This is a genomic window from Roseburia sp. AM23-20, assembly GCF_003470905.1.
Taxonomy (GTDB): domain Bacteria; phylum Bacillota; class Clostridia; order Lachnospirales; family Lachnospiraceae; genus Roseburia; species Roseburia rectibacter.
The window spans coordinates 1-48,280 of sequence record NZ_QRHS01000025.1 but is presented as its reverse complement, the minus strand read 5'-3'; the positions used below and the strand labels follow the sequence as shown (position 1 = coordinate 48,280).

45 protein-coding genes are annotated in these 48,280 nt (G+C 41.3%); 3 read left to right on the top strand and 42 right to left on the bottom strand.

Features of this window, described 5'->3' with window-relative positions; genetic code table 11:
- Positions 1-359: 359 nt before the first annotated feature.
- From ade to DW650_RS15915, 7 genes are all read right to left on the bottom strand, one after another.
- A complete protein-coding gene (gene ade / locus DW650_RS15945) occupies positions 360-2,048 on the bottom strand; it encodes an adenine deaminase (RefSeq protein WP_118210499.1) in 1,689 nt (562 codons plus the stop codon).
- 33 nt (positions 2,049-2,081) lie between these two features.
- The gene (locus tag DW650_RS15940) at positions 2,082-3,266 is read right to left on the bottom strand and encodes a DUF1002 domain-containing protein (RefSeq protein WP_118210498.1); all 1,185 of its coding nucleotides are present in this window, start codon (positions 3,264-3,266) and stop codon (positions 2,082-2,084) included.
- Positions 3,267-3,308: 42 nt separating this feature from the next.
- A complete protein-coding gene (locus tag DW650_RS15935; protein ID WP_117922032.1) occupies positions 3,309-4,247 on the bottom strand; it encodes an alpha/beta fold hydrolase in 939 nt (312 codons plus the stop codon).
- Between the two features lie 23 nt (positions 4,248-4,270).
- Positions 4,271-5,191: a methyl-accepting chemotaxis protein gene (locus DW650_RS15930; RefSeq protein ID WP_118210497.1), complete on the bottom strand. Its 921-nt coding sequence runs from the start codon at positions 5,189-5,191 to the stop codon at positions 4,271-4,273.
- Between the two features lie 13 nt (positions 5,192-5,204).
- Positions 5,205-6,962, bottom strand: coding sequence for a single-stranded-DNA-specific exonuclease RecJ (recJ, locus tag DW650_RS15925; protein ID WP_118210496.1), 1,758 nt, complete (start codon positions 6,960-6,962; stop codon positions 5,205-5,207).
- Positions 6,963-6,978: 16 nt separating this feature from the next.
- Complete coding sequence (gene truA / locus DW650_RS15920; RefSeq protein ID WP_118210495.1) at positions 6,979-7,740, bottom strand: tRNA pseudouridine(38-40) synthase TruA; 762 nt, start codon at positions 7,738-7,740, stop codon at positions 6,979-6,981.
- An 89-nt stretch (positions 7,741-7,829) separates the two neighbouring features.
- Positions 7,830-8,048: a hypothetical protein gene (locus DW650_RS15915; RefSeq protein WP_117922028.1), complete on the bottom strand. Its 219-nt coding sequence runs from the start codon at positions 8,046-8,048 to the stop codon at positions 7,830-7,832.
- A gap of 177 nt (positions 8,049-8,225) precedes the next feature.
- Between DW650_RS15915 and DW650_RS15910 the strand changes: the two genes are divergently transcribed.
- Positions 8,226-9,485 (top strand): peptidoglycan-binding protein, encoded by a 1,260-nt coding sequence (locus tag DW650_RS15910; RefSeq protein ID WP_118210494.1) that lies wholly within the window; start codon positions 8,226-8,228, stop codon positions 9,483-9,485.
- Positions 9,486-9,635: 150 nt separating this feature from the next.
- Here the strand turns inward: DW650_RS15910 and glmS are convergent, their stop codons facing one another.
- The 18 genes from glmS to DW650_RS15820 all read right to left on the bottom strand — a co-directional run bounded on the left by glmS (position 9,636) and on the right by DW650_RS15820 (position 30,019).
- On the bottom strand, positions 9,636-11,456 hold the full coding sequence (glmS, locus tag DW650_RS15905; protein WP_118210493.1) for a glutamine--fructose-6-phosphate transaminase (isomerizing): 1,821 nt from the start codon (positions 11,454-11,456) through the stop codon (positions 9,636-9,638).
- A gap of 426 nt (positions 11,457-11,882) precedes the next feature.
- Complete coding sequence (locus DW650_RS15900; RefSeq protein WP_118210492.1) at positions 11,883-12,524, bottom strand: DUF6553 family protein; 642 nt, start codon at positions 12,522-12,524, stop codon at positions 11,883-11,885.
- Positions 12,525-13,580, bottom strand: a complete 1,056-nt coding sequence (locus DW650_RS15895) for a galactose ABC transporter substrate-binding protein (RefSeq protein WP_330414672.1) — start codon at positions 13,578-13,580, stop codon at positions 12,525-12,527.
- A 68-nt stretch (positions 13,581-13,648) separates the two neighbouring features.
- Complete coding sequence (locus DW650_RS15890; protein WP_117922023.1) at positions 13,649-14,629, bottom strand: substrate-binding domain-containing protein; 981 nt, start codon at positions 14,627-14,629, stop codon at positions 13,649-13,651.
- Positions 14,626-16,467 carry a sensor histidine kinase gene (locus DW650_RS15885; RefSeq protein ID WP_118210490.1) on the bottom strand — a complete coding sequence of 614 codons (1,842 nt, stop codon included), beginning with the start codon at positions 16,465-16,467 and terminating at the stop codon, positions 14,626-14,628. The genes DW650_RS15890 and DW650_RS15885 overlap by 4 nt, the downstream gene beginning before the upstream one ends.
- A complete protein-coding gene (locus DW650_RS15880) occupies positions 16,464-18,065 on the bottom strand; it encodes a response regulator (protein WP_117922021.1) in 1,602 nt (533 codons plus the stop codon). Before DW650_RS15880 ends, DW650_RS15885 begins: the two co-directional genes overlap by 4 nt.
- A gap of 15 nt (positions 18,066-18,080) precedes the next feature.
- Complete coding sequence (locus DW650_RS15875) at positions 18,081-18,392, bottom strand: hypothetical protein (RefSeq protein ID WP_117922020.1); 312 nt, start codon at positions 18,390-18,392, stop codon at positions 18,081-18,083.
- 103 nt (positions 18,393-18,495) lie between these two features.
- Positions 18,496-19,485: a galactose/methyl galactoside ABC transporter permease MglC gene (locus DW650_RS15870; RefSeq protein WP_117922019.1), complete on the bottom strand. Its 990-nt coding sequence runs from the start codon at positions 19,483-19,485 to the stop codon at positions 18,496-18,498.
- Between the two features lie 20 nt (positions 19,486-19,505).
- On the bottom strand, positions 19,506-21,014 hold the full coding sequence (locus DW650_RS15865; RefSeq protein WP_117922018.1) for a sugar ABC transporter ATP-binding protein: 1,509 nt from the start codon (positions 21,012-21,014) through the stop codon (positions 19,506-19,508).
- 224 nt (positions 21,015-21,238) lie between these two features.
- The gene (locus DW650_RS15860) at positions 21,239-22,393 is read right to left on the bottom strand and encodes a galactose ABC transporter substrate-binding protein (protein WP_117922017.1); all 1,155 of its coding nucleotides are present in this window, start codon (positions 22,391-22,393) and stop codon (positions 21,239-21,241) included.
- Between the two features lie 324 nt (positions 22,394-22,717).
- The gene (locus DW650_RS15855; RefSeq protein ID WP_118210489.1) at positions 22,718-23,122 is read right to left on the bottom strand and encodes a C-GCAxxG-C-C family protein; all 405 of its coding nucleotides are present in this window, start codon (positions 23,120-23,122) and stop codon (positions 22,718-22,720) included.
- 18 nt (positions 23,123-23,140) lie between these two features.
- On the bottom strand, positions 23,141-24,418 hold the full coding sequence (gene purD / locus DW650_RS15850; protein ID WP_117922015.1) for a phosphoribosylamine--glycine ligase: 1,278 nt from the start codon (positions 24,416-24,418) through the stop codon (positions 23,141-23,143).
- A gap of 94 nt (positions 24,419-24,512) precedes the next feature.
- On the bottom strand, positions 24,513-25,139 hold the full coding sequence (gene purN / locus DW650_RS15845; RefSeq protein WP_117922014.1) for a phosphoribosylglycinamide formyltransferase: 627 nt from the start codon (positions 25,137-25,139) through the stop codon (positions 24,513-24,515).
- Positions 25,133-26,158, bottom strand: coding sequence for a phosphoribosylformylglycinamidine cyclo-ligase (gene purM / locus DW650_RS15840; protein ID WP_117922013.1), 1,026 nt, complete (start codon positions 26,156-26,158; stop codon positions 25,133-25,135). The genes purN and purM overlap by 7 nt, the downstream gene beginning before the upstream one ends.
- A 111-nt stretch (positions 26,159-26,269) precedes the next feature.
- Positions 26,270-26,770, bottom strand: coding sequence for a 5-(carboxyamino)imidazole ribonucleotide mutase (purE, locus tag DW650_RS15835; RefSeq protein WP_006855648.1), 501 nt, complete (start codon positions 26,768-26,770; stop codon positions 26,270-26,272).
- 178 nt (positions 26,771-26,948) lie between these two features.
- Complete coding sequence (locus tag DW650_RS15830) at positions 26,949-28,982, bottom strand: aminopeptidase (protein ID WP_118210488.1); 2,034 nt, start codon at positions 28,980-28,982, stop codon at positions 26,949-26,951.
- A gap of 29 nt (positions 28,983-29,011) precedes the next feature.
- Complete coding sequence (locus DW650_RS15825) at positions 29,012-29,599, bottom strand: HD domain-containing protein (protein ID WP_118210487.1); 588 nt, start codon at positions 29,597-29,599, stop codon at positions 29,012-29,014.
- 93 nt (positions 29,600-29,692) lie between these two features.
- Positions 29,693-30,019 (bottom strand): DUF6142 family protein, encoded by a 327-nt coding sequence (locus tag DW650_RS15820; protein ID WP_241070731.1) that lies wholly within the window; start codon positions 30,017-30,019, stop codon positions 29,693-29,695.
- Between the two features lie 243 nt (positions 30,020-30,262).
- Between DW650_RS15820 and DW650_RS15815 the strand changes: the two genes are divergently transcribed.
- Positions 30,263-31,075, top strand: a complete 813-nt coding sequence (locus tag DW650_RS15815; protein ID WP_117922009.1) for a polysaccharide deacetylase family protein — start codon at positions 30,263-30,265, stop codon at positions 31,073-31,075.
- Here the strand turns inward: DW650_RS15815 and DW650_RS15810 are convergent.
- The 6 genes from DW650_RS15810 to DW650_RS15785 form a co-directional block, all read right to left on the bottom strand.
- Positions 31,072-31,575, bottom strand: a complete 504-nt coding sequence (locus tag DW650_RS15810; RefSeq protein WP_118210486.1) for a VanZ family protein — start codon at positions 31,573-31,575, stop codon at positions 31,072-31,074. The two genes, DW650_RS15815 and DW650_RS15810, sit on opposite strands and share 4 nt — an antisense overlap.
- Positions 31,553-32,233, bottom strand: coding sequence for an orotate phosphoribosyltransferase (gene pyrE / locus DW650_RS15805; RefSeq protein WP_015559808.1), 681 nt, complete (start codon positions 32,231-32,233; stop codon positions 31,553-31,555). Before pyrE ends, DW650_RS15810 begins: the two co-directional genes overlap by 23 nt.
- A gap of 204 nt (positions 32,234-32,437) precedes the next feature.
- Positions 32,438-33,277 carry a hypothetical protein gene (locus tag DW650_RS15800; RefSeq protein ID WP_118210485.1) on the bottom strand — a complete coding sequence of 280 codons (840 nt, stop codon included), beginning with the start codon at positions 33,275-33,277 and terminating at the stop codon, positions 32,438-32,440.
- A gap of 3 nt (positions 33,278-33,280) precedes the next feature.
- Positions 33,281-33,850 (bottom strand): RNA polymerase sigma factor, encoded by a 570-nt coding sequence (locus tag DW650_RS15795; protein WP_022111972.1) that lies wholly within the window; start codon positions 33,848-33,850, stop codon positions 33,281-33,283.
- Between the two features lie 48 nt (positions 33,851-33,898).
- Positions 33,899-35,203: a serpin family protein gene (locus tag DW650_RS15790; protein WP_243102995.1), complete on the bottom strand. Its 1,305-nt coding sequence runs from the start codon at positions 35,201-35,203 to the stop codon at positions 33,899-33,901.
- Positions 35,204-35,546: 343 nt separating this feature from the next.
- Positions 35,547-35,984, bottom strand: coding sequence for a hypothetical protein (locus DW650_RS15785; protein WP_022111970.1), 438 nt, complete (start codon positions 35,982-35,984; stop codon positions 35,547-35,549).
- A gap of 224 nt (positions 35,985-36,208) precedes the next feature.
- Here DW650_RS15785 and DW650_RS15780 point away from each other — a divergent pair, with 224 nt between their 5' ends.
- The gene (locus DW650_RS15780) at positions 36,209-36,565 is read left to right on the top strand and encodes a helix-turn-helix domain-containing protein (RefSeq protein WP_118210483.1); all 357 of its coding nucleotides are present in this window, start codon (positions 36,209-36,211) and stop codon (positions 36,563-36,565) included.
- Positions 36,566-36,568: 3 nt separating this feature from the next.
- On the opposite strand, the gene DW650_RS20170 is transcribed toward DW650_RS15780, so the two are convergent.
- The 11 genes from DW650_RS20170 to DW650_RS20155 form a co-directional block, all read right to left on the bottom strand.
- Positions 36,569-38,749, bottom strand: a complete 2,181-nt coding sequence (locus tag DW650_RS20170; RefSeq protein ID WP_243102994.1) for a plasmid pRiA4b ORF-3 family protein — start codon at positions 38,747-38,749, stop codon at positions 36,569-36,571.
- Positions 38,750-38,909: 160 nt separating this feature from the next.
- Positions 38,910-39,452, bottom strand: coding sequence for a polysaccharide deacetylase family protein (locus tag DW650_RS15770; RefSeq protein WP_243006900.1), 543 nt, complete (start codon positions 39,450-39,452; stop codon positions 38,910-38,912).
- A 243-nt stretch (positions 39,453-39,695) separates the two neighbouring features.
- Positions 39,696-39,920, bottom strand: coding sequence for a hypothetical protein (locus DW650_RS15765; RefSeq protein WP_243102993.1), 225 nt, complete (start codon positions 39,918-39,920; stop codon positions 39,696-39,698).
- A 26-nt stretch (positions 39,921-39,946) separates the two neighbouring features.
- Entirely contained in the window at positions 39,947-40,108 is a 162-nt protein-coding gene (locus tag DW650_RS19585; protein WP_158570882.1) for a hypothetical protein, read from the bottom strand.
- A 137-nt stretch (positions 40,109-40,245) separates the two neighbouring features.
- On the bottom strand, positions 40,246-41,868 hold the full coding sequence (locus DW650_RS15760) for a recombinase family protein (protein WP_118210481.1): 1,623 nt from the start codon (positions 41,866-41,868) through the stop codon (positions 40,246-40,248).
- On the bottom strand, positions 41,865-43,598 hold the full coding sequence (locus DW650_RS15755; RefSeq protein ID WP_118210480.1) for a recombinase family protein: 1,734 nt from the start codon (positions 43,596-43,598) through the stop codon (positions 41,865-41,867). Before DW650_RS15755 ends, DW650_RS15760 begins: the two co-directional genes overlap by 4 nt.
- Positions 43,598-45,259 carry a recombinase family protein gene (locus tag DW650_RS15750; protein WP_158570881.1) on the bottom strand — a complete coding sequence of 554 codons (1,662 nt, stop codon included), beginning with the start codon at positions 45,257-45,259 and terminating at the stop codon, positions 43,598-43,600. Before DW650_RS15750 ends, DW650_RS15755 begins: the two co-directional genes overlap by 1 nt.
- Before the next feature lie 134 nt (positions 45,260-45,393).
- On the bottom strand, positions 45,394-45,639 hold the full coding sequence (locus DW650_RS15745) for a DUF6870 family protein (protein ID WP_118210479.1): 246 nt from the start codon (positions 45,637-45,639) through the stop codon (positions 45,394-45,396).
- 193 nt (positions 45,640-45,832) lie between these two features.
- Positions 45,833-46,234, bottom strand: coding sequence for a helicase C-terminal domain-containing protein (locus DW650_RS20165; RefSeq protein ID WP_243102992.1), 402 nt, complete (start codon positions 46,232-46,234; stop codon positions 45,833-45,835).
- Between the two features lie 46 nt (positions 46,235-46,280).
- On the bottom strand, positions 46,281-47,126 hold the full coding sequence (locus DW650_RS20160; protein ID WP_243102991.1) for a hypothetical protein: 846 nt from the start codon (positions 47,124-47,126) through the stop codon (positions 46,281-46,283).
- A complete protein-coding gene (locus DW650_RS20155; RefSeq protein WP_243102990.1) occupies positions 47,099-47,764 on the bottom strand; it encodes a hypothetical protein in 666 nt (221 codons plus the stop codon). The genes DW650_RS20160 and DW650_RS20155 overlap by 28 nt, the downstream gene beginning before the upstream one ends.
- Between the last annotated feature and the right edge of the window lie 516 nt (positions 47,765-48,280).

Below are 48,280 nucleotides of genomic sequence, written 5' to 3'. Positions count from 1 at the left end.
TTAGTCTGCCTGTCCGTAACACAGTGTTGTGCTGCCATGGACGGCAGCACAAGTCTTAATGCCCCCGGACGGGGCGTTTAAGACGCACACGTCACTCCGCCACAACCTATACCAGGCAGCCTTAGATTGACTTATTTTCGGACAACGGAAACAAAACAGTCCCGGCTTGATGCAATTTGCCACTCACAAAACTCCACCCCCCTTCGCCGGGGAACTCATAGCCCAACAAACCAATATTTATCAGGTATTTCATGATATAATTTAAGACAAAAAATGAGCGAAGAAAGAAACAATCTCTTCGCTCATTTTTATTGATAGAACTTAATTTAACTCTTACGCAAAATGGTATACTGAAACCATTATTTTGCACCAAACAGATATACACCGCGCTCTGTCACACGGATTTCCGGGATCACCGTAAGTGCCATAAAAGAAAGCGTAATAAACGGATCGATCTCCTCGGAAATGCCAAGTTTCTTCGCTTTCTCTAACATATCTGCCACTTTTTCGGTAATCTCATCACAGGACTTCTCACTCATCAGACCACAGATTGGAAGCGGAAGCACATCTACTACTTTTCCGCCGGAGACAATGACATAGCCGCCCTGATTTTCTTCCACACATTTGATGGCTGCAAGGATATCTTCATCATTATCACCTGCAACGATCAGATTGTGGGAATCGTGTGCAACGGATGTTGCCACTGCACCGCCCTTGACGCCAAATCCTTTGAGTGGAGCAACACCGATCTCACCGGTCTTACCGTGACGTTCCACTACACAGATCTTATTGTAAACTCCATCCGGTTTGAAATAACCGTTTTCCGTTGGAACTTCCTCTATAAGATGTGTCGTCACAATCTGATGCGGGTTCATCTGTATCACATCTGTTTTTCCATCACAGGAAAGTCTGATCTTGTCTTTGGTGACTTCTCCCACATGAACCGTATGAAGCAGCTCATCCGGAACAGGCACGGAATAATCTTTTGCATAATCTTCCTCTGTTAAAATACGCCCGTCTTTCATGACATCAAGCGGTCTGACCTGCTCTAAATCATCTAAAAATACGATATCTGCACGATAACCGGCACCGATCGCACCATAGTTTTTCAATCCATAAAACTCTGCTGCCTGGTAACTTCCCATCTTATATGCCTTTGCGACTGGCACTCCAAGTGCGATTGCTTTACGGATGCAGGTACTGATGTGTCCTTCTTTGCGGATTTCCTCAACATGTTTGTCATCCGTACAGAATGCACAACGGTCTAAACATACCCCAGCATCCAGCATTGTTTTGATCAGTGTCTCTAAATTCTTTGCTCCACTTCCCTCGCGCACATAGATATGCAGTCCGGCACGAAGTTTATCAAGTACTTCCTCAGCAGTCGAACATTCATGATCATTTTCCACGCCGGCAAGACGGTATGCCTGAACTTCTTTTCCATGGATTCCAGGCGCATGTCCATCAATATGTTTCTTGGCAAAAAGCTCCAGCTTATCTGCCATTCTCTTTTCGCCTTCACAGCACTCCAAAAAGCGCATTGTCTCGCCAAGTCCGAGCACCCTTGCGTTATCCACATATTTCATCATATCAGAGGCAAGGAATTCACCGCAGCCGTTGGTCTCCACATCCGTTGCTGGAACTGCGGAAGGTACCATGAAAAATACATTTACCAGAAGTTTTGCGGCACATTTCAGGAAATAATCCATTCCCTTTGTTCCGCTGACATTCACAATTTCATGCGGATCAGCAATGATCGTTGTTGTGCCTGCCTTTGCAAGAACCTTTGCAAGTTCTCCCGGCGCTGCCATACAGGATTCAATATGCATATGTGCATCAATAAATCCCGGCACCAGATATCTGCCAGTGCAGTCGATTTCTTTTTCTCCCTCGTATTCACCAACACCTACGATCGTGTCACCACAGATTGCAACATCCGCCTTTAACACTTCCTCCGTAAAAACATTCAGCACATTTCCGTTTTTTAATACGAGATCAGCTTTTTGGCGTCCATTTGCACAGTCCAGCTTTCTTTTTCTCTCTAACATACGCTTCCTCTTTTCGTTATATATTGATAATAATTATGAAAACAACTTTTTAAAGAAATCCCCTACTGAAGAAAATACCGACTTAAAAAATCCACCGACAACCGCTGCTATACCACCAGAAGAACTACTGTCCCCATTTTTAAACGAATTGTACAAGGATTCTGCATAATCCACCAGTCCATTCAGATCGATCCCCAGTGAATTGATCTTCTTTACCAGATCTACGATCTGCTGACGTTCATCATCCGATAAAGTCACACCATATTTTTCACAGGCCTCATCGATTGCTCCATTGATTCCCTCATCATCTGTCAGATCATCTTTAGCGATCAATGCCTTGATATATGCAATAAATTCTTCTACTTCTGCATCCGAAACACCTTTTAAGGACTCTTCTAACTGTCCGGTAAGCACAAGTTCATTGAGTGCTGTATCAACTACCGAATCACTGATCTCTTTTCCTGTCATCTCCTGATATGCTTTTAAGACACCTACTAATGCTGCCGTTCCTGAGATCGGAGTCGGTCCTGCAACAATGATATCTGCATCGGTCACCCCTGCCGTAGTCAGTGCATTTTTATACATACCAACCGTACAATAGTTAATATTTGTCGTAGAAATGTTAAGTCCGCTCCCCTTATCTCTCTGCACGATCACAACGGAAGATAACGATCTTGTTCCAATCTGTGAGGATGAGATATAGGAATCTAAATACTGATGTTCCTCTGCATTTGTCACATAAACCACATCATAATCTGACAGATTTGCCGCATCAATTCCCATAATGGAAAGGATCGTCGCTCTCTGTGAATCATTAAGATCTGCCCCTAATGCAAGGTATGGTTTATCACTGGCTTTGATCGTGACATTATCGCTGTCTCCGTTCTGGACGATCGTTCCGCTGATATTCTGAGAATTATCTGTCTGTGATGCCTGATCCGGTGTACTGTTTCCATCCTGCTGTGGCGCCTGATCCGATGTGCTGTTTCCATCCTGCTTGGCACCTGAATCTGTATCATCATCTACATATTGAATCGTGCCTTCAATATTACTGCTGTCTGTATTTTCCTCCGACGTTTCAGCAGGACTTTCCGTATCACTCTGCTCCGCTGCCACTAAAACTTCTGTCTGTGACGCCTGCACTGCCACACCGGAAGAAACTGGCATTGTTGCTGCAAGTATCATACATAACATTTTAACTGCTTTTTTGTTTCTCATAATAAAAATCTCCATTTCTGCATGTAAAAAATATCCACACTACTACTCAAGTCTGACACTCATCCATGCACAGATATCCGCATAGACCTGATCGCGGTCTGTCTCATTTAATATCTCATGGCGGTCTGTCTCATACAAACGGTATGTCAGGTCATCCACACCTGCCTCTTTAAACATATGGTAAACCTTTTTTACCCCTTCACCGAGATCTCCAACCGGATCATCTGCCCCGGAAACCATGAAAACCGGCAGATCTTTTGGCACTTTTTTTATATTTTCCATCTGATTGTCAAAATATACCGCTTCCATCAGCCCCAGATAACCATTTAAAGTAAAGACAAATGTACAGCGCGGATCGCTGTAATATTTTTTTACATGCTCTGTGTCCTTTGTCAGCCAGCTGTTGGTATAATCTTTTCCATAAAGGTCAAATTTGTGGTATGGTTTGCTGTAGGAAAGTTTCTGCATCAGTCTGCTTCTATAATTCCATCCACGGAAACGAGCCATAACCCTGCACAGTGTCATGCCAAACTTCGTTGTGCCATCCGGCACACACCCGGTTCCCATAATGATCGCACCGCTTAAATTTTCACCATGCAGACACAGGTATTTCCGCAGCATATAAGATCCCATACTGTGTCCCATCATAAAATATGGCACACCCGGATTTTCGCCCTGAACTGCCATACGGAGTCTATGCATATCCGCAACTAATGTATCACTCGGATTTTCTGCAAAATATCCCCATTCCGTCTCATCTTTTACCGACGCACCATGCCCTAAATGATCATGACCTACAACCATAAACCCACGTTCTGTCAGATACTCTGCAAACTCATGATATCTTTCAATATATTCGATCATACCGTGTGTGATCTGTAAAATTGCCTTATACTTTCCATCCTCCGGCATCCATTTTACTGCATGGATCTTTGTCGTTCCATTCGCAGATAAATATGTCATCTGTTCTTCTTTTGCCATATAAATTTCCCATCCTTTACAAATTACTTCGTATCCAAAAGTTCCTTGTATTCATCACAGATCTTTTCCAGTTCATCCTCAGCAGATTTCTTTGCATTGATTTCTTCACGCAATGCTGCAATCTGTGTTTTCGCCTCATCCCCAAGTTTTAAGAAATCTTCTCCTGCCTGTTTTATAAAATCCGCTGCCGGCATTACATTGCCTGACATATGTTCCCTTAATGATGTCTGTCCATTTTCGTATATGGAAAGCTTCTGTGCACTGTCACTGTACAGTTTCATTACCATCGACGCAATACTTCCCTGCATCTCATTGATCTGTGCAGCCTGTTCTTTGATCTCTTTCTGTGCCTCAGTTACAGCACTGATCTGTTCCGTTAATGTCTGTAATTCCGTTTCATAGCGCAGTGCCACATTTTTGATCTCCTCTGCCGCATGAAGAAACTTCTCTCCATCTTCTCCCATTCTCGCTGCTTCGATCGCCGCATTTAACGCAAGCACACTCATATTTTTAGCGTCATTCTCCAGTTCTGTCGTCACATCACCAAGTCCATCCTGCGCTTTCTCTGCACGGTAGAGATTTTCTTCTAACTGCGCACACGGTTCTTTTAATGCCTTATGCTGTTCAAATACTTCTTTAATCTTTTCATTCTGCTCTGCAACCTGCCCAAGAAAAATAGAATGATTTGCCTCAAAAGATTCCACCGCATTATGTACTTCAACAAATGTACTGTACAGTTCCTTTCCCATCTTGTGGCTTTCCTGTGCCAGTTCTTCCACACATTCAATCTTTTCCCCAAGGACATCGATATTTTCTTCCATCTGCACGCGGGATGCCGTCATCTGCACAGAATGTTCTTTTAGTTCTTCACTGTATTCTGAGATACCTTTCTTTATGGTATAAAGTTCATCCTGCAGTGCCTTCTCTTTCTTTCCACCAAACATATATGTCCTCCATTTACTGATAATTCTTTATCACGATCTGTATACTTTCATTTCCCTGATACCGGTTTACCTCCGGATAATATACCACAGACATCCGGATCGCATTTGTCCTGCCCGAAAATGCCTGCTGCACTTCGCTTTCTCCATATTTTTTACTATAATATTCCCGGAATCCATCCACATCTCCGAAATAAACAGCAGATATGGAAATTCCCCGTTCCGTTCTGAGTGTAAGTTTTAATACATTCTGATTTTTTCCGACTACCACTGCACGGTCAATGCCAAGATTTTTATCTGCAAACTGTGGTTTTACATTTGCTTTCCCAAATGGCTCTAACAATGAAAGTTCATTGACCAGTGGAATATCAGGATAATCGACGGGCATTGGAATATCTATTTTTATCTTAGGAATAAAATCTTCTTCTGTCAACCCACAGCATGCGTTTATTTTTTCCCGGAAAATCTCTACATTTGCTTCCGGCAGGGAAAGTCCCGCCGCCATCGGATGTCCGCCAAACTTCGTAAATAGTTCCTGGCATTTACACAACTCCTCATACATGGAATACGCTTCGATCGAACGCCCGGAACCTTTGACACCATCTTCACTCTTTGTCAGAACAAAGGTTGGTTTATGGTATGCCTCCCGGATTCTTCCCGCAATGATACCTGCAAGGCTTTCATGCACGTCCGGCAGATAGACAACTACGACTTTCTTACCTGTATTGCCCTCTTCCACCTGCTGCACGGCAAGTTCTACCCCCTCTGCCGTCATATCTTTTCTCTGTGCATTCAGGTCTACCAGCTCCGCCGCGATCTCAGATGCTTTTTTCACATCTTCCTGTAAAAAGAGATTTAATGCAATTTTTGCAGTTTCTAATCGTCCACTGGCATTGATGCACGGTCCTAATACAAATCCAAAATGATAAGAACTGATCTGTTCCGGCTCTAGTTTATTCTGTAAGATCAATGCACGCATTCCCGGATTTGTGGTCGTATGGATCCGCTTTAATCCTTCCCTTACCAGAATACGGTTTTCATCCGTCAGATCCATAACATCTCCGACTGTCGCAAATGCCACATTTTCCAGGAAAACATATGCTTCTTCCGCTGCAAGACCACATTTTTCATAGAGAATCTGTATCACTTTCCACGCAACTGCGGCACCGCAGAGATTTTTGTACGGATAGTTACATTCTTTCTGCTTGGGATTTACAATGGCATCTGCCTTGCTTCTTTTATAATGGCGTTCTCCATTTTCCTCTGTGTACGGTATTTCATGATGATCTGTGACAAGCACCGTCATTCCAAGACTTTTTGCATGTGCGATCTCATCTATCGCAGCAATCCCATTATCGCAGGTAATGATCGTATCGACCTCTGCATCATATGCCTGCCCGATCAGATGATCATTGATTCCATAACCATCTTTCATCCGGTCCGGTATCTGAAAATCTGCCTTACCTCCACAGTGCGTGATCCCTTTGTACAAAATATAGGTAGACATTACCCCGTCAATATCATAGTCACCTATGATCCTGATCTTTTTTCCTTCCCGGATCTTCTGCATAAGTATATCCGTCAGTCTGTCTGAATCGAAAAGTAAATGCGGATCGTACAGTTCCCCGATCCCGCCTTTTAAATATCTTGCGATTGCCTCATCCCCCATAACCTCACGATTGCGGATCAGTCTCGCTGTGACCGGACTTATCCCAAAACGCTTTGCGATCCCTGCAAAATCAGCGCCTTTATTAATTACAAACCATTTTTCCATATTATTTTACAGCACATTATCTGCACTGCGACAACTCCTTTTCTTGATAGACAACTTCAATCAGTGTCAGTCCGCATGCCGGTACCGTATATCCGGCAGCTTCCCTGTTCTTTGCCTCTAAAATCTCTGATATATCTTCCGGCTCTCTTCTGCCATCCCCGATCTCAATCAGTGTGCCTGTCAAGATACGCACCATATTCTGTAAAAATCCATTTCCGGTATAATAAATCTGTATTTCTCCCGGCAATTCTTTAATCTGTATCTGAAAGATCGTCCGTACCGTTGATTTTTTCATTTTTTTGTTACCGCAGAAAGACTTAAAATCATGTGTTCCACACAGATATTCTGCTGCCTTTCTCATCCGTTTTACATCAAGCGGTTCCTTATAATCATACACATATCTGCGTTCAAATACCTCCGGTATTTTCCCTGTATGAATCCGGTAAAGATACGTCTTTTCCAGTGCCTGGTATCTGCTGTGGAAACGTTCATCCACCCTCTTTACCTCGCAGACTGCAATATCTTCCGGCAGGTACTGATTCAGATATGATAAAATCTTCTCCTCGTCCCATTCTTCTTTCAGATGAAAGTTCGCCGTCTGGCCTTTTGCATGCACACCCGCATCTGTCCTTCCTGAACCGGTAACTTCCACCTGATATCCTGCCATTTTACTTAAAACATCCTGTAGTTTTCCCTGTATCGTAAGCTCTGACGGCAGCACCTGCCACCCACGGTAGCGTGTTCCGTCATACTGTAAGATCATTTTATAATTTGCCATATATTTTTATTACCTTATATTTTTCTTAAGATGTACTCCCGAAAAAAATACTGCCACAGATATTCTTCCTGTGGCAGTTCTTATTATTTTTAAATTTCGAATTGTTCCATCAACTGCACCATGGTCTGTACCTGTGCTGACTGTTCCTCACTGACTGCTGCTGTTTCTTCGGAAGAAGCTGAGTTATTATCTACGATCTGCGCTACCCCTGAAATGCTCTCATCGATCTTTCTCACACTCTCTGCTTCCATCTGAAGCGCCTCTGCCATCTGGATCATCTTGTCTGTTGAAACTTTTGCACCTTCCACAACTTCATTTGAGTTTGCTTCCTAATGAACTTTATTATACATCCGTTTCCGTGAATTGACAAACTATAAAACTGTATTTCCCATATACAATGTTGTTCTATTTATCATACCAGAATTTCAATTCACTTTCAGCCGGCTGTATCATATAATAGAAAGAATGAATCTGTGAGGTTTTTCATGTCAGATATTGCCTATACACAAAATAATATTGATGCAGGTGAATTAAAAATCCATGTTACGGCAAGAGGAAGTAACCGTCCCATCCCGGATGCCCGCGTGTCGATCTCCTATTCCGGTGATCCGGACAGTGTCGTTGAGGAGGTGAATACAGATGCATCCGGTATGTCCGAACAAATTACGCTTCGTACGCCTCCGCTTGAATACTCAATGGAGCCAGGCGAAAACCAGCCATTCTCGCAGTATAGTATTCAGGTCAATGCTGAAGGATTCCGCCCATTTACTGTGTCGGGAATTGAACTGTTTTCGGAGCAGTTGTCGCTTCAGGAAGTACGAATGGATGAGGCGGATACACCGGGGAACCCGATAGACACGATCGTGATCCCTGTCAATACTCTCTGGGGCGATTTTCCTCCGAAAATTGCAGAATCCGAGATCAAGCCCATCTCCGAGACTGGCGAGATCGTTCTTAGCAGAGTCGTGGTACCGGAATATGTTGTAGTACATGACGGTCCTCCAAATGATACGACCGCCCGTGATTACTATGTACGTTATAAGGATTACATTAAAAATGTGGCATCCAGTGAAATTTATTCTACCTGGCCGGATGCGACTCTTCGCGCAAATATCCTTGCGATCATGTCCTTTACCTTAAACCGTGTATATACGGAGTGGTACCGAAACAAAGGCTACAGTTTCACGATCACCTCCTCTACCGCCTACGACCAGAAATTCACTTACGGCAGGAACATTTTCCAGAGTATTTCCGATATCGTTGATGAGATGTTCCAGAATTTTTTGTCCAGACCAAATGTCAGACAGCCGATCTTAACGCAGTACTGTGACGGGGAACGTGTAACCTGTAGCAACTGGCTGAGTCAGTGGGGCAGCAAATTCTTAGGTGACCAGAACTATGAAACGATTGAGATACTGCGCTATTATTATGGTAACAACATGTACATCAACACCGCAGAAGAAGTATCCGGTATTCCGGCTTCCTGGCCAAGGGTAGACCTTACGATCGGTTCTACTGGTGAAAAAGTACGCCAGATTCAGGAAGAACTCGCACGGATTTCAAGATCTTATCCGGCTATTCCAACTGTAACACCAGATGGGATCTATGGTCCTGCCACAAGGGAAGCTGTGGAAACTTTTCAGCGTGTCTTTGGTCTGCCTGTCACCGGTGTCATCGACTACCGTACGTGGTATAAGATTTCCGAAATTTACGTGGCAGTATCACGGATTGCAGAACTGGTTTAAATGTAACCGGGGCTGTCACGCAACATATGGTGTGACAGCCCCGGTCTTACTTACATAATTGAATTATGATTTATTTATTTTTATGCTCAGATACGCGGTCTTTTTCCCTTTCCCGGACACTTTTCCACATATCTTTTTATTTTTCTTCTCTTATTCCACAGTTACTACTTTCGCTAAGTTTCTTGGCTTATCAACATCAAATCCCTTGTCGGAAGAAACATAATAAGCAAGTAACTGCAATGCCACGGATGCAGGCATTACCATAAATTCATCCTGCATATCCGGCAGATGGAAGGTATCATATGCACGATCAATATCTTTTGCAAGACTTTCTTTGATAAAAAGCACGATATCCGCACCTCTTGATCTGACCTCTTTGATATTTGACAATTCCTTTGACATCAGTTTTTCCTGTGTCACTGCTGCAACGACCGGCGTATCCTGCGTGATAAGCGCGATCGGTCCATGTTTCAGCTCGCCGGAAGCATATGCCTCAGAGTGAATATAAGATACCTCTTTTAACTTTAAGGATCCTTCCAGTAAAATAGAGTAATCAAGTCCACGACCGATCATAAACAGATCTTTTGCTTCTAATACTTTATTGGCAAGTTTATGGATATCCTGACGTCCCTCTAATACCTTTTTCATGACATCCGGTATACGCTGCAGTTCACGTACAAAGCTCTGTGTCTCTTCCTGTGAAAAAACACCGCGAAGCACTGCCATTTTTGCCACGATCAGATAAAATACAGCAAGCTGTGTCGTATATGCTTTCGTACTTGCAACAGCGATCTCCGGTCCTGCATTTGTATAGAGCACATAGTCGCTCTCACGGGCAATGGAAGATCCTTTTACATTAATAATGGATAAACATTTTGCTCCACGTTTTTTTGCATATTTGACTGCCTCTAACGTATCGATCGTCTCACCGGACTGTGAAACTGCGATGACCAATGATTTTTCGTCGATGACAGGATCAGAATACATAAACTCGGAGGCCATATCCACATCAATGTGCATATGAAGAATCGATTTTACAAGTGCCTGAGCCACAAGACCTGCATGCATTGCTGTACCGCACGCAATGATATTAACACGCTCACACTGTGTAAAGATCTCATCCGGCACACCGTCTGCCGTAAAATCCGGCATTCCGCTTGTAATACGGTTTGCGATCGTACGCTCGATCGCATCCGGCTGTTCCATGATCTCTTTTTCCATATAAAACGGATAGCCGTTCTTTCCGGCATTGTTAAGTTCCCAGTCGACTTCAAGATAGTCCGGCTCAACCGGATTTCCATTAAAATCTTTCAGACTGACCGCATCCTTTGTAAGTTTTAAAATATGATACTCTGGAACTACAAAATAACGGTTTGTAAAACGGCAGAGTGCTGTCAGATCAGAAGCAAGCATAGCTCCCTCTTTACAGAATGTTGCAACGATCGGACTGACATTTCTAGTAGAATAAATCTCACCCTGATGATCTTCAAATAAGATAACCAGAGCAAATGTTCCTTTTAACTTGGATACTGTCTTTTTGATTGCTTCGTCTGGATCACCGGTATAAAACTTATTTAAAAGTGCTGCCACAACTTCACTGTCTGTCTCTGATTTTAAAACACTTTCTAACTCATAGTCCGCGATCAGTTCTCTGTAATTTTCAATAATACCATTGTGTACTAAAGTTACTTTTCCAACCTGATGCGGATGTGCATTGGTGTCATTAACACCTCCGTGTGTTGCCCATCTGGTGTGACCGATTCCACACTCTGTGATAATTTTCTCCGACTCACAGATGGTTCTTAAATCTTTCACTCTTCCTGCACATTTATAAACTTTCGTCTGTTTTGCGTCAGTATCTGCCACTGCGATTCCCGCACTGTCATAGCCACGGTACTCAAGGAGCTCTAACGCATCCAGTAATACGCCTTTTACATCTTCACTGCCTGTATAACCAATAATTCCACACATAAATTTTCCTCTTTTCTATTATAAACACATCCGTGTTATTTGTTATTTCCTCCCTTATACCGTATTTGTTTTGCAGTCACCTGCATATTTGCCGGTATATCTCGCACTGGGAATGTACGGGAGAGCATCCGCCGAATCTTCGATCACTCTCCTCCTCGTTAACCTGCCCTTATCAATCTCAGATGTTTTTATCAGATTTCAAACATTTTTCTGCAGGTACATGGCGCTTCTGGGAAAACAACAGTCTACACACTTGCCGTGTAAAATCTGTTGTTCTATTTATGTGTCCGGTATACGGGTGCAAAGACCGCGTATCTGAACATAAAACAATTTTTATTCAATTTTCAAGGTTCAACATGCTTTACTATACTATGATATGAAAAAAATGTCTAGTGTTTCCATCCAAAGACGACACTATCTCCATTTTCATCCGTGCATCGATTTCCAGACCGCTTCTCCATTTGGAACATACTGGCAGAATGAATCCACCATAATACTGCGGAATGGACGCACTGCCTCCTCCAGTCCAAATGCTGCCGGGTAATCTTTCGTCACAAGATCGATATCTTTCGCAATCTTTTCCGCCACTGCAGCATCTTTTATCGGAACGATCCCAAACAAAGTCGAACAATATGCCCTGCTCCCGGTACAGGAAGCAAGATAAGTATATGCAAAATTTTTCCACTCTTCCTCAAGTACATATCCACAGGCATCCTCTCTGTCGGGTTCCTTCTCCACATTTTTTGTTTCCTCCATCTGGATACCCAACTGCGAAAAATACCCGCAGAGTTCTTTTTTCTGTCTTTTTTTCTGAAAAAAGGATACACCTCCTGCCCCCGTCGCCTGGATCATCATCCATGCGTGCAAAAAATGATCCGCACGTTTTTCCGCCTGCTTCTCACCAAAACGTTTTTTTAAAACCAGAAGACGTTTTTCATCTCCGGCAGGATCTAACTTCTGCTCTATTGCAAGTTTTAAGATCCGCTCACGCTCATTAATGTCTTCGATCTCATAATAATGCGCAGGCCACTCCGAAAGATAATCTGTTTTTTCATTCTGCGTCGTCATTTATTCCGTATCTCCTTCCATGTACAGATCCACATCATCATATGTCACTCTCGCATAAGGCAGACGTATATATTTTCCGTCGATCAGATCAAGATCCGACAGATCCCCTCCGGTTGAAAGCCCGTAAGCAAGGTTTAACATCGCACTTGCCTGACCTTCCTTATCATTATAGACTGTTCCGATCATCTCTTTATTTTTGACTGCCTCAAGTCCTACATCTGTTCCATCGATTCCAATAACCGCCGGCCATTCATCCTTTGTAAGATCAGATGCTTTCAGTGCATCGATCGCACCTAACGCCATATCGTCATTATTGGCAATGACAAGTTCTATGCTATCCCCGAACTGTGACATAAGCTGTGCCATCTTTGTCTGCGCCTGTGCACGGTTCCAGTTTGCGATCGCATATCCTAATTTTTCCACTTCCACACCACTGTCAATCATCGTACTGACTGAATACTCCGTACGGACGATCGCATCCTGGTGACCTGCTTCCCCCTCTAACACGACATATTGAAAGACTCCGTCTCCATTTTTATCAAATGAATCATCTGTCAGGAATGCCGCTGCCGCAAGTTCTCCCTGTATGATCCCGGATTCAAACGCCTGCGCTCCGACATAATATAGTCTTGACCAGCGTTCTAAGTCCTCCTCTACCAGCTCACGGTTGAAAAAAATGACCGGAATATCATTTTTTTCTGCAAGATCAATGATCGCTGTCGGATCTGTTCTGTCCACCAGGTTGACACATATCACATCACATCCTTCTGTAACCATGTTTTCTACCTGACTGTTTTGTGTTGACTGGCTGGCTGCGGCATTATAAGTATCTATGTTAATCGAGATGCCCGTCTCCTCTTCCTTTTTCGTTGCATAATCATTAAAATCTTTCATCATTTCTGACACAAATGTATCATATTGATCATAAACAGAAATCCCGATCTTAATGCTCTTTTTGGCATCTTCTCTGCCACCACAGCCACAAATGACCATGCTTCCTGCTAAAATTCCACCAATAATAACTGTTATTTTTTTATATCTTTTTATTTTCTTCAAGGATATTTCCCCCATTTGATATGCGGCAGACACTTCGCCCCTCAACCTGATATCTCTGCCCATTTATATCACTGTACAATAGGGAATAAAATCTTTTGATTCTCCTCATCATACAGATTTTCTTTTGTAATTGTAAGGAAACCGATTTCTTCTGTTTTTGCAGAAGATAACGGCTCCCGCAGTTGTCCTGCGATCGCTGCCACGCTTAAATACCCGATATTAAATTCATTCGGAACGATCAACGCCCTGATTTCTCCTTTGTCAAGGTAATAGACATTTTTTTCCGAACATCCGATTCCGTAAAGCTGGAATTTTATCTGTTTCTGTGCCTGAAGGTAGTCTACCGCCTGCTCTGTAGTATCATTGTCCAAAGACACCACAATATCCACTTTCTTTTTCTGCAGACACCATTCAAATGTATTATTTACGTTATCTTCATCGGACAAGTTCCATGCAATGGATGCACCGGCGGTCTGGATTTTATCCATGAAACCTTTCAGGCACTGCACTCCGGCAGTCTGTTTCTGATTTCCGGCAAGGATTCCAATATTAACTTCCGCTAAATTTTCACCATAATCCGCAATGACAGCCTCTGCAACTGCTGCCCCCATCTCATAAGACTGAGGCAGTATTGCCGCATACATTCCCTCTGCATCCACATCTGTCTCTGCCAGGATCATCTTATCAGAACCGATTTCCACTGCTGCGTCATCTGTGTAATTTCTGCTGTCACACATTTCAACGATCACACCCTTTGCCCCATTGTCAAGCTCCCTGTGGATGATCTGGTATTCTTCTTCGAGATTGAGAAAGTTCCCCGTTGATACAACATTCAACCGGATGTGATAATCCTCTGCGCCACGTTCAAGTCCCTCCCGGAAAGAAGTATACCTGTCGCTGCTGCTGTTTTCTACGATCACGGATACCGGATACCATTCCTCATCTTTATTGTCATCAAGCATCCCATATGTCGCAAAAGCAATAAATGCAATAATCACTATAATCACTGCCATTAAATACATTAAATTATTTTTTCCGGCCTGCTTCATAGCTGTTTTCTCCCTGCTTCTAACCGCTCCTGCTCTTCGGGTGTATATATAATATATGGCAGATGAATTCTTACCGTTGTGCCCTCATCCGGCACACTCTCTATTTCAAGACCATATTTTTCACCAAAACGCAGTCTGATCCGGTTATGCACATTTAAAAGTCCTACACCCGATCCACGTTTGTGTACACGATTATTTTCCCTCAGAAGCTGTTCGACCTCATTTTCCGGTATTCCAAGTCCATTATCCGTTACTTCAATATAGACATCATCATTACGCCGGTATCCCCGGACTTCGATCTCACCGTCTCCGTCCATACATTCCACGCCATAATAGATTGCATTTTCAAGCAACGGCTGCACCACCAGTTTTACCGTACAGCACTGCAGGATCTCTTCATCTATGTCAAACCGCACTTCAAAAATATTTTTATATCGGACTTTCTGGATATTCATATAGTTTCTGGCATGCTTTAACTCATCTTCCACACTTATGACCGTCTTTCCCCTGCTTAAACTGATGCGGAAAAGACTCGCTAACTGTGTGATCATAAACACTGCATCCTCATACCGCTCTCCCTCGATCATCCATACGATCGAATCTAATGTATTATACAGGAAATGAGGATTGATCTGTGACTGAAGTGCATCGAGTTCACTTTTCCTCTTTTCTTCCTGTTCAACCACAATATCCTGCATCAGCTGCCTTATCTGTTCCACAGTAGACTTAAGCGTGCGTCCTAAATGTTCGACCTCCATCGTTCCGCCGATATAAATAGACGGATTCAGGTTTCCTGACTCCCATTCCTTGACGGAGTTATTCAGCTTCTTCAAAGGCATTGCAATACTTGCTGACACCAGCTGATTTAAAAGAATCACAGCAAGCAGGCACACCGTCACTAACATGATCACAAAATATTTTGTACCGGTCATACCCATATCAAAAGAACTCATCGGTACAACACTGACGATCTTCCATCCGGTATAACTTACTGTCTTTACTGTAACAAGACGTTTTTCACCCAGAAAAGTCTCTTCTGTACTTCCATCCTCATATCCTGCGGCTTCGATGTTATTTTCCTGATAAAGATCCGTATAGATCAGTTTCTGTCTCGGATGATAAATGATCTCACCCTTACCATCGATCAGGTAAACATATTCCGATGAATTTCCAACATTTGCTTTCTTTAAGATCTGTTCAATACTGCTGTAATTCATATCAACCAAAAGGACTCCAAGCGTCGACGTTCCATTGCTTGTCAGCTCTACAGCCCGGCTTAAGGAGACGACCCAGTAATAGCGGTAGGTCGGATCATCAAACAGATTCTGCACATGCGGCGTGGAAAAATGCAGATTCTCCATCTGACCGACCGCATCGGTAAACCATTGCTGTGTTATGATATTCACCTGCTCTTTTTCATTTGCAACAGGTACCGCTGCCACAAGCTGCCCATCTCCTGTATAGCAGGCAATACTGATCAGATTATCTTTATTTGCTTCGTACAAAAGATTCATTTCTTCATCCATCGTGTCACTGGCAAGATCTTTATTCTTGATGACACTGTAATACATGGTATCCGAAATACGACGCATATTTCTGAGATAATCCTCCAGATTGATGGCGGTCTGATTTAAAAGCTGCCCTGTGCTCTCGATCGTCATCGTCTCCGCCCTGTTTGAAAACTGCCGGTAGAGCGTGACGCCAAGAAATGACATACTGCAGATGGAAAGGATCGTAAACGAAATAGAGATCGTCACCTGAATACTGTGCGGTTTTACCAAATGTCTTATATATGCAGTTATCTCTTTTATTTTTTCCCTGATGTTTGACAAATTTATTTCCTTTTTTCTGCTTTGTATTTTGAAGGTGACATTCCAAACTGTTTCTTAAATGCATAGCTGAAATAATTTGGGTCTGAGTATCCTACTTTTTCTGCAATAACATATGTTTTCTCATCCTGATTTAATAGCAGATCCAGTGCCTGTTCCATCCGGTACTCCGTCAGATAATTGATAAAAGTTTTTCCGGTTTCTTTTTTAAACACCGTGGAAAAATATGCTGTACTCACAGAAAGATTTTTGCATACACTCTCCACATTAAGACTCGAATCTGCATAATGTTCCCTGACATACTCGATCGCTTTTGTCACAAATGATTTCGTCGTATCCTGTCTGCCATTCTGGATCATCTCCTGCATCTGGCATCCGGTCTTTAACAGCCAGCTTTCCAGTGCTTCTGGTGATTCCATCTGCATAACTTCCCGGTAAATATCACCGGTGCCACCAAAGATTTCATCCAGATTCAGTCCATTGAGCGTACCAAACCGGAAAATCTCAGCAATAAGTTCCGTGATAAATATCTGGTATTTCTGCAGTGATGCCCCCCGTCCGGATAACTGTGTAACGCTCTCTTTCACTGCTTCTTTTAAGGTTCTCTCATCCCCGGTCTTTATCTTTTTTAAGATATTCCCGATCGACTGTTCTTCCCACGGTTCTTCCGCACTGCCCTGTGGATCGATCTCTGCAATATTAATGGCTCTTGTATTTCCATAAATCACACGGTAGGAAACCGCATTGCGCGCTCCCTGATAGGAAGCCGGAAGCTCTGCGATCTCATCACAGATTGCTCCGATTCCAGCGGTGACCTTTGCTCCGCAGACACGCTTCGCCAGTTTACAGAACTTATCCATTGCATTGGTATAAACTGTGATCTCTGCGGTATCTTTCAGCTGCGTGATCACAAGAATGTCTCCCAAATAAAAGAATGTATTAGATCTCCACTTGTCCACAAACTGTTCTTCCGCAAGCTGTTTTACTGACATTCCAAGCAAAAACGGATCGAGTTCAAGCTGTGGATCTTGTGTGCTGATATGTAAGATCGTCGCTACATAATATGGACCGCTCCACGGTATCTGGTATTGTTTTAAATATTTGTCAATCTCAGATGCCGGGATACGTCCCTCGATCAGTGATGTATAAAAGTTTTCCTGCAATACCGGAAGACTTTCCATATAATATGCACGCAGTTTTTCGATATTGCGCTTCTCATCAAGTTCTCTGTCTAAGTTTGTCTTGATCCGCTCAAACACTTCCCGCAGTTCGTTTGAATTGATTGGTTTTAAAATATACTCCTCAGCCTCGATCTTTATGGCTTCTTTTGCATACTCAAATTCATCAAATCCGGAAAAAATAATGATTTTAATTTTCTGGTAAAGCTCTTTTAACTTTTTGCTTAAAGTCAATCCGTCCATGTAAGGCATTTTTATATCTGTCATTACAACATCCGGCTGAATTTCTTCCGCCAGTTCTAATGCTTCCACACCATTTCTTGCATATCCGGCAATACGAAATCCCATCGCTTCCCAGTCAAGTTTTTTCATGATAACAGAATATACTTCTTCCTCATCATCTACCAATAATACCGAATATAAATTCATTGTAACTTTCTCCTGCTAGTCTCCATATTTTGCATTCATATTATGCCATAAAATTCCAAGGATCACAGTGCAGATAATGATCTCTGCCACTGCAATATAGGTGTTCCAGAATAATAAAAACATCATGACAAGCGTTGCAACTGCAAAAAAGAACATCAGCTTTCCTGCAGCCTTTGCATAATTTTCTTCGTCTTTCACTGGCGGCTTATTTTTTCCGCGGATGGCTGAAATATCTTTCATAAACCATAAACGCATTCCATAATAGATCAAAATCACAAATAAAAGTAATGGGATTCCTGCTGTCTCTAAAATCTGTTCTGTAGTCATATAATCCTTGTTTTCCTTTCTTTTTCATAGAGAAAAAATAACGGCTGGTCTGTAACACCCAGCCGTTATTTTACAGTCCGATATAGAAATTATACCGTATCTTTTATTTTCTTGCTATATATTTTCTGATATCCAGAGAAATTGCTACGAAGATTACAACACCGATTGCGATGTACTGTGCGTTCGCATTCATTCCTAAGTACTGGAGTGCAACCTTTAATAACTCGAATACTGCAACACCGATGATAGCGGATGAAACTTTACCACGACCACCTGTTACGGATACACCACCGATCGTACATGCTGCGATTGCTTCCATCTCGTAACCATATCCGGTCTGAACAGATGCACCACCTGCTTTTGCGCCGAGCATGAATCCTGCAAGACCATACATAGCTGCTGCTTTCATGTAGATTAAGATCAATGTTTTCTTTACAGGAACACCTGCAACTTCTGCTGCCTGTGGGTTGCCACCGATCGCATACATATATTTTCCATGACGAGTCATGTTGAAAATGAACCATGTGATTGCTGCCACAACAATTGCAATCCAGATCAGGTAGTTAATACCAAGGAATTTACCATTTGCTACATTTGTGTATGCTTCTACGTAACCACCAAGTGGTGTTGCGTTTGTTACGATAAGTCCAATACCATAAACGATTTCCATCATTGCTAAGGTTGCAATGAAAGGTGGTACATTTAAGTATGCAATAAAGATACCGGTTACAGTACCAAATGCTGCACAGATGAGCATTGCGATGATCGCTACTAAAAATACGTTCATAGGTTTCATATCCGGGAAGAATTTACCGGAGTAATCCAGACGCTGTAACAACATACCTGAGACACATGCACCAAAACCGATCATACGTCCTGCGGAAAGGTCACATCCTGCGGTGATAACACATCCTGCAATACCAAGTGCAATGACAAGTCGTGCACTCATATTCATAAGAATATTCATTAAGTTGTTGCTTGTAAAGAAGTTATTGGATGTTAAACCGGTATAGATTACCAGAATGAACATTACAATAATAACCCCGTTGTTGATCAAAAAATCTTTTACTTTCTGCTGTTTTGTCTTTCCCATTTTCGTCTCCTCCTATCGCATCAGAATCTTGTTGCGTATTCCATAATTTTTGCCTGTGTCATATCTTCCGGTTTCTCAACCTCACCGGTCAGTTTACCGTTACACATAACACAAATTCTGTCTGACATTCCAAGAAGCTCTGACATCTCTGAAGAAATCATGATGATTGCTTTTCCCTGTTTTGCTAAGTCACACATAATCTCATAAATCTCATGTTTTGCACCTACATCAATACCACGGGTAGGCTCATCCATGATCAGAACATCCGGATCGTTGGCTAACCATCTTGCAACGATTACTTTCTGCTGGTTACCTCCGGACAGATTGGAAATATGTTCTTTCATGCTCGGAGTCTTAATGCTTAATTTTTTAATACTGCTTGTTACGATCTCATTGATCTTTTTGTGATTTAAAACAAATCCTGCATTGAGATATTTGTTATAAATAGATACACCTACATTATCCTTTATGGACAGGCATCCGAAAATACCGTTTCCTCTTCGATCCTCAGTGATCAGACCAATTCCTGCATTCATCGCATCGATCGGATGTTTGATCTTTACCTTTTTGTCATGCATATAGATCTCACCGGATGCAATACCACGGATACCGAAGATTCCTTCCATAAGCTCTGTTCTCTGTGCACCTACCAGACCGCCAAATCCAAGGATCTCGCCTTTGTGGAGCTGAAAACTTACATTCTGGAATGATTTCGCATGAATGGAGCAAAGATTCTTTACTTCCATAACTACTTCATCACTCGGTTTGTTTTCTCTCGGTGGATATACATTGGTCAGCTCACGTCCAACCATCTTTGTGATGATCTGGTCTGTTGTCATCTCTGCTGCCGGCCAGGTTCCAACATATGTACCATCCCGCATGACCGTGATATCATCAGCGATCCGTTTGATCTCATCCATCTTATGTGAAATGTAAACCATTGCCACACCTTTGTCTCTTAGATCATTCATGATGCGGAACAATGCTTCTACTTCGTTATCGGAAAGAGAAGATGTCGGCTCATCAAAGATGATAACTTTCGCCTGCTGTGAAACAGCCTTTGCAATCTCAACAGACTGCATCTGACCTATGGATAAAGATCCAAGCTGTGCTTTCGGATCAAAATCCATTTTTACTTCTTTTAACCATTTTGCAGTCTCTTCATACATTTTCTTATGATCGATGACTTTTAATGGTCCATACTTTGTCGGGAATCTTCCCAGATACATATTTTCTGCAACGCTTCTTGCCGGTACCGGCTGCAATTCCTGATGTACCATGGCAATTCCTTTTTTCATTGCCTCATCCGGATTATTGATCTCGACTTTTTCTCCGTCCAAAATAATTTCTCCGGCATCCATTTTATAGATACCAAACAGACATTTCATCAGGGTTGATTTTCCTGCACCGTTTTCCCCCATCAGTGCATGGACTGTTCCCGGACGGAGTGATAACTGTACATTGTCAAGTGCTTTGACACCGGGGAAAGATTTGCACACACCCCTAAGCTCCAGTTTATACTCAGCCATGTTTCTCCTCCTTTATATCATTTGGCTTACTTCTCTGCCAATTATGTTCCTATTTCATATCTGTGCTATTTAGCACACTTCATTTTTCATAGAATATATATCTGCCTGTTTTTATTTCATACATTCATTTCTGCATTTCTGCAGTCTGATCATAATTCTTATGAATAGTGGCAGCGGGTGCCATATGCACCCGCACCACTTTTATACCCTGTTCTTTTTACAGATTATTTAACCATGTCAAGAACATCCTGTGCATTGTCTTTTGTTACTTTTACATAATCACATCCGATGTAGTGATCATTGCCAGCGCCTGTGATGTAGTTGATAGCTGCATCTGCTGCACTGTGGGACTGTGAGAAGTGATCGTTAAATACAGTACCTGTCATGGTTCCTGCAAGAACATCCTCTAATGCCTCTGATAATGCATCAACACCTACCAGATAAATATCAGTACCTACGGTACGTCCTGCACTCTGGATTGCCTGTAAAGCACCAAGTGCCATTGCATCGTTGTTACAGAATACAACTTCTACATCGTTACCGTACTGTCCAAGGGCATTTGCTACGATCTGCTGTGCCTGATCCTGCTGCCAGTTACCAACCTGATCAGATAAGCAGTTAACTTCAAGTCCTGCATCCTCAAGAGCTTTTACAGAATACTCTGTACGGTACTGTGCATCAACGTTCTCCGGATCACCTTCTACCATAACGTAGTCGATCTTTCCATTTCCATTTAAATCAACGGTATCAAGGCCAAGATCACTGATCATTTCACCCTGGAAAGTACCGGACTGACGGGCATCACATCCAACGTATGTAACATCCCAGTTGTTATCTGACCATCTCTTCTGCTCTTCTTCATCCGGCTCACGGTTGATGTATACAAGCGGGATTCCTGCTGCAACTACTTTATCTGTGATGGTTGCTGCGGAAGAAGAGTTAACCGGGTTGATAATAAGAACATCTACACCCTCTGTGATGAAGTTATCGATCTGACCTGTCTGTGTAGCCTGATCGTTTGCACCATCAACGATTGTGATATTGTCTTTTGAAAATCCTTTTTCTACCAGATAATTTTCAAGCTCTGTACGGAACAGTGTCATGAAGTTATCGGAGAACTGGTAAATACATACACCAACTTTTTTGTCTGCAAGACTTGCATCTGCGTCTGTTGCTGCATCGGCTGCTGCGTCCCCTGCGTCGGCTGCCTCTGTAGCTGCTGCATCATTTGATGTATCGCTTGCTGCTGCATCGCTTGCTGCTGCATCGGTTGTTGTTCCGGCATTGTTTGTGGATGCATTATTGCTTCCGCCACATCCTGCTACCATAGATGCTACCATTGCTGTTGCTAAGATTACACTAACTACCTTTCTTTTCATAGAAAAATCCTCCCATTTGATTTAATGTATTTGTAACTCTTTGTTTGTTACAAGTGCATTATATCAACAGGAGGATTAGATAAACATACAATATTCTTCTGTCTTTCTTGAAAATTCTTCTTTTTTATTTGTGCACTTTATCAATTTTCTTTATTTTTCGTTTTGTTTCGTTGTGTATTTTGACATAACGATAAATTATTTCGTATTTTTTTCACGTCATTCTGTCACTTTAAAGTGTAAAAATATAATTCTAGGTAAAGAAAAAAGATGCAGGATTTTCCCGCATCTTCCTTCTGATATAACATAGTATCATTCCATATTTTTTTATAATTCTAAGATCTTCTCGGCGATCTCCACAGCATCACGGATACAATCCGGACAGCTTCTTAGTACCTTTCCAGTTGTAACACCTTTTAATTCCCCACAGGTCAGTGATCCGTTTTTAGCAAGAAATTCCTTCGTGATCTCCCTGGTCAGTTTGTAGGTATCTGCCTTGCTTGCCGGCTGCTCTAGGTTTTTGCAGCTATTTTTTAATCCTGCAAGCATAACAGCACCGGATACTGCTCCGCAGGTTGCTGCCATGCCACCCATGCCAAGTCCAAATCCCTCACAGGCTGCAAATAACGTTTCCTCCGGTATTCCGGTTTCGTCAGCAAATGCACAGGCAACTGCCTGTGCACAATTAAATCCTTTATTATGTAATTCGATCGCTTTTTCTTTTCTGGTCATCTGATGTGTCCTCCACTTTTATTCTGCCTCATCAATCGCTTTTCCGATATCATGACGCATATATTTATTGGCAAAGCTGACCCACTCGGTTGCCTCATAGGCTTTCTTTCTTGCCTCTTTCAGATCGGCTCCGGTTGCCGTGATACCGAGCACACGTCCGCCGTTTGTGACGATATCGCCATTCTCATCAAATTTCGTTCCGGCATGGAAGCAGAAATAGTCATCTTTTCCATCAAATTTTTCAAGACCACTGATCTTAAATCCTTTTTCATAAGATACCGGGTATCCATCCGATGCTAAAACCACGCAGACTGCTGCATTATCCTCAAACCGCAGGTCAATGGTATCTAACTTACCATCTACACAGGCTTCCATTACATCAATGATATCATTTTTCATACGTGGAAGTACGACCTGTGCTTCCGGATCACCGAATCTCGCATTATACTCTAACACTTTCGGTCCATCCTCTGTCAGCATCAATCCAAAGAAAATAACGCCGGTAAACGGTCTTCCCTCTGCGGCCATGGCATCCACGGTTGCCTGATAAATGTATTTCTGACAGAAATCATCCACTTCTTTCGTGTAAAAAGGACTTGGTGAAAAGTTTCCCATTCCTCCGGTATTTAATCCCTGATCACCGTCTTTTGCGCGTTTGTGATCCTGTGCAGAAGACATGATCTTTATCGTCTTTCCATCCACAAAAGATAAAACAGACACTTCACGTCCTGTCATAAATTCTTCCACGACCATGGTATTTCCGGCAGTTCCGAACTTTTTATCCTCCATGATCTCTTTAACACCAGCTTTTGCTTCCTCTAAGGTATTACAAATCAAAACACCTTTACCAAGCGCCAACCCATCAGCTTTTAATACGATCGGCATCTTTGCTGTCTCTAAATAAGCAAGTGCCTCCTCTGCTGAAGTAAAGTTTTCATAAGCCGCTGTCGGAATATTATATTTTTTCATGAGATCTTTTGAGAATGCCTTAGAGCCCTCTAAAATAGCTGCATTCTTACGAGGTCCAAATACCTTTAATCCCTCTGCTTCAAAAACATCCACAATACCACCAACCAGTGGATCATCCATTCCAACGATCGTAAAATCAATGGCATGCTCTTTTGCAAAAGCCACAAGTTTATCAAACTCCATGGCACCGATCGGTACACACTCTGCAAGGGCCGCAATTCCGGCATTTCCCGGAGCGCAGTAAATTTTATCGACACGCGGGCTTTTTGCCACACTTGTCACGATTGCATGTTCACGTCCACCGCTTCCAACTACTAATACTTTCATTCTCCGTCGCTCCTTACTCTTTTATGATACACTTTGTTTCATTTATCTCACTGCCACTTCATGAATACATTTTATCGGTCTGATATTCCATTATTTACTCTGCAATGATCACATGACCATCTTTCACGGATACCTTCCCGTTTGCGATCAGATCGATCGCTTTCGGAAGGATCACCCACTCTGCCTGTTCCATGACACGACGCTGCAATACTTCCGGGGTATCACCCTGCTTTACCTCAACTGCCTTCTGTAAAATGATAGGTCCTGTATCTGTCCCCTCATCCACGAAATGTACCGTTGCACCGGTTACTTTTACGCCACGGGCAAGCACACCTTCATGCACTTTTAATCCATAAAACCCTTTTCCACAAAAAGACGGAATCAGGGATGGATGAATATTCACAATGCGGTTTTCGTATTCTTTTATCATCATTTCCGGCAATACTACAAGAAATCCTGCGAGCACGACGAGATCCACATTGTAAGAATTTAATTTTTCAAGGAATGCCTGATTAAAAGCCTCCCTGCTTTCAAAATCTTTCGGTGAGATACACAATGCTTCGATTCCATGTGCCCTCGCACGTTCTAATGCATAGGCATTTACATTATTGCTGATGACAACCGAAATACATGCATTTGTTATTTTTCCTGCACTGATTGCATCTATGATCGCCTGAAGATTTGTTCCTCCACCGGATACTAAGACTGCCAGTTTTAGCATAAGGTTACTCCTTTTTCACCATCTTTGATCTCGCCAACCACATATGGTGTCTCGCCTGCTGCTTTGATTGCTTCCATAGTCTTATCCACATCAGCAGGATCTACTGCAAGTACCATACCAAGTCCCATATTGTAGGTATTGTACATCATTTTTTCTTCGACCTGTCCTTTTTCTGCCATCAGTTTAAAGATAGCCGGAACCTCATAGCTGTCTTTGCGGATCATGGCATGTTTTCCCTCCGGCAGCATTCTCGGAACATTCTCATAGAAACCGCCACCTGTAATATGGCTGCATGCTTTGACACGTACTCCCGCTTCTTTGACGCTGCGCAGTGCTTTTACATAAATTCTTGTAGGTACAAGCAATGCCTCTCCAAGCGTTTTTCCTAATTCATCATAATATGTATCGAGACTCTCTTTTGTCATTTCAAAGATTTTTCTGACAAGGGAAAAACCGTTAGAATGTACACCGGAGGATGCCATACCGATCAGTACGTCTCCTGCCTTTAAGTCGGCACCTGTGATAATGTCCTTTTCATCTACAACACCAACTGCAAATCCTGCAAGATCATATTCATCTTCAGGCATCAGTCCCGGATGCTCTGCTGTCTCCCCACCGATCAAGGCTGCATCAGACTGTTTGCATCCCTCTGCCACACCACTTACGATAGATGCGATCTTTTCCGGATAGTTCTTTCCACATGCAATATAATCAAGGAAAAATAAAGGTTCGCCGCCTGCACATGCGATATCGTTGACACACATTGCAACACAGTCAATTCCGATCGTATCATGTTTGTCCATAAGAAACGCAAGTTTTATTTTGGTACCTACACCGTCTGTTCCGGATACTAAGGTAGGTTTCTCCATGTTTTTGAATTTTTCCATGGAAAATGCACCGGAAAATCCGCCAAGGCCTGTCAGAACCTCTGGTCTCATGGTTCCCTGTACATATTTTTTCATCAGTTCCACTGATTTGTATCCTGCTTCGATATCAACACCGGAATTTTTGTAATCCATTTACTTTTCCTCCTGAATCTGTTGTTTACATGTTCATTTTTTGTATCGTCTGTCCGTCTCTGCTGTCATGTGTTTTATTCAGAATAATACATTTATCATTATCTGCTTCTTTTAGTAATTCTTATAGCCGACTTCCTGTAATCTGGCATCTTTCGCCTGAACCTGCTCTTTTAACTCTTTCGAATATTCTTTTAATTTCGCAAGCAGTGCCTCATCTGATGTAGCAAGGATCTTTGCTGCAAGCAGACCTGCATTTGCTCCACCGTTGATTGCTACGGTTGCAACCGGAATACCGGATGGCATCTGAACGATCGAGTATAAAGAATCTCTTCCACCAAGCGATGTGGTATGCATTGGGATACCAATGACCGGCATCGGGAAAATCGCTGCACACATACCCGGTAAATGTGCTGCCATTCCTGCACCTGCAATGATCACCTTAAAACCTTTTGCTTCCGCACTTTTTGCATATTCAAAAAATACATCCGGCTCTCTGTGCGCAGAGATGATCGTCATCTCATAATCAATTCCAAGCTTATCTAAAATATCTGCAGCTTTTGCCATAACCGGCATATCTGAATCGCTGCCCATTACAATACCAACTTTTGCCATAATCGTGCTCCTTCCAGATTCCTACAGTATCAAATCTCCACTGTTATCTATGTGTATTGTAACTGTCATTCTTTTAGAAGTCCAATTAATATTTATTATTTTATTTATTAAATAATCTTATATATTATCTTATTAATTTCTGAAGCAGGACTCCAGCTTATTTTTAACAATCCTGTTTTTATAAAAGCGGCTCATTCAGCTGCTCTGTTCCGGCTAAGACAAATTTGCCATCTGCAATGATATCTTCTGTACTGCCATCTTTTCTTATCACTGTAATCTTGTCAAGCTCATCATATGGGATCGTAATATCTGTATGACAATTTAAATACGCTTTTTCTACGGACTCTTTTCTCTGTGCAGATACACTATTTTCCCTTGCAACGATCGCTTTTCCATCCGGGTTATAGGAAATGTTGTCCTCCTCATGACTGTAACAGGTATCTCCCACTGCAAAATGTGGTCCTGTTTTCTCCGCGATCAGAATCGGCAGCTTATCTGCGATCTGATAATCTCTCGCCATTCGGTATGCTGTCGTATTCGTCCCAATCGCAAATTCCCCCATCGGCAATGTATCATGATGTTTCAGGACATTATCACGGATATATTTTTTATTTTCCGCCTCATCCTTAAAATTCGTGCAGGTATAGGATTCTACCATACCATCCTTAAACCGTATCTCTAAATTCTCATAATTAAGTCCGTTTAAATATACCTGTCCGACAAATAATGTTCCCGTGGTCTTTTCTAGTACCGGTGAAGTAAATACCTCTCCCACCGGAATATTGACATCTGCCACACAGTTTTCAAATGCAGTCTCCTTTGACGGATCTTTTAATTTCCAGATATTTACATATAAATCTGTTTTGTTTTTTCCTTTTCCTGTGATGTGTACCTGATCTGCTGTATCTAAAACATCAATGATCTTCTGCTGAATTGTCTGGTATAATTTGTAATCTAACGTATTTAATTTCACAGTCTCAGCAAAGATTTCTTCGAAACGCTCTCCAATCTCCGGTATCGGGTATGCGATGATCGTAAAACTGCGTTCTTCGCCCTTGATATATTCATTGATCATCTGCCCTGCCATATTCATCTCATAAACGCACAGTTTCTGCTGTTTTTCGTTATATTTCACTGCACACTCTTTATTTTCCGGTGAAAACGGTTCTTCCCCGAATACTTCAATAACTGCCGGACCTGCATGACCTGCTGCAAGTTTTTTCTCTTCCTCGAAATAATTTTTTCTTGCCTCTAAGCAGCGTTCCACATATGCTTTATCCAGATAAAGCGCACGGTCTTCCCTGTGGTCATAGTCAAACTGTTTGTTTGGTGAAGTTGCCGTTGCAAGCATGGTCGGCTTTAAATTCATTTTTTCAAAATTATGCACCGCTGCACGGACCATACGCTCAAAACCGATCGGATAACGTAACTGGACAGTCTGCTTTTTACTAAGATCCTTGCCTGTCACTTCAAAACCGATCCGGTAACCTTCCGTATAGGTATCTGCCATTGCCTGGATCTCTTCATCAGTCATTTTATTTAAAAATGCTGCGATCTGTTTTTCATTTTCTCCAATATATACACCGTATCGATACAGATAGCGCAGATCCGTAAGATCTGCATTCATCACAATATCCGTCTCAAAATCTTCCGCTGGATCAATCAGCCTGCGCAGGCTTCTTTCATAAAAAATCTCACTGTAATCATGGAAAAACCAGTACAGATCCTGCTGCACTGCCGACTTCTCCGGAGCATCTTTTTCTTCTCCATTCTCAAAACGGTTATAGATTTCCACAAATAATTCCATCTGGATCGTAAGCTGCATCAGATCTCCACGAAACGCCGCACCAATCTCCCTTCTTACGTAAGCAAAATAAGCACAGAGCAACTGCCCAAACTCTTCTCCTAATATTTTCACAGCATAGTCCGGATTCGCATAGCTTGTCTGATATGCAGCTCCAAGTATATCCTCATAGAATCCCAGATTACATTCTTCTGCTTCCTTTAAACTCCGCTTTTGAATCGCATCATCTGCCCACAGATCGTAAACAGCCGCCTGTTTCTGCAGTAACTGTGCCGTCTGTCTGAAATATTCTTTATATTTTTCTTTGGTCTCCGGCTTTTCTTCGATCTCTGCGATCCGTTCACGCACCAGCGCAAAACGCTCCTCCGCAAGTTCGTTGGATTCTTTATATAATTCTTTATACAACATTAAGTCAAAACCTCCACAACAAAATTCTATCACTCATCAATCAGTTTTCCATACTTCGCATTTTTTTCGATCAATGACTTTGCATACTCCCAGATACGCTCAGAGCCCTCATGCACTCTCTCATCTCTTTTAAGTACCTGAGACTTTTTCACACCATGTTCTTCCCATGAGATACCACCCGATGCATCATTTAAAAATAATGGTTGCACCTTATCTAACATATTGGCAAACTTTGATTCCGGTGTCTCCATAGCCTCAAACTCATCCCACAGACTGCGGTATTCCTTCTTCTGTGTTTCCGGGAGTAACCCAAAGATCCTGTCTGCCGCTTTTAATTCGCGCTCCCGCTTTGTCTTATTGCCCTCCGTATCATATGCGTAGGTATCTCCGGCATCGATTTCTATGACATCATGAAGAAGTACCATTTTCATGGTTTTTAATACATCAATCGGCTCATTCGCGTAATCAGCAAGCACAAACGCCATCAGTGCCAGATGCCAGGAATGTTCCGCATCATTTTCTTTTCTGCTCCCATCGCTTAAATACGTCTGTCTTGTAATCTTTTTTATTTTATCCAGTTCCATAATAAATGAAATCTGTTTTTCAAAATCTGTCATTTGAATCTCCATTTCTTTTATAAATGAATGTCTCTATTCTGAGTCATTATAAATTATCAAAATATATCACGTTGTAATCTAACACATTGTGATTTACAGCAAAAATCCAACCACATATAATGCCACCCATGCACCAACTGCAAGGAAAGAACATATCGTCGCAAGGTAAGGAAAAAAACGATAAGAATTTTCCTCTCTTAAACTTAAGACAGCATTAAATAATGCGACCACACCGACTAACATGGACGATACTCCTGCACTTCCAAGATACATACTGCCGTTTCCTCTGTTTTGAAAAGAACAGACAATAACAGCAACAAGAACTGCTAAAGAAATAACTGACAGCATCCATGCAATAACTCCCCTTTTTGATTGCTTTTTGTCTGTGAATTTATATCCTCTTTTATGCTTTTTATGCATCCTATTTATCCTCATTTTCACACTTTTTATCCATGTGTCTGACAGGCACATATTTTTACCCTAAATCTTCCATGCCGTTCTCAAATATCATTTTCCTGCCGACATTCTTTTATTATACAAAAACATATCTTTTTATGCAACCTGTCCGGCAGTCATATTGTTCTTGCACTCCAAGTAAAAAGCGTTTACTATAACAATAGATTTTAAAGATATTACCATGTAACCTGCAGGAGGATTTTATCAATGAAAGTTTATGTATGTTTCCCTAAAGGAAAGGCGAAAGCACTGACTATGAGCTACGATGACGGCAAAATTCAGGACGAACGTCTTGTCTCCATTTTTAACCGTTATGGCATACGGGGAACTTTTAATTTAAATTATGGAATGATCGATAAAGAAGGGCTTACTCCACCACGGATTAAAAGTTCACGTATCAACGAACTTTATACCGGACATGAAATTGCAACCCATACCATGACTCACCCGACCATTGCACGCTGTCCGATGACGGAAGTTGCAGAAGAAATTTTAGCTGACCGGAAAGGTTTAGAACAGATCACCGGCCGCATTATCCGCGGACATGCTTATCCAAATGGTTCCTACAATGAAGACATCAAACAATTATTCCGCCAGCTTGGAATTGCCTATGCCCGTGTCGTAGAACCGGCAGCTGATTTTGCACTTCCAACCGATCCGCTTGAATGGCACCCGACCTGTCATCATGACGCCCCGGATCTGATGGAAAAAGCTGAATTTTTTGCAGAATTTAAGAAAAAACAGTATTTAAAATTAATGTATGTATGGGGGCACAGTTATGAATTTGACAATCATGATAACTGGAATGTAATTGAAGATTTCTGCGCATATATGGGTGGCAGGGATGATATCTGGTACGCAACCAACATCGAGATCATTGACTATATGGACGCTGCAAAACGTATCCTCTTTTCTGCAGACTGCAGGAGAGTTTACAATCCAAGTGCCCTCAGTGTATGGCTCGAAGTTGATGGCGATTCTGTGATAGAAGTAAAAAGCGGTACCTATCTGGAACTTTAATTATCATGCACCTTTCGCTCTGTGATCTTTCGCGTCAACTTTTTCACCAGATCATAGATAAGAAATCCAAACAATCCCCCGATCGTATTTAAGATCAGGTCGTCTACATCCAGACTTCCAACCTTAAATACCAGTTGCAGTATTTCCACGACAAGACTTAATTCAAAACTGTAAAGAACCGTATACCACATTTTTCTGCACCGTTCATAATAGATCGGCAAAAATGTTCCAAATGGCATAAACGCAATAATATTGCCGGCAAGGTTCAAAACTACTGCATAAGTGCCAAGAGCTTTACGATAACGGATAAATCGCATAATTTCTTTGAATGGAACAAGGTTATAGTGATATGCTCTTTCACTATAAGTTCGTCCCATTTCTTCTGAAAAAAATAAAAAATAAAATAACACTGCAAAGTAAACAGTGAACAATACGCCGGCAATCAGCCGGCGTCTTTTTTTTCTGTCATCCATCGCATTATTTACATCCATACTGTTCATAGTATGCATCAATTGCTTTTTTTATCTCATCATTAATGACAATTTTGCCCTGACACTCCTTATTGTAAAGATGTTCTACGACCTCTTCCATCGTTACAATCGCATTTGTCGGAAAACCATAAGTCTCTCGGATTTCATCAAGTGCACTCATTTTACCGCCAAGTCCCATTTCCATACGGTTTAAAGAAACCATCAGGCCAACGATCTCAACATTTGCAGCTCCTCTTACTTTCGGAACTGTCTCCTCCATGGATTTACCGGATGTTGTAACATCCTCGATCATGACAACACGGTCACCGTCTTTTAAACTGCTTCCAAGGAAACTTCCCTTATCTGCTCCGTGGTCTTTTTCTTCTTTTCTATCCGAACAGTAACGGACTTCTTTTCCATACAATTTGCTGAATGCAACTGCTGTTACAACACTGATCGGGATTCCCTTGTATGCCGGTCCGAATAATACATCAAAATCATCTCCATACTTCTCATGGATCGCCTTTGCGTAATACTCACCAAGACGCATTAACTGTGAACCTGTCACATAAGCTCCTGCATTCATAAAAAATGGGGATTTACGTCCACTCTTTAATGTAAACTCTCCAAATTTGAGCACATCACTCTCAACCATAAACTCGATAAATTCCTGCTTGTACTGTTCCATTTTATCTACGACCTCCTGTTTAACTTCCTGAATATCGATTGTTTGCACCTGATTCTCTCGTGTCTTCACAATTATTTTTATACTATCATAAGTGTCTTAGAATCTCAATCTCTTTTAACTTCATTTTTTAACCTGTAGAAAAGACATTAGAATTTTTATCAGACAAGACCCTATTTTAAATCTTCTGTTTCATAACATATCTGTCTATTCCGTCAGTTCTCCTATCACTGTGATAAATCTTTGCTCTGTAAGACCGGAACTTTCTATGGTAAATATAACTCCATCTTTTTCAAAAACAGCAACATAACTATACCCGCCAGTCTGCCCGATCGGATAACATCCCGCTGTGACCGTAATCCCATGCACCAGAGACGTGGCTAAATGTGTATCTGTAAATCTTGTCACGATCCCGGATTCCGTTGTACGAACTCCGATTTTCAATGTACGTCCTCCACTTTCATCCGAATAGATCAGACTATTATTATCATCCACTGCTTCTCCTGCTTTATCATATCCAACATGATAAACACCATCCGACAGGATGAATCCATCTGGAATGGAAGTCGGACAGATCTTTGTTCCAAAATATTCTTCCAGCCCCGCTGCGTCATAAGAAACAATCTGATCCGGTTCTGCTACATCATAGGCTATACTTTCCATTTCGCGAATCTCATTAAAGATCAGACCGGTATCCTCCTCTGCTGTTTCCACACCTGCCTCATCCGCTGATCCGGCTGCTGTACTTCCATACATACCATCATAATCATTGAAAACCGTATCCACAGAGTTATTTTTGTTTCCTGAATATCCATTCCTGATCCTTCCATAAAACATTCCTGCACCGATGATCAGCACAAATGCTGTCATACACATCGCCGCCGAAATAGTGATATGCGCAGGCTGTTCCTTCTCTAAAGGGATTTTTTCTCTTATAACATAAAACATCCGCTTCATCCGTGATTTTGATTTTATCTCAACTTCCGCATCTGAAACATACTTTGGATCAATATGCCCGAATGCATCAATCAGATCATCTGCTTTCACTGCTCACACCTCGATTCCTTCCTGAGCAAGACATTTCCGTAAACTTTCCCTTGAACGCATCAGAGACGATTTTACCTTGCTCTCACTGATGGAGAATCTCTTTGCAATTTCAGCTATACTGTCAAAATACCAGTACCTCCGCACAAAGATCCTGCGGTTTTCTGTCTTCATCCCAGCCAGAAAACGGTTAATCATCTCCGCAAGTTCCATATTTTCCACATGTAACTCCATATTTTCACCGGAAATACAGTCCTGCATCTCTTCATATATGTAAGAAATTTCTCCCTCTCCACGCTTTTTCGAATGATTTTTCCGGTAGCGGTCTAAGGATAGATTTCTTGTAATCGCTCCTAAAAACGCCTGCAATATCCCCGGCCGCTCTGTCGGCATGGAATTCCACGCCCGGAACCATGTATCATTCATACACTCTTCACAATCACTTTCATTGTGCAGTACATTCTGTGCTATCTTGTGACAATATGCTCCGTATTTCTGCTGTGAGCATGTAATTGCCCTCTGATCTCTGACCCAGTATAACTCAATAATCTTTTCATCCTCTAAAAACTGCCCCACGATCCGAATTATATCCTCCTGTAATGTTTATCCTGTTCTGTTATGATTTTACAGAGCATCTGCCGCACCAATAAAAACAGGTATCCCATTCTCCCTGTCTATGATCGCATAGACAAATGGCCTGTCCAGCACAACATTTTCCACTGCCTCCAGACACCCCATTGTTTCCACTTCCACAACTGTTGCCGCCCCGGCCTTTGTACCAAGTTCATTCACTTCAATCTTTGTCCGGTGCAATACCTGGCTGATATACAGATTATCCCCATTTTTACAATTCCCCATCTGTGAAAAATCTGCTAATTTCTCATCAAATGCATCATGCATTCCCATTCTGTCTAAAACTTCCGCTAATTCTTTCTGCGTCTCCGCCTTAAACTTTGGCATACCTGTTTGCACTATTGTATCATTTGCCTGAGCAATTGTCTTTAGAAAAGTTTCTCCATTCATCTGACTGATATAATCTCTGATATCCATATTCTCATCCGGAAGCAGTGCAACAAAGTCAAAGCCTTCTTTATACGGCTTGATAAATCCAACAGCATGCTCTTCCTTCAAAAAAGAATATTCCTCCGAATACATCATTGATACTGTTGAATGATTACCATCAATATCATAAAAATCAGCATCATGCACCTGTTCCTTTTCATACGGGTCCTGCCACTCCCCCTCAAATGCCACTGCATTTACAAGATACATAATAGCATATGGCGGTATCTGATCCATGATATCTTTGATCATTCCATCCGTGCGCCGGTCGATCCAGCGATTGATATCCTTTGTCGTTTTTTTATCAAAAGCCGAGGCAAAGATATCTGCCTGATAAAATTCAGCGTTTAACTTCAGAAAATCATCTGCCGGTACAAAGTTCTCATCAGAATCTTTGTACCAGATAGAATTCGCTGTATATAAATGATTATTTTTTTCCTTTGGCATGGAACTTTGCAGACGCTGCAGCTCCCGATTGAGAAGATCAAGCGAGCAGTCTGCCGTACCGCAAAGTACACTCTCCATCTGTTCCAAAGTCTCGCCTGATGCTCCGTTTGCAGTCATGGCAAGCGCATTTATCACGGAATATGGTGATATCATTGTATTTTTTCCAGCTTCATAGCTATTTTGAAAAGCCTTTATTGCAAAATCAGCATAACTGTCCGCAAATATTTTGTCTGATTTTTCATCCGATGGCAGCATCTGAACATTATCTCCGGATTTTCCAGTATCTTCTTTCGTTACATTCAATTCCCTTGTCGATCCTGAAAGATGCATGCCTTCTACATTAGAACACGCAGCTGTCCCTGATAACAGAATACCAGCTGTTAAAAATAATGCTACTATCTTTTTTGCTCTTTTTTTCATCTTCTCTTCCTCCATTGTATCTGTTTCCTGTTGTTTCATTGCTCTTCTATATAAAAAGACGCAAATGGGTAACTGCCCGTTGCGTCTTTTTCCAATTTTTTTCAGCATAGAATTTGCCTTACTATATTTTCCAGTCCCCATGTAACACATCGCTGTAAGACAATCTAATTCGTCATTTTCTACTGAAATCTTCTTCCTGATCTTTTCCAGCTCTTTCAGTCTCAACATCATTCGCGATAAGTATATCATATTTCACCAGTCGTTTTCCACATAACCGTAAAAAAGTAAAAAACCATACGATACATTTTCTATATGTATCGCATGGCTTTACTTATTGCTTTACTTATTGCTTTTCAACTGAAACAATTGTTCCCGAAAATGCATCCACTTCTGAAAGTTCCCCGGTATATGTTACTTTTACTTTATCTCCAACAGAAACATTTTCCAATCCCTGTGGTTTTGCATCAAAACTTAATTCATAGGAAGCACCACTATCATCTGTCACAATAAACATAAAATCTTTGATCTCGTCCACCGTTCCATTCAGTGTTTTCTCTTCGCCTGTTACCGCTTCAGCTGTATTTTCCGGTACAGCTTCAGTCTGTAACTCTGTTTCAGCGTTACCCTCTGCACCAGCCTGCTGTTCTTTCTGCATATTATCCTCTGCCTGTACTTCCTGCTGCACTTCATTTCCGGCATCAGCACGATTCGTGCTTCCACATGCTGTAAATATGGACATACACATTACCGTTGCTAATACATAAATTGTTTTTTTTCTCATTCTGAATATCCTCCTGCGTGTTTTTATTACTTATCATTTGTAAGTTTCATTTATTTAGATAAAATAATAACAAAAAAAGTTTCATAAAAAAAAATTTTTTATTCCCGTTTCCTCATTATTTTTATGAACATGAATTATTCGGCAAATGGATAAAATGCTTTTTCCGGCAGATGTGCGTCAGGAAATGCATAATAAGATAAAAGAAACAGAAACGGAGAACATCTATGAACAGTATCGGGGAACGTATTGTATCTTTACGTGAAGAACGCGACATGAGCCAGAAACATCTTGCTTACACGATCGGTATCGCTCCGACTACCCTATCCCGATATGAAAACAACCTTTATGAACCAAAGGCAGAAATTTTAAACCGGCTCGCAAAAGCCCTTGATACCACTTCTGACTTTCTGATTGGACTTACCGATATTTACGAGAAACCAGCAGATGCCAGAAAGCGCAAATCAGAACTCACTGCCGATGAACAGCGTCTCTTAAGTTATTATCGTAAATTAACCGACCTGAATCAGGCTCGTTTAAAGGAACGCGCCGAGACGCTGCTTGATCTGCAGGAGAAAAAATGATTTTTATTTTCCACAGCACTTTTTATATTTTTTCCCACTGCCACATGGGCACGGATCATTCCGTCCTATTTTCTTACCGTCCCGCTGATATGGCATATCCATTTCAATACCGGCAAACGGATCCCATTCTTCTACCCGATTCATATAATAATCACTGATTCCTGCTACCTGTTCTCCGACCATATCGATCAGTGCTTCTACGCTCTCGTCCTCTGTCCGGTCCGCAATTGCAGCAAACATGGTGTTTGCTTTATTATATTTTCCAGTACCCATATAGGACAAAGCCGTAAGACAATCTAATTCAGCATTTTCTACGGAAAGTCCCTTCCGGATCTTTTCTAATGCTTTTGGTCTGTCCGACTCTCTGTTTTCATAAAAAGCCCTGTATATCTCTTCCTGTATTTTTACAGGCATATCTTTTAATGATGTGTCCTGCGTGATCTCCTCTCGTTCTATATCTGCCGCAAAAACGTCTGTTTCAAATGCATTTTTCCCGGTGATTTTCTCATACTCCATCCTGGAATATCCATGAAGCATTGGGAGTCCAAGTGTCATGATACCTTCAAGTACAACCTGCCAGATATTCATCCGGTCGTATAAAAGAACTGTTTTTCCAGCCTGTTCCTCATGCAGTAAGATTGTATCAAATATTTCATCTGCACTGCATCCACTGACTGTTTCATTAAAAATCAGTTCTATCATATCCGAAACATCATCCTGTGACATATCCAGTGTTTCATCAAGCTCCTGTGCCAAAATCTGCCAGCATTGTCCAAGATCAGCAATATTCGTGGAGACAGAAAGAACTTCTTTTTGTGAAAACTTCTTATAAGGAAGATCTGTGGCAAACTTTTCCAGTCCCTCAATAATCCGTTCATTATCTACATTTATAAGTGCCGCATAACTTTTCCCGGTATCACTTCTTCGTAAAGTCTGAAACTGCTTTCCAAAACTGCCATACCAGTACACATACCGAAGGAAATCCCTCTCTGAAAGGTTCATATTCCATACATTTTCAAAAATTTCATGAAAATCCTTGAGTTCTAACAATATATACGTAAGCAGAAGTTTCATTATTTTTCCGGTAATATCATCAATCTCTTTCCGATACCTTTTCCGGTCTAATGACGTTATCAAAGCAAACCTTTCTTTGAAATCAATAGCAGGAAACACATATGCTGCCTCTGTTTTTGGCGGAACCTGCACATGTAAAAGTCCCAATACGATACCTTTCATAATTGTATCATAGTCTGCTGTGTATTTTTTATTTTCCACAAACCCGCTTATTTTCTCAAATTCCCGTATATTATTTTCTGTCAGAATATAAAGATAATACTCCGGGTGCTTTGTCAGTTCTTCATTGATGGCATCCGCTAATATACCCGGATCTTCCTTTTCATAATCATATGAAAGCTGGAGATACTTGCTGTAATCCCTTGTTTGCTGCTCACTCAGCCTGTGAATTAATTCCTTACATGTCCGATGAGGCGGCATTTTACAGATATTTCCTTTCGCCTCTTTATTGCAGAATTCTTTCCATGCAGTTACTTCTTTTCGTATGACGGACTGTTTTTTCGCGGCATCGTCCAGATTTTTCAAAAATTTTTCTGCCTGCTCCCTGAAATATTCATAAAATTCTTTTTTGTTCTCTTTAAAGGCTTCGATACCTTTCATCATCTGCTCATAATCGTCCGGCATATCTGTTTCCTTAAAATGCATTTTTTCAAGATTATGATTGACTGCTTCCATATCGTATTTTTCCGGCTGCATATCTTCATCCCAGTCACCACAGAAATCTTCAATAAAATTGTCTCCTTTTACCTTCAAAATTGCGGCATGATCTGCTGTATATTCCGGCATCTTTTTTTCAAATATCACCTTGTGCTGCCAGTCATCGCCAAAATCATAGGTATAACGAACCCATTTTTCATGCTCTAAAACCGGTCCCACCGGTGTTTTTTTCTCGATCATGAACATACTTTTCACTGCATCTTTTTTACTTTTTACAATTTCAAAACTATTTCCGGGGCTTTCGAAAATATGCAGATGCATATCCTCCCACCCGAAAATCTCCTGAATCACACAATGCAGATCTGCAAAAGACATTTTTTCAGGTACTACAACTCTCCGCCATACCGGTGGGTGAGTATCCATGATCATGATTTTTAAAACAATGCCTGACATTTTTTGATACCTTCGCTTTCGTTTGCTATTTTATATCTGTGACAATTATAACATTTGACATGCATGTTTTGGAGTTTTTTGCTTAATCCCACATATTTTTCCAAACATTTCCTTTTTGTATTTTATTAGACTTTTTTTCGTTCGTCAAATATTTCCCCGCTCACTCCATCAAAATCTCCTCCACCGTCACAAACGTATACCCCTCTTTTTCCAGTTCATCAATGATCGCAAATGCCGCTTTCACCGAGGATTCCGACGCATCATGCAGCAGAATGATATCATTCTCCTCTACCTTATCGATCACTCTTTTGGCGATCACTCCGGAATTGTCTGTCGCCCAGTCTTTCGGATCAACGTCCCACAGTACCTCAATCATTTTTGTCTCATAATCCAGATTACATTTCCAGCAGCCATACGGAGGTCTTATGTACTCCGGATATTTTCCGGTGATATCATGGATGGCGGCATTTGTCTTATCCACCTGCTCGATCGCCGCTGCATCGGAAAGATTACTCAAGTTGACATGCTCGTAAGAATGCGTGCCGATCAAGTGCCCGGAATCAGAAATATCTTTGACGATATCAGGATATTTTTCAACCTCTTTTCCCAGCAAAAAAAACGTGGCATTGACACCACGTTCTTTTAACCCCGAAAGAAGTTCTTCTGTATAATCCGGATTTGGTCCATCATCTGCTGATGTCAAGTAAGGACCAAATTTTTTTGAAGAAATCTTGATTTTGGGGTTGACAAACTACAACATGAGCATTTCATAAATCATTGTTTGTATATAATACTTTTTATTTAAAATGCCTAGCTGCTTCATGCTAAAATTATAGTTTGTTTTACACCTTGCCTCTGTTACTAATTCATCACAATTTACTATACATTTCAATAATTCTATTTCTGATGTATGTAGAAGAACACTGCTTTTTTCTCTCAATATAAACTACAGCCACTCCCTTTTTTTTAATTCCCTTTCCGCATCTATATATACACTTTCCATACGATGATCTTCTCCTGCAATCATAACATCAAAACCATACTTGTAATAGGCTGCTATTTTATCTAAATCATTTTCAGGAACCACTTCATCAACATAGCGTATTGCTTTTACAATTTCCACTCTCTGTTCATAGCTCAAAATAGACGTTCTATTTTTTCTTCTAATCATAAAATCATCCGTTCCAACCCCCACAATTAAATACTCACACAAATCTTTAGCTTTTTATAAACGTCTATGTTAATGGTATCAGCAACAAACCTTTGATATGTATAGTTTGTAAAGTCTAATACATAGCCCCTCTCCATGTCAAACAGTCTCTCAAAGTAATCTTTCTCGATATATGTCATCTGCGCCATAGATTAATACCTCCATCGTCAAGAAAATATAAATATACAATATTTTCCTACTATTGACATCTAAAATATTAACTATGGCATTTTTAGATGAAAAAAGAAGAAGCCCTTTTGTCACTTTAGACTTCTTCTTTTTAATCTTACAATAGTTCTTCAAATTCCTCCCGATACTTCCAGACAATCTCTATCCGCTTATCTTCATATACTATGACTTTCTCCACCATCTCCCTCATAAACTCTTCTGTCAATGTTTCGCTCGTTCCATACCTTTTCACAAGATCTGCAACACATCGATAGCTTTTTTCCCTTTCCTCCTGCATATCAATCTGTTCAGAGACTTTCTCTATTTCTCTCCGTACTACTTCCTCCTGCCTGCTTAACTGTTCCTTTTCTTTTAAGAATACATCCTGCTTTACCATACCAGAACGGAACCGTTCGTACAGCTTGATTTTTTCAGCAGGAAAACGCTCTAAGCTTTGTTTTAGTCTATTTTCCTGCTGTTTCGACTTCTCCTGCTGTTTTTCAAAGAGCTTGGAAACAGGGATTATCGCAAACAATCTACAATGTTCCTGCCAGATAGTCCATATCGTCTGCTCAATCTGTTCTTTTTCCATACGAATCTCATTGCACTTTGCATTGTCCAGCAAATTTCTGCGTTTACACAGATAATACGGTATCTTTGTTTTCCGCAGTTCTAACCGATTTCCACAGCATCCGCAAAAGACAATTCCTCGGCGGACAGCAGAACGGTCATAAACCGCTATTTTCCCTTTTCTGATACTGTCATTCGCCTTTTTGAAAAGTTCCCGACTGACAATCGCCTCGTGATGATCCGGTATCACAAGCCATTTTTCTTCCGGCTGTCTTACCTTCTGTTTACAGCCAATTTGGGTACGGACCGCCTTTCGATACACCATATCTCCCTGATATACCCGGTTATGGATAATAGAATGTATCTTGTTACGATTCCATATATCTGCTTTATAATGCCGGTTAAGCTGCTCTCCCTTTGCCTGCTTATAAGTCAGCCTAGTCGGCACTCCCTCTGCATTTAGTTCGATTGCCAAAGTTTTTGCATCTTTTCCATCTGCCAACTCCTGAAAAATACGCCGTATGGTAACTGCTGCACCCTCGTCAACTTCCATTCTTTTACCATCTGATGACTTTTGGTAGCCATACACCATGCAACCTGCGTAATATTCACCCCTTTTCATGCAGGTTGTAACTCCGCTTTTTACCTTTTCAGACAAATCTCTGCTATACATCTCATAGATAAAATTCTTAAAAGCGACATCCATTCCACCCATCTGTCCGAAAAAATCTTTACTGTCAAACCCATCATTGATGCTGATAAAACGAACACCCAAAAACGGGAAAATCTGTTCCAAATAATCTCCAACTTCCAGATAATTTCGTCCAAAACGTGACAAATCCTTTACGATAATGCAATCTATTTCTCCCTGCCTGCATGACCGGAGCAGCTCCTTTATCGCCGGTCTGTCAAAATTAGTGCCGGAATATCCGTCATCCACAAATTCCTTGATTTCTGCTCCCTGAAATTCTTCTCCTTGCTCTATAAAGGTATCTATGAAATTTCTCTGGTTACTGATACTTACACTCTCTGCCTTTTCTTCAGAATTGCATAAATCTAAATCTTCCATGGAAAGCCGGATATATTTTGCAACCATATATTTCTTCATCCTTGCTCCCGTCTGTCCGCTACAGCGGACACTCAAATCAGAGAGATTAAAATTCTCTTTCAATTTGCTCCCTCCTGCTCCATATCAGCTCTCTTTTCCAGTAAACTCCGATATTCATCCTCGAATCGAAATATAATATGAATACGCCCTTTTTCAAATACTTCTATTCGTTCTATTAGGGCATCCACCATATCTTTTGTAACCACCATCTGCCCGAAATACTGTTCTGCGGTGTGAGATAGTTCCAGATCCTCTCCATAAGTCTCCTGCATTTTATTCAAAAGCAGTTCTTTCTCTTTACGAGCCACCTCAAGTTCTGCAAGTGCAGCTTGATATTTATTTTTCAACATGAAATATTCCTGAACCGTAAGTAATTTATCTTTATAGTCAAGATAGGTGCTGCTTAATTTCTGCTGATACTGTGTCTCTTTTTGTCTTAAGTCTCTTGTCTCACTTTCAAGCACCATTCGCCTCTTTCCGATTTCAGCACTGCCATTTCTTGACCGAATTTCTTCTCTGCCTTCTAAGAATATTTTCAGATGTATCTGAACCGCTTCTAATACTGCTTTTTCCAGTTTTCTTGCACTGATATGCTTTTTAACGCATCCCATTGCTCCATTTTCTCTGTAATTTGGGCAATAGTAGCTCATAGAATTGTAATTACCAACAGCACCTCCCATCGTGATACCACAATCCCCACAAAATATTTTGCCTTTAAACAAATTGTCACGTTTCGGATTTTCTTTTGCTTTTTCCAGATTATCTTTATACTCCTGCGCTTTCTTTTCATTAACCGCTTGTACTGCTTCAAAGAGTTCTTTGGATACAATAGGCTCATGGGTTCCCGGAACAATCACCCATTCCGACCTTGGAACATAATGTCTCTTTTCTCCCTTGTGCATAGCTGAATGTGTCTTGCCTCTTACCATGTTTCCCAAGTACACTTCATCACGAAGCATATCCTCTATGGCATAGATTTTCCAAAGAACATTACTCCCCTTCTCGTTCCTTACAATCCCTTTTTCATAGCGGTATGCACTGGGTGACTTTATTCCTTTTTCGTTCAAAATCTTTACAATACTGCAATATCCATAGCCCTCAGATCTCAGTCTAAAGATATAACGCACCACCTCGGCGGCTTCCTCATCCACTTCATATTTACCCTTAACTGTACTTGATTTCTTATAACCGTATGGAGCAACTCCACCGCCATATCTTCCTTCTCTTTTCTGAATTTCTATAGCAGAGCCTACTTTTCTGGAAATGTCCTTTGCATACACCTCATTGATAATATTTTTCAGCGGAATTTCTATCCCATTCGCTACTCCCCTGACATCTTCAGAAGAAATTACGGCAAAAGTATCAAAGTGGTCTGTAACAGAAATGAACCGAATGTTTAAGAAAGGGAATATTTTTTCCAAATAATTTCCTGCTTCTAAGTAACTACGTCCAAAACGAGAAAGATCTTTTACGATAATGCAGTTAATCTTACCTTGTTTCGCATCTTCCATCATTTTCTGAAAAGCAGGGCGTTCAAAATTTGTTCCACTAAATCCATTGTCGATATAAATATCAACCACTTTCATATCCGGCTTATCTTTTACAAAATCTTCCAAAAGCGCCTTTTGATTTTCCACTGTATTTTGATTGTTTTTTCCGCTATCTTCTTTAGACAGCCGAATGTAAAGTGCAACGGAAAAATCATGTGTTTTAACTTTTGGGGTCTGTTCCGATAATTTGTTCTCACTCATCTTATCTCTCGGAACCGGATGATTTCTGACTTTTCGTGCCATCAAATCACCTCCCGAACAGCCGTTTCCTGCTTGATTTCACCTACCAGTCCAGCTAATTGCTCGATTTCATCCTGATAGCGAAAGATAATCTCTATCCGACGATCTTCATACACATATATCTGACTGATAAACCGAACGAATAAGGAACGCTTTAACTCTATATCTTTGCTTGTCAAAAATTTCTCCATGAAACTTTCTTTTTCATATCTGCCATCTAATAGCATTCTTTTTTTCTTGCTCAATTCCGTAGCAGCCTTCTTAGTATCTTCTATTCTGTTATCTAATTCCTTCTTAAACAGCAGATACTCGTCCTGAGTAATTAGTTCATTTTTATAGTCCTCATAACATTCCAATTTTAAGCGATTATACTTTTCAATATCTCCCTTTATTTTTTCGGATTGCAGTACCATCATTTTTATCTTGTCTGAATTACAAGATGTTTTCCGTATGTACAGGATACTCTCCTGTAAATCAGCCAAATGCTTCAAATGAAGCTGCAATGTTTTTGTTACGGCAAGATTTAAGGCATTTTCACTGATTCTATGACTGCTACATGTATCTTTGTTCTTCTTATTTCCAGAGCAGACATAATATACATATTCAAAAGAACCGCTATATGCCTTCTTTCTTACCATACTGCATCCACAATCCGCACAAACCAGATAACCGGAATATATGGAGACCGCTCTTTTTCCTGCTGTTACCCTTGTATCTTTCTGTATAATATCTGAAATAATTTCAAAATCAGCTCTGCTTATGATTGCCTCATGTGCATTTTCAATCCGGATCCATTCTTCCCGTGGCTTCTTTTCCCGCACTTTGACTTTATAATTAGGGGTACTCTCCTTTCCCTGTATCAGAGTTCCCACATAGATCTCATTTGTCAAAACACGCATAACTGCCATTGCGGTCCACTTCGCCTTACTGTGTGTCTGGAACACCGTCTTATACCCGCTCCCCTGCTCCTTCTTGTATTCTGCCGGAGAAAGAATCCCTAGACTATTCAATTCATCCGCAATCGCCTGCTGGCTCATTCCGTCCATCTTCATACCAAATATCTCTTTTACAATTTCTGCTGCATAAGGATCAACAATCAGTTTATTTTTATCTTTCCCTCGCATATATCCGTAGACCGCAAAGGCACCAATAAATTCTCCACGTTTCCTCTTTACTTCTAAATGGCTTCTGATTTTAATTGAAATATCCCTGCAATACGCATCATTGATTAAATTCTTAAAAGGAATAATGATATTATTGGATACCGCTGTATCATCAGCACTGTCAAAATTATCATTAATTGCGATAAAACGTACACCCAGTAAAGGAAAAAGTCTCTCAATATACTTTCCAACTTCGATATAGTTTCTTCCTAGTCGTGACAGGTCTTTTACAATGACGCAATCTATCTTCTTGTTTTTGATATCCTGTAGCATTCTTTGAAAATCAGGTCTGTCAAAATTCACGCCACTATAACCGTCATCAATATAGAAGTCAACAATCTCTATTTCCGGTTTACTATGTATATAATCTTCAATATATTCTTTTTGATTTTCAATACTGTTGCTTTGCAGCGTTTCACTCCCGGCAAAATCCCCATCCTCTTTGGATAAACGCAGATAACCTCCGCATAGATATGTTTTAGATAAGTTGTTTGATAGCATAAAAAAACACTCCTTATTCATATTAGCCAGAACAATCTGCTATAAAAATAAGAAGTGGTTTCTATTCATTTAGTCCTATGCATATATTAGCACAGAACTTTCCTTTTTTCCAGACCTTTATAGCAATTTTCATTCTATATTCCATCTGCCAACTCCCGTAATCTTTGTTTCAGGCTGACTCCTTCTGTAAAAGAAGATTTTACTATTACATCTCCTACCATAAAGCAATACGGATTTTTAACATTTCTTAAAAAAGTTCTCATCTGCATTTCTTTATCCACATCGTCTGAATCATCTTCCGGGATTCTTGTTACATCTATGAGTCCATCTCGATTAACTGTTCGTATATCAACCGACTTCAGTTTTTCCCATTCTTCCATTTTTTCTCTCCACGAAGCAGCAAGCTGGCTTATCTCACTATATGACAGCCAGCTTGTTCGATATTCCTCTATAATCTTTTCATTTCTTCTATCGCTCTCATACATTCCCCAGCCCTGACAACCGCAATGCAAGCTGCTAAGGCCATAAGAAGCAGAGCACCTGTTACAGTACTCACTACGATTCCTATGATTTTCATTCTTCTTCCCGGTCTTTATCCATAAAATAACTGTCTGTTTTCTTCCTTATAATAAAGTCTTCCACATCCATAAGCCTGTCCGTGACCGGCATGGTCGGCAGGGTATTCAGAATTTCTGCCCGGTATCTGCCACGCAGGGATGCTCTGCTGTCTAAGATAGAAAATACCGCCGTGTCCTGTTCCCTGCGGATGCCACGCCCGAACCACTGTCTGAGTTTAATCAGCATTTCCGGGATAATGATGTCCCTGCGGTATAAATCAAAGTCCTCATACTGGTTTCTCTGGTATTCCATGACCGGATCCGGCACGGGAAACGGCAGTTTTACTACAATTAGGCTGGAAAGGATATCCCCTGCAAGGTCAATTCCCTCTCCGGCACTGTCACTGGCAAACAACACTCCGTTTCCGCTTCTTCTAAAGCTACTTATTACATCCAGTCTACCTCTACAGCGGATAATCAGAAAGCTGCTCCTTCAGACCATAAAACACCCTCTCCATGAGCCAATAGGATGTAAAAAGGATCAGGGTATGCCCATGAGTGGCAGACACTATCTGCACTATTTCCTCCATGACCGCCTGTATGTATCTGTCATCCCGGATATTCGGAAACGGCATACGCTCTGGTATATAGAGCAGACCGTTACTCTGAAAATCAAAGGGTGAGGGCTTGCTGGTTTCCATGATTCTTGATAAAGCTGCAAAGGAAAGCCCTGTCATTCTCTTAAAGTGCCCAAAATCACCCCGGACTGACATTGTGCCGGACGTAATAATAACCGGTATCGGTCTGCTCCAGATGTCTCGGAATAAAATCTGTTCCAGTTCCATTGGAACCGCACACAGGGCAAGCCTGCCGTTCTCCCTCTTTTCCATCCAGCAGATTGCATTTCCACTGTTTAGAAATACGGTCAGCTTGTCCGTCAGCTCCTGACAACGCTTTTTCAGGCCCTGCATCCGCATTTTCTGTCCGCTGTTTTCCTGATAGGATAAGGGAAGCTGCTCTAAAGCCTTTGCCATGTGCCTTATGTAAATTTTTTCCATGGAACCTATCACTATTTCAATCCTGCTTCCCTCTCTGGTGTGGTTTCCTGCTAAATCTCCCGCCAGTCTGTCAAATATCTGTCTGTTATATTCCGCAAGCTGACTCCGCAATACAGTAAGTTCATCCATGCCTGTGGTTCTTCTGTTCACTTCACTCAAACCCACGATAAATTCCGCATCCTGCTCGTCCCAGACTGTGCTGTACATCTGTCTTGCGGCATCTATCAGCTTGTGGGACTCATCAAACACCATTGCCCCATATCCCGAATTTTCTTAAAATTCATAAATCTACATAAAAGCGAATAAGGACATGACTTATTGCAGCAAAACACGTTGATTCTGCCTTTTACATAGGGTGTCAGCACGGCATCATCCAAATCAATCCTGTCAAATTCCTGCTCCCCAAGCCTTGCCAGTTCCAGTATCAGATTGGCATCCACTTCTCTCTGCAATTTTTTTATGGATGTCTCATATATCTTCAATCTGGAGTCACAGACATAATGCCGTTTTCCTTTCCGCACCACAAAAGATAATGGTTTGTTAATTACATGGTGCTCTAAAAGGATGCCGGATATCTGCGGTATGTATTCCTCTGTCAATGCTTTCTGCAGGGCTATGGTGGATGTTGATATGACTGCCGGAATCTTCTTATCTGAATAAATGTTATGTACCGTCAGTGCAAGGATATATGCGTGAGTTTTTCCTGTCCCCACTTCCGCCTCACATAAAGCCAGTTTGTTTTCCTGCAATGCCCGGAGCATTTCAAAAGAAAGTTCTTTCTGCTTTACCCGCAGATTCATTCCATGTTTCGGTAAAATCTCATCAAATAAATTAATAATTCTTCTGCACTCTTTGCCATCGTTACGCCTCCTAAAATTTCTTAGTGCCATAAAGCAGCACAGGAATAGGCTGGAAGGTATCGGTTTGGCTTTTTACTAACAAAAATGAGTTTCCATCCAGCCCATGAATTCTACTGCTTTATAAAAAGGTGCATCAGCCATCCTGCCAGTAAGCAGGCATCATAAAAGCCACCCACATTCTTTCTCAAACGTGGGTGTGCATTTTCCCGTCACTTATGCGGGCCACTGGCGTGGAAGTATCATTATCTCCGACCGGTATCATCGCATCCTGCCCCACCACGGGCAGTAAAGCCACAGGTAGTTCCCGCTCAGGATAGTGCGGTTCTTTTCACACTGATCCGTCATGGCGTACCCTGACTTGTGCTTTCCGGCTCTCCGGCCGGTCGGATGTGTGCCTGATGCACAGATATGAAGTTGTCAAAGTGCAGTAAAAGGGGAATATTTTAGACAAAAGAAAACCCCTTCACCTAATTCGCCGCTAGGTAAAGTGGGCTGCCGAAAAAATTTTCATTTTATTTTAATATGGTAACGATAATTAGGAATTAT

Coding starts and splice junctions, on each gene's coding strand:
- DW650_RS15830 (WP_118210488.1), bottom strand. CDS start 28,982: ATGTTGTATAAAGAATTATATAAAGAATCCAACGAACTTGCGGAGGAG.
- DW650_RS19585 (WP_158570882.1), bottom strand. CDS start 40,108: ATGGCGCAGATGACATATATCGAGAAAGATTACTTTGAGAGACTGTTT.
- purN (WP_117922014.1), bottom strand. CDS start 25,139: ATGCTAAAACTGGCAGTCTTAGTATCCGGTGGAGGAACAAATCTTCAG.
- purE (WP_006855648.1), bottom strand. CDS start 26,770: ATGGCAAAAGTTGGTATTGTAATGGGCAGCGATTCAGATATGCCGGTT.
- DW650_RS15750 (WP_158570881.1), bottom strand. CDS start 45,259: ATGCTATCAAACAACTTATCTAAAACATATCTATGCGGAGGTTATCTG.
- purD (WP_117922015.1), bottom strand. CDS start 24,418: ATGAAAGTATTAGTAGTTGGAAGCGGTGGACGTGAACATGCAATCGTG.
- DW650_RS15910 (WP_118210494.1), top strand. CDS start 8,226: ATGTCAGATATTGCCTATACACAAAATAATATTGATGCAGGTGAATTA.
- DW650_RS15900 (WP_118210492.1), bottom strand. CDS start 12,524: ATGACGACGCAGAATGAAAAAACAGATTATCTTTCGGAGTGGCCTGCG.
- DW650_RS15865 (WP_117922018.1), bottom strand. CDS start 21,014: ATGGCTGAGTATAAACTGGAGCTTAGGGGTGTGTGCAAATCTTTCCCC.
- DW650_RS15755 (WP_118210480.1), bottom strand. CDS start 43,598: ATGGCACGAAAAGTCAGAAATCATCCGGTTCCGAGAGATAAGATGAGT.
- DW650_RS15825 (WP_118210487.1), bottom strand. CDS start 29,599: ATGACAGATTTTGAAAAACAGATTTCATTTATTATGGAACTGGATAAA.
- glmS (WP_118210493.1), bottom strand. CDS start 11,456: ATGTGTGGAATTATTGGTTATACAGGCAGTGAAGATGTAAAAGGCGTA.
- DW650_RS20160 (WP_243102991.1), bottom strand. CDS start 47,126: ATGGTGTTTGATGAGTCCCACAAGCTGATAGATGCCGCAAGACAGATG.
- DW650_RS15935 (WP_117922032.1), bottom strand. CDS start 4,247: ATGGCAAAAGAAGAACAGATGACATATTTATCTGCGAATGGAACGACA.
- DW650_RS15940 (WP_118210498.1), bottom strand. CDS start 3,266: ATGAGAAACAAAAAAGCAGTTAAAATGTTATGTATGATACTTGCAGCA.
- DW650_RS15780 (WP_118210483.1), top strand. CDS start 36,209: ATGAACAGTATCGGGGAACGTATTGTATCTTTACGTGAAGAACGCGAC.
- truA (WP_118210495.1), bottom strand. CDS start 7,740: ATGGCAAATTATAAAATGATCTTACAGTATGACGGAACACGCTACCGT.
- DW650_RS15880 (WP_117922021.1), bottom strand. CDS start 18,065: ATGAATTTATATTCGGTATTATTGGTAGATGATGAGGAAGAAGTATAT.
- DW650_RS15890 (WP_117922023.1), bottom strand. CDS start 14,629: ATGAAGCAGGCCGGAAAAAATAATTTAATGTATTTAATGGCAGTGATT.
- DW650_RS15765 (WP_243102993.1), bottom strand. CDS start 39,920: ATGATTAGAAGAAAAAATAGAACGTCTATTTTGAGCTATGAACAGAGA.
- DW650_RS15860 (WP_117922017.1), bottom strand. CDS start 22,393: ATGAAAAGAAAGGTAGTTAGTGTAATCTTAGCAACAGCAATGGTAGCA.
- DW650_RS15815 (WP_117922009.1), top strand. CDS start 30,263: ATGAAAGTTTATGTATGTTTCCCTAAAGGAAAGGCGAAAGCACTGACT.
- DW650_RS15745 (WP_118210479.1), bottom strand. CDS start 45,639: ATGGAAGAATGGGAAAAACTGAAGTCGGTTGATATACGAACAGTTAAT.
- DW650_RS20155 (WP_243102990.1), bottom strand. CDS start 47,764: ATGGCACTAAGAAATTTTAGGAGGCGTAACGATGGCAAAGAGTGCAGA.
- purM (WP_117922013.1), bottom strand. CDS start 26,158: ATGGATTACAAAAATTCCGGTGTTGATATCGAAGCAGGATACAAATCA.
- DW650_RS15855 (WP_118210489.1), bottom strand. CDS start 23,122: ATGACCAGAAAAGAAAAAGCGATCGAATTACATAATAAAGGATTTAAT.
- DW650_RS15820 (WP_241070731.1), bottom strand. CDS start 30,019: ATGCATAAAAAGCATAAAAGAGGATATAAATTCACAGACAAAAAGCAA.
- DW650_RS15930 (WP_118210497.1), bottom strand. CDS start 5,191: ATGTTTGGTGGAAAGAAAGAGAAGGCACTGCAGGATGAACTTTATACC.
- DW650_RS15810 (WP_118210486.1), bottom strand. CDS start 31,575: ATGAACAGTATGGATGTAAATAATGCGATGGATGACAGAAAAAAAAGA.
- DW650_RS15785 (WP_022111970.1), bottom strand. CDS start 35,984: ATGAGAAAAAAAACAATTTATGTATTAGCAACGGTAATGTGTATGTCC.
- recJ (WP_118210496.1), bottom strand. CDS start 6,962: ATGGAAAAATGGTTTGTAATTAATAAAGGCGCTGATTTTGCAGGGATC.
- DW650_RS15870 (WP_117922019.1), bottom strand. CDS start 19,485: ATGGGAAAGACAAAACAGCAGAAAGTAAAAGATTTTTTGATCAACAAC.
- DW650_RS15790 (WP_243102995.1), bottom strand. CDS start 35,203: ATGAAAAAAAGAGCAAAAAAGATAGTAGCATTATTTTTAACAGCTGGT.
- DW650_RS15875 (WP_117922020.1), bottom strand. CDS start 18,392: ATGACTACAGAACAGATTTTAGAGACAGCAGGAATCCCATTACTTTTA.
- DW650_RS20170 (WP_243102994.1), bottom strand. CDS start 38,749: ATGTCAGGCATTGTTTTAAAAATCATGATCATGGATACTCACCCACCG.
- ade (WP_118210499.1), bottom strand. CDS start 2,048: ATGTTAGAGAGAAAAAGAAAGCTGGACTGTGCAAATGGACGCCAAAAA.
- pyrE (WP_015559808.1), bottom strand. CDS start 32,233: ATGGAACAGTACAAGCAGGAATTTATCGAGTTTATGGTTGAGAGTGAT.